46 protein-coding genes, 2 tRNA genes and 1 pseudogene (2 of these 49 only partly in view) are annotated in these 57671 nt (G+C 43.6%); 31 read left to right on the top strand and 18 right to left on the bottom strand.

Annotated features, from left to right (window positions below; all coding sequences use genetic code 11):
• From DWX23_RS15210 to DWX23_RS15200, 3 genes are all read left to right on the top strand, one after another.
• On the top strand, positions 1 to 807 hold the 3' portion of the coding sequence (locus DWX23_RS15210; protein WP_122375091.1) for an endonuclease/exonuclease/phosphatase family protein. The gene continues 240 nt to the left of window position 1, outside the view; 807 of the gene's 1047 nt are visible here — the last part of the coding sequence; its start codon lies off the left edge, out of view; it ends in the stop codon at positions 805 to 807.
• Positions 808 to 814: 7 nt separating this feature from the next.
• Positions 815 to 2500, top strand: coding sequence for a M23 family metallopeptidase (locus DWX23_RS15205; RefSeq protein WP_122375090.1), 1686 nt, complete (start codon positions 815 to 817; stop codon positions 2498 to 2500).
• Between the two features lie 122 nt (positions 2501 to 2622).
• Positions 2623 to 4371: a phospho-sugar mutase gene (locus DWX23_RS15200; protein ID WP_122353738.1), complete on the top strand. Its 1749-nt coding sequence runs from the start codon at positions 2623 to 2625 to the stop codon at positions 4369 to 4371.
• Positions 4372 to 4470: 99 nt separating this feature from the next.
• On the opposite strand, the gene DWX23_RS15195 is transcribed toward DWX23_RS15200, so the two are convergent.
• Positions 4471 to 4944 (bottom strand): cytidine deaminase, encoded by a 474-nt coding sequence (locus tag DWX23_RS15195; protein WP_122375089.1) that lies wholly within the window; start codon positions 4942 to 4944, stop codon positions 4471 to 4473.
• A gap of 77 nt (positions 4945 to 5021) precedes the next feature.
• On the opposite strand from DWX23_RS15195, the gene DWX23_RS15190 reads away from it, so the two are divergent.
• The 10 genes from DWX23_RS15190 to miaA all read left to right on the top strand — a co-directional run bounded on the left by DWX23_RS15190 (position 5022) and on the right by miaA (position 14900).
• Positions 5022 to 5753: a bifunctional 2-polyprenyl-6-hydroxyphenol methylase/3-demethylubiquinol 3-O-methyltransferase UbiG gene (locus DWX23_RS15190; protein ID WP_122375088.1), complete on the top strand. Its 732-nt coding sequence runs from the start codon at positions 5022 to 5024 to the stop codon at positions 5751 to 5753.
• Positions 5754 to 5837: 84 nt separating this feature from the next.
• The gene (locus tag DWX23_RS15185) at positions 5838 to 6743 is read left to right on the top strand and encodes a glucosaminidase domain-containing protein (protein WP_122375087.1); all 906 of its coding nucleotides are present in this window, start codon (positions 5838 to 5840) and stop codon (positions 6741 to 6743) included.
• Positions 6744 to 6788: 45 nt separating this feature from the next.
• Positions 6789 to 7955 (top strand): AIR synthase related protein, encoded by a 1167-nt coding sequence (locus DWX23_RS15180; protein WP_122375086.1) that lies wholly within the window; start codon positions 6789 to 6791, stop codon positions 7953 to 7955.
• An 8-nt stretch (positions 7956 to 7963) separates the two neighbouring features.
• Positions 7964 to 9073 (top strand): peptide chain release factor 1, encoded by a 1110-nt coding sequence (prfA, locus tag DWX23_RS15175; protein ID WP_122353746.1) that lies wholly within the window; start codon positions 7964 to 7966, stop codon positions 9071 to 9073.
• 27 nt (positions 9074 to 9100) lie between these two features.
• Positions 9101 to 9943: an orotidine-5'-phosphate decarboxylase gene (gene pyrF / locus DWX23_RS15170; RefSeq protein WP_122353747.1), complete on the top strand. Its 843-nt coding sequence runs from the start codon at positions 9101 to 9103 to the stop codon at positions 9941 to 9943.
• Between the two features lie 88 nt (positions 9944 to 10031).
• Positions 10032 to 11072, top strand: coding sequence for a UDP-3-O-(3-hydroxymyristoyl)glucosamine N-acyltransferase (gene lpxD, locus DWX23_RS15165; protein WP_122375085.1), 1041 nt, complete (start codon positions 10032 to 10034; stop codon positions 11070 to 11072).
• Positions 11073 to 11081: 9 nt separating this feature from the next.
• On the top strand, positions 11082 to 12467 hold the full coding sequence (locus DWX23_RS15160; protein ID WP_122353749.1) for a bifunctional UDP-3-O-[3-hydroxymyristoyl] N-acetylglucosamine deacetylase/3-hydroxyacyl-ACP dehydratase: 1386 nt from the start codon (positions 11082 to 11084) through the stop codon (positions 12465 to 12467).
• A gap of 14 nt (positions 12468 to 12481) precedes the next feature.
• Positions 12482 to 13267, top strand: a complete 786-nt coding sequence (lpxA, locus tag DWX23_RS15155) for an acyl-ACP--UDP-N-acetylglucosamine O-acyltransferase (protein WP_122353750.1) — start codon at positions 12482 to 12484, stop codon at positions 13265 to 13267.
• A 163-nt stretch (positions 13268 to 13430) separates the two neighbouring features.
• Positions 13431 to 13991, top strand: a complete 561-nt coding sequence (locus DWX23_RS15150) for a hypothetical protein (protein WP_122353751.1) — start codon at positions 13431 to 13433, stop codon at positions 13989 to 13991.
• A 3-nt stretch (positions 13992 to 13994) separates the two neighbouring features.
• Positions 13995 to 14900: a tRNA (adenosine(37)-N6)-dimethylallyltransferase MiaA gene (gene miaA / locus DWX23_RS15145; RefSeq protein ID WP_122375084.1), complete on the top strand. Its 906-nt coding sequence runs from the start codon at positions 13995 to 13997 to the stop codon at positions 14898 to 14900.
• A gap of 579 nt (positions 14901 to 15479) precedes the next feature.
• Here miaA and DWX23_RS15140 read toward each other — a convergent pair.
• From DWX23_RS15140 to DWX23_RS15130, 3 genes are all read right to left on the bottom strand, one after another.
• Positions 15480 to 16388 (bottom strand): Rpn family recombination-promoting nuclease/putative transposase, encoded by a 909-nt coding sequence (locus DWX23_RS15140; protein ID WP_122375083.1) that lies wholly within the window; start codon positions 16386 to 16388, stop codon positions 15480 to 15482.
• A 197-nt stretch (positions 16389 to 16585) separates the two neighbouring features.
• Positions 16586 to 16957, bottom strand: coding sequence for a DMT family protein (locus tag DWX23_RS15135; protein ID WP_122375082.1), 372 nt, complete (start codon positions 16955 to 16957; stop codon positions 16586 to 16588).
• A 3-nt stretch (positions 16958 to 16960) separates the two neighbouring features.
• The gene (locus tag DWX23_RS15130) at positions 16961 to 17710 is read right to left on the bottom strand and encodes an ATP-binding protein (RefSeq protein ID WP_122375081.1); all 750 of its coding nucleotides are present in this window, start codon (positions 17708 to 17710) and stop codon (positions 16961 to 16963) included.
• Positions 17711 to 17818: 108 nt separating this feature from the next.
• On the opposite strand from DWX23_RS15130, the gene DWX23_RS15125 reads away from it, so the two are divergent.
• The 4 genes from DWX23_RS15125 to DWX23_RS15110 are packed head-to-tail and all read left to right on the top strand — an operon-like array spanning position 17819 to position 21641.
• The gene (locus DWX23_RS15125) at positions 17819 to 19258 is read left to right on the top strand and encodes a tetratricopeptide repeat protein (RefSeq protein WP_122375080.1); all 1440 of its coding nucleotides are present in this window, start codon (positions 17819 to 17821) and stop codon (positions 19256 to 19258) included.
• Positions 19259 to 19272: 14 nt separating this feature from the next.
• Positions 19273 to 19761: an NfeD family protein gene (locus tag DWX23_RS15120; protein ID WP_122353760.1), complete on the top strand. Its 489-nt coding sequence runs from the start codon at positions 19273 to 19275 to the stop codon at positions 19759 to 19761.
• Between the two features lie 10 nt (positions 19762 to 19771).
• Positions 19772 to 20767, top strand: coding sequence for a flotillin-like protein FloA (floA, locus tag DWX23_RS15115; protein WP_122353761.1), 996 nt, complete (start codon positions 19772 to 19774; stop codon positions 20765 to 20767).
• 4 nt (positions 20768 to 20771) lie between these two features.
• Positions 20772 to 21641: a nucleoside phosphorylase gene (locus tag DWX23_RS15110; protein ID WP_122375079.1), complete on the top strand. Its 870-nt coding sequence runs from the start codon at positions 20772 to 20774 to the stop codon at positions 21639 to 21641.
• A gap of 92 nt (positions 21642 to 21733) precedes the next feature.
• Here the strand turns inward: DWX23_RS15110 and DWX23_RS15105 are convergent, their stop codons facing one another.
• The gene (locus DWX23_RS15105) at positions 21734 to 22912 is read right to left on the bottom strand and encodes a glycoside hydrolase family 172 protein (RefSeq protein WP_122375078.1); all 1179 of its coding nucleotides are present in this window, start codon (positions 22910 to 22912) and stop codon (positions 21734 to 21736) included.
• A gap of 242 nt (positions 22913 to 23154) precedes the next feature.
• Here DWX23_RS15105 and rpiA point away from each other — a divergent pair, with 242 nt between their 5' ends.
• A complete protein-coding gene (rpiA, locus tag DWX23_RS15100) occupies positions 23155 to 23862 on the top strand; it encodes a ribose 5-phosphate isomerase A (protein WP_122375077.1) in 708 nt (235 codons plus the stop codon).
• Between the two features lie 9 nt (positions 23863 to 23871).
• Here the strand turns inward: rpiA and DWX23_RS15095 are convergent, their stop codons facing one another.
• Positions 23872 to 25908 carry an ATP-binding protein gene (locus DWX23_RS15095; protein WP_122375076.1) on the bottom strand — a complete coding sequence of 679 codons (2037 nt, stop codon included), beginning with the start codon at positions 25906 to 25908 and terminating at the stop codon, positions 23872 to 23874.
• 184 nt (positions 25909 to 26092) lie between these two features.
• Here DWX23_RS15095 and DWX23_RS15090 point away from each other — a divergent pair, with 184 nt between their 5' ends.
• Entirely contained in the window at positions 26093 to 28438 is a 2346-nt protein-coding gene (locus DWX23_RS15090; RefSeq protein WP_122375075.1) for an ABC transporter permease, read from the top strand.
• Positions 28439 to 28540: 102 nt separating this feature from the next.
• Here the strand turns inward: DWX23_RS15090 and DWX23_RS15085 are convergent, their stop codons facing one another.
• Both DWX23_RS15085 and DWX23_RS15080 read right to left on the bottom strand, forming a co-directional pair.
• Positions 28541 to 29287, bottom strand: coding sequence for a nitroreductase family protein (locus DWX23_RS15085; RefSeq protein ID WP_122375074.1), 747 nt, complete (start codon positions 29285 to 29287; stop codon positions 28541 to 28543).
• Between the two features lie 24 nt (positions 29288 to 29311).
• Positions 29312 to 30496 (bottom strand): AAA family ATPase, encoded by a 1185-nt coding sequence (locus DWX23_RS15080; RefSeq protein ID WP_122375073.1) that lies wholly within the window; start codon positions 30494 to 30496, stop codon positions 29312 to 29314.
• Positions 30497 to 30574: 78 nt separating this feature from the next.
• On the opposite strand from DWX23_RS15080, the gene DWX23_RS15075 reads away from it, so the two are divergent.
• Complete coding sequence (locus DWX23_RS15075) at positions 30575 to 31693, top strand: DUF362 domain-containing protein (protein ID WP_122375072.1); 1119 nt, start codon at positions 30575 to 30577, stop codon at positions 31691 to 31693.
• A 17-nt stretch (positions 31694 to 31710) separates the two neighbouring features.
• Positions 31711 to 33102 carry a tRNA uridine-5-carboxymethylaminomethyl(34) synthesis GTPase MnmE gene (gene mnmE, locus DWX23_RS15070; protein WP_199673298.1) on the top strand — a complete coding sequence of 464 codons (1392 nt, stop codon included), beginning with the start codon at positions 31711 to 31713 and terminating at the stop codon, positions 33100 to 33102.
• A 332-nt stretch (positions 33103 to 33434) separates the two neighbouring features.
• Here the strand turns inward: mnmE and DWX23_RS15065 are convergent, their stop codons facing one another.
• The 3 genes from DWX23_RS15065 to DWX23_RS15055 form a co-directional block, all read right to left on the bottom strand.
• The gene (locus DWX23_RS15065) at positions 33435 to 34010 is read right to left on the bottom strand and encodes a Crp/Fnr family transcriptional regulator (protein WP_122375070.1); all 576 of its coding nucleotides are present in this window, start codon (positions 34008 to 34010) and stop codon (positions 33435 to 33437) included.
• On the bottom strand, positions 33973 to 35361 hold the full coding sequence (locus DWX23_RS15060) for an MATE family efflux transporter (protein WP_122375069.1): 1389 nt from the start codon (positions 35359 to 35361) through the stop codon (positions 33973 to 33975). Before DWX23_RS15060 ends, DWX23_RS15065 begins: the two co-directional genes overlap by 38 nt.
• A 100-nt stretch (positions 35362 to 35461) precedes the next feature.
• Complete coding sequence (locus DWX23_RS15055) at positions 35462 to 36439, bottom strand: helix-turn-helix domain-containing protein (RefSeq protein WP_122375068.1); 978 nt, start codon at positions 36437 to 36439, stop codon at positions 35462 to 35464.
• Positions 36440 to 36783: 344 nt separating this feature from the next.
• Here DWX23_RS15055 and DWX23_RS15050 point away from each other — a divergent pair, with 344 nt between their 5' ends.
• The 7 genes from DWX23_RS15050 (at position 36784) to DWX23_RS15020 (ending at position 47161) form a co-directional block, all read left to right on the top strand.
• Positions 36784 to 37344, top strand: a complete 561-nt coding sequence (locus DWX23_RS15050; protein ID WP_122375067.1) for a DUF3575 domain-containing protein — start codon at positions 36784 to 36786, stop codon at positions 37342 to 37344.
• A gap of 7 nt (positions 37345 to 37351) precedes the next feature.
• A complete protein-coding gene (locus DWX23_RS15045) occupies positions 37352 to 38905 on the top strand; it encodes a hypothetical protein (protein WP_122375066.1) in 1554 nt (517 codons plus the stop codon).
• Complete coding sequence (locus DWX23_RS15040) at positions 38902 to 40494, top strand: Mfa1 family fimbria major subunit (RefSeq protein WP_122375065.1); 1593 nt, start codon at positions 38902 to 38904, stop codon at positions 40492 to 40494. Before DWX23_RS15045 ends, DWX23_RS15040 begins: the two co-directional genes overlap by 4 nt.
• A gap of 214 nt (positions 40495 to 40708) precedes the next feature.
• Positions 40709 to 41737 carry a FimB/Mfa2 family fimbrial subunit gene (locus DWX23_RS15035; protein WP_158607082.1) on the top strand — a complete coding sequence of 343 codons (1029 nt, stop codon included), beginning with the start codon at positions 40709 to 40711 and terminating at the stop codon, positions 41735 to 41737.
• A 19-nt stretch (positions 41738 to 41756) separates the two neighbouring features.
• Positions 41757 to 43142 carry a hypothetical protein gene (locus DWX23_RS15030; RefSeq protein WP_147382543.1) on the top strand — a complete coding sequence of 462 codons (1386 nt, stop codon included), beginning with the start codon at positions 41757 to 41759 and terminating at the stop codon, positions 43140 to 43142.
• 28 nt (positions 43143 to 43170) lie between these two features.
• Complete coding sequence (locus DWX23_RS15025; RefSeq protein ID WP_147382542.1) at positions 43171 to 45501, top strand: hypothetical protein; 2331 nt, start codon at positions 43171 to 43173, stop codon at positions 45499 to 45501.
• A gap of 19 nt (positions 45502 to 45520) precedes the next feature.
• On the top strand, positions 45521 to 47161 hold the full coding sequence (locus tag DWX23_RS15020; RefSeq protein WP_122375061.1) for a hypothetical protein: 1641 nt from the start codon (positions 45521 to 45523) through the stop codon (positions 47159 to 47161).
• Positions 47162 to 47264: 103 nt separating this feature from the next.
• Here DWX23_RS15020 and DWX23_RS15015 read toward each other — a convergent pair whose 3' ends face one another.
• Positions 47265 to 47663 (bottom strand): hypothetical protein, encoded by a 399-nt coding sequence (locus DWX23_RS15015; RefSeq protein ID WP_122375060.1) that lies wholly within the window; start codon positions 47661 to 47663, stop codon positions 47265 to 47267.
• A 438-nt stretch (positions 47664 to 48101) separates the two neighbouring features.
• Here DWX23_RS15015 and DWX23_RS15010 point away from each other — a divergent pair, with 438 nt between their 5' ends.
• A complete protein-coding gene (locus tag DWX23_RS15010; protein WP_122375059.1) occupies positions 48102 to 50594 on the top strand; it encodes a TonB-dependent receptor domain-containing protein in 2493 nt (830 codons plus the stop codon).
• Between the two features lie 117 nt (positions 50595 to 50711).
• The gene (locus DWX23_RS15005) at positions 50712 to 53159 is read left to right on the top strand and encodes an ABC transporter permease (RefSeq protein ID WP_122375058.1); all 2448 of its coding nucleotides are present in this window, start codon (positions 50712 to 50714) and stop codon (positions 53157 to 53159) included.
• A 110-nt stretch (positions 53160 to 53269) separates the two neighbouring features.
• Here DWX23_RS15005 and DWX23_RS15000 read toward each other — a convergent pair.
• Positions 53270 to 53342: transfer RNA gene (locus tag DWX23_RS15000), tRNA-Phe, on the bottom strand.
• A 186-nt stretch (positions 53343 to 53528) separates the two neighbouring features.
• On the opposite strand from DWX23_RS15000, the gene DWX23_RS14995 reads away from it, so the two are divergent.
• Positions 53529 to 53602, top strand: a tRNA-Pro gene (locus tag DWX23_RS14995).
• A gap of 44 nt (positions 53603 to 53646) precedes the next feature.
• On the opposite strand, the gene DWX23_RS14990 is transcribed toward DWX23_RS14995, so the two are convergent.
• The 5 genes and pseudogenes from DWX23_RS14990 to DWX23_RS14970 all read right to left on the bottom strand — a co-directional run.
• Positions 53647 to 54558, bottom strand: a complete 912-nt coding sequence (locus tag DWX23_RS14990; protein ID WP_122375119.1) for a GNAT family N-acetyltransferase — start codon at positions 54556 to 54558, stop codon at positions 53647 to 53649.
• Positions 54559 to 54765: 207 nt separating this feature from the next.
• Positions 54766 to 54957, bottom strand: a pseudogene (locus tag DWX23_RS25320) (DUF3795 domain-containing protein); the annotation flags it as partial.
• 113 nt (positions 54958 to 55070) lie between these two features.
• Positions 55071 to 56696: an RluA family pseudouridine synthase gene (locus tag DWX23_RS14980; protein WP_122375057.1), complete on the bottom strand. Its 1626-nt coding sequence runs from the start codon at positions 56694 to 56696 to the stop codon at positions 55071 to 55073.
• Positions 56693 to 57367, bottom strand: a complete 675-nt coding sequence (locus DWX23_RS14975) for a DUF4476 domain-containing protein (RefSeq protein ID WP_122353784.1) — start codon at positions 57365 to 57367, stop codon at positions 56693 to 56695. Before DWX23_RS14975 ends, DWX23_RS14980 begins: the two co-directional genes overlap by 4 nt.
• A gap of 93 nt (positions 57368 to 57460) precedes the next feature.
• A protein-coding gene (locus DWX23_RS14970) for an SDR family NAD(P)-dependent oxidoreductase (protein ID WP_122375056.1) crosses the window boundary here: on the bottom strand, positions 57461 to 57671 show its 3' end. The gene runs 614 nt beyond the window's last position; 211 of the gene's 825 nt are visible here — the last part of the coding sequence; its start codon lies off the right edge, out of view; it ends in the stop codon at positions 57461 to 57463.

Here is a 57671-nt window from a genome sequence, read left to right as displayed (position 1 = left end):
ACACCCGCCTTAATCGCTCTTTGTGAAGTGGAAAATGATTCTGTCCTGACCCATTTGCTCTACCAGACACCATTAAAACTGCAACAATACCGATATTGTATGACACATGGTTCAGATATAAGAGGTATAAATTCTGCTCTTCTCTACCAACGGGACCGGTTCGGCTACATCGGTCACAAAGAACATCCGGTTATCTTTACGCACAAAAAACATAAACAAACCCGTAATATTCTCCATGTATGGGGAAAGGTCATCACTTCCGACACTTTAGATGTATTCGTCTGCCATCTCCCGTCACGCTACGGAGGTGAAAAAGAGAGCGAAGCAGACCGCTTCGACGCTGCCCGAACATTACGTGAGCTTTGCGACTCCTTACTGAGAATTCGCACAAATCCTCAAATCCTGATCATGGGTGACTTCAACGATACACCGGAAAATACCAGTATCACACAAATACTGGCTGCCGAAAAAATCACCACAAGAACGGAGGCGAACAAACTTTATAACCTTTTCGCCGATCCCCACGTCCTGAATCATCCGGGAACACACAAATACCAGGGTGAATGGAATCAGCTCGACCATATCATTGTTTCCGGAAATCTGCTTGATAAAAATTCCACCATGCATGTTGCCCCCGGAAGCAACCGGATATTCATACCACCTTTCCTGCTTACCGAAGATAAGACCTGGCATGGCAAACGTCCTTTCCGAACCTATTATGGCTTTAAATATGAAGGCGGTTACAGCGATCATTTACCGATCATTACCGACTTTTTACTATCTTTGCCTGATAAAGATTTGAATTAAAACAAACATGCAGAAACATCATATACTGGCTGGATTTCTTTTCTTCGCCGGAATTACAAGCATTACAGCCGAAGCGCAGCAACTTCGCAAACCGATGGATCATCCGGTCTTGCTTAGCGGCAATTTCGGAGAACTAAGAAGCAATCATTTTCACTCAGGAATAGATTTCAAAACACAAGGAGTGGAAGGAAAACCGATACATTCCGTGCAAGACGGTTATGTTTCGCGCATATCAGTCAGTCCGTGGGGATACGGTAACGGCTTATATATCACACACCCGGACGGTACAACGACTGTTTACGGACATCTACAGAAATTCTCCCCGAAGATCGCAGCCTATGTTAAAAATAAACAGTATGAATCAGAGAGTTTCAATGTAAACCTGGCACTCACTCCTGATGAATTGCCGGTCAAGGAAGGCGAACTGGTCGCTTTAAGCGGAAATACCGGCAGCTCCGGCGGTCCTCACCTCCATTTCGAAGTGCGCGACACGAAAACAGAGGAACCGATGGACCCGATCGAGTATTATAAAGAGCTGATACAGGACACCAAACCTCCCCGGATACAAGGTATCATGATCTGTCCTGTAGAAGGAAAAGGCGTAGTAAACGGTAGCCGCCGGAAACTGGAACTAAAGCCCGTCACCGCCAAGAACGGCAAACAAACATTGACAGGAAAGATCGAGGCATGGGGAGAGATAGGACTGGCGGTAAAAGGTTACGACTATATGGATAATACCTCCAATATCTACGGTGTTAAAGAAATCACGCTGACAGCAGACAGCCAGGTCATCTATCATAGCAACTTGGACCGTTTTGCTTTCGATGAAACCCGGTATCTGAACAGTTTCACAGATTTTGAGGAATGGAAAGAACATCGCTCTTTCTATATGAAAAGCTTTGTCGATCCGGGTAACCGCCTGCGGTTCATTGAAAGTATTAACCGCGGTATCCTGACGGTCGATGAACCCCGTACGTATCATTTAACCTACCGTCTGGCAGATGCATTCGGCAACACCACCCAGCTAATCCTTCGGATTGAAGGGAAAGAGCAGCCTATACCGGAAATCGACACAGATAATACCGAACTTTTCCATTGGTGGAGTGACAACCGTTTCGGAGCCAAAGGAATCCGCCTGACAATCCCGAAAGGAAATCTCTATGACGACCTGTATTTCCGCTATTCGGTAAAAGAAGACAGCACTGCATTGGGAGCCGTACATACATTACATAATAAACCGATCGCCTTACACAAATCAGCCAAACTCTCCCTACGCCTGCAGACAGATACACTGGAAAACAAACAACAATACGGAATTGTCCGCCTGCAAAACGGACGCAGGTCATGGACCGGAGGCGTTTACCGCAATGGCTGGATCGATGCAGATATACGCGAAATGGGCAGCTACACGCCAGGACAAGACATTGTACCTCCGACTATTACGCCGCTCAATCCCGCCACATGGGTCAGCAAGCAAGCCATTTCATTCAGGTTGTCGGACAATCTGAGCGGTGTACAAACATACCGGGGAGAAATCGACGGACAATTCGTCTTATTCGAGATGAACAGCCAATCCGTTATCACTTATCACTTCGATAAAGAGCGGCTGTCGAGAGGGAAACACACATTGGAACTGGTCGTAACAGATGCCTGTGGAAATCAAACCTCTTATACTTATCCGTTTACATGGTAAGAAATAACTTGTCTTTTTTCTTGAAAATAAGGATGCAAGCCATTGTTTACAACAATTAATTTGTATCTTTGTTTTCTCATAAATTAAGAAATAACACATATATAAATGCAAGATATTTGGGTATGGAAAACAACGAACTGTTAGAAATGGTAAGAAGTAAAGCTCAAAGCTGGCTTACCAAAAGTTATGATGCCGAAACAAAAGCAAAAGTACAGGAATTACTGGACAATGAAGATCCGACAGAACTGATCGAATCATTCTACAAAGACCTTGAATTTGGTACAGGAGGTTTAAGAGGTATCATGGGTGTAGGCACCAACCGTATGAATATTTATACAGTCGGTGCCGCTACACAAGGTTTGTCAAACTATCTAAAAAAAGAATTTGCCAACCTGGATCAGATCAAAGTTGTTATCGGACATGACTGCCGTAACAACAGCCGTAAGTTTGCCGAAATCTCGGCCGACATCTTCTCTGCTAATGGTATCAAAGTTTACATGTTTGAAGACCTTCGCCCGACACCGGAAATGTCTTTCGCTATCCGTAAACTGGGATGTCAGAGCGGTATCATCCTGACAGCATCCCATAACCCGAAAGAATATAACGGCTACAAAGCCTATTGGGACGACGGTGCACAGATGATCGCTCCGCACGACCGTAACACGATTGCTGAAGTAAATAAGATCCGCAACGCCAGCGATATCAAATTCAAAGGAAATAAAGAGCTGATCGAAATCATCGGTTCAGAAATCGACAACCTGTACATCGACGCTTTGACAACGATTTCCCTTTCTCCGGAAGCGATCAAACGTCATCACGACATGAAGATCGTTTACACTCCGATCCACGGTACCGGGGTAAAGATCATTCCGGCTACATTGAAAGCATTCGGATTCACCAATGTCATCCATGTTCCCGAACAGGATGTGGTAAGCGGTGATTTCCCTACGGTAATCTCTCCGAATCCGGAAGAACCGGCTGCATTGGCCATGGCTGTTGAAAAAGCAAAAGAAACAGATGCTGACCTGGTACTGGCTTCCGACCCGGATGCTGACCGCGTAGGTGCTGCCGTAAAGAACAACGACGGTGAATGGGTTTTACTGAATGGTAACCAGACTGCATTGATGTTCGTTTATTACCTGATCACCCGTTGGAAAGAACTGGGTAAGATCAACGGTAAGGAATATATCGTAAAAACAATCGTTACCACAGAGCTGATCCGTACGATCGCCGAACGTAACGGCGTCGAACTATACGACGTTTACACAGGCTTCAAATGGATTGCCGACGTAATGAAGAAAAACGAAGGAAAGAAAAACTATATCGGTGGCGGTGAAGAAAGCTACGGATTCCTTTGCGAAGACTTCGTTCGCGATAAAGATGCTGTTTCTGCATGTGCTATTCTGGCAGAAATCGCTGCATGGGCGAAAGACCAGAATATCACCATGTATCAGTTGTTACAGAATATTTATGTACAATACGGTTTCTCTAAAGAAAAAGGTATCTCTGTCGTGAAGAAAGGCAAGAGCGGTGCTGAAGAGATCGAAGCCATGATGAAGAACTTCCGCGAAAATCCGTTACAGGAAATCGCAGGTTCAAAAGTATCTTTGTTCTATGACTATGCATCTCTGAAAGGTTACAGCTACAGCGATAACGAGACAATCACTTTGGATATGCCGACAACATCCAATGTGCTGCAATATTTCACTGAAGACAATACGAAAGTATCTATCCGTCCTTCAGGTACAGAGCCGAAGATCAAATTCTACTGCGAAGTTCATTCCAAAGTAAACAGCCTGGAAGATCTGCCGGAAGCAGAAAAAGCTGCCGAAGAAAAGATCAACCAGATCAAAGCTTCTCTGGGAATCTGATCGGATAACCGGATCAAGATAAAAAACAGGGCAGGAAGTCGAACTTCCTGCCCTGTTTTTATTTCCTACCGGTCATATTAAGACTCCACCTTTTAAAGATCAAAGATTATCTTTACCGAAGCAAAGAGGTAAAAGAGATGCCGCACTCGGCGCCACTACCACCTCCTTCGTCCCACAAAGCAATACCTTCATCGGCCTGTTATAACGTTGTTCCGTTTCCAGCAAAACCTGACGGCAGGCACCACAGGGAGAAATACTTTCTACTTGTTTGCCACCTGTAGACGCTGCGATAGCCAAAGCAACCACAGGTACGTCCGGATACTGATGTCCGGCATGAAACAAGGTTACCCTTTCCGCACACAGACCGGAAGGATAAGCCGCATTTTCCTGATTACTGCCCGTCACAATCGTCCCATCGGCCAACAACGCAGCCGCACCGACATGAAATTCCGAATAAGGTGCATACGATTGCTCAGTCGCTTTCAGGGCAGCATTCACTAAAGGTAATTCCTCATCCGGGACTTCGTTCAGCAAATATACTGTTATTGGGGTTTTCAGTTTGATTTCTTTCATAAGCTCAATGATTAGACAAACAAAGATAGTAAATTTGTATCTTTGTCCGATAAAATACGAATAATTCCAATCAGTATATGCAAATACCTCTGCTCACACCTCAAAAAGACCCGATGGGTGCGGCTATCGCCGATTATTTTGCTAACGGTAAAGCCAGTAAACTGCGCGTTTTCTCTTCCATGTTCGACGAAGATGAGATTCCGGTAAAACAGTTATTCCGTAACTTCGCAGAAATGCCCGCACTCGAACAGGAAGCCCTCCGGATAAGTTACGGTAACATTCTCGATGTCGGAGCCGGAAGCGGTTGCCATTCGTTGGCATTACAGGAAATGGGCAAGACAGTCAAAGCGATCGATATATCTCCATTATCAATTGAAACGATGCAAAAAAGAGGAGTAAAAGAGGTTAGCCTGGATAATTTCTTTAGCGAACAGTTCCACGGTTCCTTCGATACGATCCTGATGTTGATGAACGGTTCGGGAATCGTTGGAAAGATCAGTAATCTTCCGGTTTTCTTTGACGCATTAAAGCGCCTGCTTGCTCCGGGAGGCTACGTATTAATGGATTCCTCCGACCTGCGTTACCTCTTTGAAGACGAAGACGGTAATCTCGATATAGATATGGAAGACGACTATTACGGTGAAGTAGATTTTCGTATGCAATATAAGAATATAAAAGGCGACCGCTTCGACTGGTTATATCTGGATTTTCAAACGCTCTGCCTACATGCTGCCAACAACGGGTTCAAAGCGGAAAAGATACAGGAAGGTGAGCATTATGATTATCTGGCTAAAATTAGCAGTATATAAACCTGCTTTTTATAGATTATTTAGAAGAATAATATATCCAGCTTCATTATCTTTGCGAAAATAAATACTTTAGAGAGCTCTTTTATGAAACTAACGATACGTATTTTTTGCCTTTTATTTTTCATTGCGACATTTGCGGAAGCAGCAACCCAGAGGAAAATACCTTCCTACGAAAAATATATAAAGACATACAGCACTCTGGCTGTGGAACAACAAAGGCAACACCGGATTCCTGCCAGTATCACACTCGCACAGGGATTACTTGAATCCGGAGCCGGACAAAGCGATCTGGCACGCCGTTCAAACAACCACTTCGGTATCAAATGCCATTCAGACTGGCGTGGCGGACGCGTATATCATGATGATGATTTACGCGGTGAATGTTTCCGGAAGTACAAACGGGTGGAAGATTCGTATGAAGACCATTCCAAATTCCTGAAACGCTCACGCTACGAATCGCTGTTCCGTCTAAAGATCACCGATTATAAAGGATGGGCGAGAGGCCTGCAGAAATGCGGTTACGCAACCGACCGTGCCTATGCCAATAAACTGATCAAAGTGATTGAGGATTACGAACTTTATCGTTACGATTCCGGAAAAATACAGAAAACGACACATCAGGAAAAGAAGAAACAAAAATATCCGTCGGTCAACTACACGATATACAGAACTTTCGGACTGTTGTATGTCTATGCAAAAGAGAACGACAGTTTCGACCAGATCGCACGCAATCTGGACTTCAGCGTCAGAGAACTGAAAAAATACAATGAGGTGCCGGAAGACTTCCCATTACAGAAAGGCGATATCGTCTATCTGGAAAAGAAGAAGAAAAAGGCAGACAAGCCTAATTACGACCATGTTGTACAGATCGGAGAGTCCATGCACAGCATTGCACAGAAATACGGAATACAGATTAAGAGCCTGTATAAGATGAATAAAAAAGACAAAGATTACGTTCCTGAAGAAGGAGATGTGCTTAAACTTAGATAAGTAACATAAAAAAATAGTATCTTTGCAGCCAAATATGTAAAAACAATGAGTGACCAACGTTACAACCTGCGCGGTGTATCCGCTTCAAAAGAAGATGTTCACAATGCGATAAAGAACATCGATAAGGGAATATTCCCTAAAGCATTTTGTAAGATCATCCCCGATATATTAGGCGGTGATCCTGAATATTGCAACATTATGCACGCTGACGGAGCCGGAACGAAATCATCCCTGGCTTACATGTACTGGAAAGAAACCGGAGATCTGTCTGTGTGGAAAGGTATAGCTCAGGATGCACTGATCATGAACATCGACGACTTGCTGTGTGTAGGCGCAGTAGACAATATACTCGTTTCTTCCACTATCGGACGCAATAAACTGCTGATCCCCGGCGAAGTCATCTCCGCCATTATTAACGGAACGGACGAACTGCTGGCCGAACTGCGTGAAATGGGCGTAGGCTGTTATGCAACCGGAGGCGAGACTGCCGATGTGGGCGATCTGGTTCGTACCATCATTGTGGACAGTACCGTTACCTGCCGCATGAAACGGTCGGATGTGGTTGACAACAGTAATATACAGGGTGGAGACGTAATTGTCGGCATGGCTTCTTACGGACAATCTACCTACGAAAAAGAATATAACGGCGGAACCGGCAGCAATGGCCTGACCTCTGCCCGTCACGACGTATTCGCCAAATATCTGGCAAGCAAATATCCGGAAAGCTATGATGCAGCCGTTCCTGACGAATTGGTTTATTCAGGCGGACTGAAACTGACCAACAAGATCGAAGAACTGGGTATCGACGCCGGAAAACTGGTATTGTCTCCTACCCGCACCTATGCTCCTGTGATCAAAGTATTGCTGGACAAACTGCGTCCGCAGATACATGGTATGGTACACTGTTCCGGCGGAGCACAGACCAAAGTGATGCATTTTGTAGAAAACAAACGTGTGACAAAGAACAACCTGTTCCCTGTCCCTCCCCTTTTCCGCATTATTCAGGAACAGAGCGGAACGGACTGGAGCGAAATGTATAAAGTGTTCAACATGGGCCACCGCATGGAAATTTACCTATCGCCCGAACATGCAGAAGAAGTGATCGGCATTGCCAAAAGCTTCAATATCGACGCACAGGTTGTAGGCTTCGTGGAAGAAGCAGATAAAAACGAATTGATCATTGAAAGCGAAAAAGGTCGCTTCGTATATTAATCTGATAAATGGCCGATAATAATTTATTAGGAAGACTAGACGGATTAGTAAGCCGTTTTGAAGAAGTCGGGACACTGATCACCGACCCGGCAGTGATTGCCGATATGAAACGGTTTGTAAAACTCAATAAAGAGTACCGCGATCTGGAGAAGATCGTGGTTACCCGCAACGAATATGTCAATACTTTAAACGGAATAAAAGAAGCACGCCAACTGCTGGAAACGGAACAGGATCCCGAAATGAGGGAAATTGCCCGTGATGAGTTGGATGCCTGCAACGCCCGTATCCCGGAACTGGAAGAAGAGATCAAGCTGTTGCTTGTCCCCAGCGATCCGGAAGACGACAAGAATGCCATCGTTGAAATACGCGGCGGAACGGGAGGCGATGAGGCCGCCCTTTTTGCCGGCGATTTATATCGTATGTACATGAAGTACTGCGAAACCAAAGGTTGGAAAGTAGCTCTGTCGAGTTGCAGCGAAGGTTCGTCGGGCGGATATAAGGAAATTATCTTTACCGTCAGCGGTGAAAAAGCATACGGTACACTTAAATATGAATCGGGTGTACACCGCGTTCAGCGCGTGCCCAGCACCGAAACCCAGGGACGTGTACATACTTCAGCAGCCACCGTGGCTGTGCTCCCCGAAGCAGACGAGTTTGATGTTGAAATTAATGAAGGTGAAATTAAATGGGATACTTTCCGTTCGGGAGGTGCCGGCGGCCAGAATGTGAACAAGGTCGAATCGGGCGTACGCTTGCGTTATGTCTGGAAAAACCCGAACACCGGCGTGAGCGAAGAGATCCTGATCGAATGTACGGAGACACGCGACCAGCCGAAAAACAAGGAACGTGCACTCACCCGCCTGCGTTCTTTTATCTACGACAAAGAACATCAGAAATACCTGGACGACATTGCCAACAAACGTAAGACAATGGTTTCGTCGGGCGACCGATCCGCGAAGATCCGGACATACAACTATCCGCAAGGACGTATCACCGATCATCGTATCAACTACACGATCTATAATTTATCAGCTTTCATGGATGGCGACATACAATCCTGCATCGACCAACTGACTGTTGCCGAAAATGCAGAACGTCTGAAAGAGGCCGAACTATAACAATTTCACTATTTGACACAAGACAAGATGAACAAGCAACAATTATTCGAAAACATTAAAAAGAAACAATCTTTCCTTTGCGTTGGATTGGATACAGATATAAAAAAAATCCCGCAGCATTTACTTTCTGAAGAAGATCCTATCTTTGCTTTTAACAAAGCGATCATCGACGCTACAGCCGACTATTGCGTGGCTTACAAACCGAACCTGGCTTTCTATGAAAGTCTGGGAGTTAAAGGAATGCTCGCGTTTGAAAAGACAGTCACTTACCTGCGTGAAAATTATCCGGACCAGTTCATTATCGCCGACGCAAAACGTGGCGACATCGGTAACACATCTGAGATGTACGCCCGCTCTTTCTTCGATCATATCAAGGTAGACGCCGTTACAGTGGCCCCTTATATGGGCGAAGATAGCGTGAAACCGTTCCTGATTTATCCGGAAGCATGGGTGATCCTGCTGGCATTGACCTCCAACAAGGGTTCACAGGATTTCCAGATGACGGAAGATGCCAACGGCGAACGTCTGTTTGAAAAAGTATTGAAGAAGTCGCAGGATTGGGCTACCGACGAACAGATGATGTACGTTGTCGGTGCAACTCAGGGGAAAATGTTCCTCGATATCCGTAAACAGGCTCCCAACCACTTCCTGTTGGTACCGGGTGTCGGTGCACAAGGAGGCAGTCTGCAGGAAGTTGCCCAGTACGGAATGAACGATCAGTGCGGTTTGCTTGTTAATTCTTCACGTGCGATCATTTACGTAGACAAATCGGAAAATTTCGCATCATTTGCCCGTGAAGCAGCACAGGCAGTACAACGTGAAATGGCAGGATATCTGCATGATAAAGGAATTATTCCCTGTAAAGCATAGGCTATCCCAATAATTTTCACCATTTTTGCAAACTGCTTTGTTCTTAGTGGAGCAGTCTCAATTCAAATACAATATAACAAAATAAGTAATGGAGTTATCAGCCCAACAAATAGCGGACTTTCTTGGCGGAACCGTTGATGGCAACCCGGAAGTGAAAGTCAGCAACTTCTCAAAAATAGAAGAAGGACAACCCGGAACACTGACGTTCCTGGCAAATCCTAAGTACGAACATTATATCTATAATACAGAAGCGAGCATTGTTCTGGTAAATAACGACTTTTCTCCGGCTGAACAGATTACTGCTACTTTAGTAAAAGTAGAAAATGCCTATTCTGCTCTTGCTATGTTACTCAATCTGGTAGAACAGTCAAAACCTAAAAAGACCGGAGTTTCTTCAACCGCATTTATCGCAGCTTCTGCCACACTGGGAGAAGGTTGCTTTGTCGGCAATTTTGCATATATCGGGGATAATGTCAGACTGGGAAAGAATTGTCAGGTATATCCCAACGCATATATCGGGGATAATGTAACTATCGGAGATAACTGCATTCTTTATCCGCACACGACTATTTACAACGGATGTAAGATCGGAAGCAACTGTATCCTGCATGCCGGTTCGGTAATCGGTTCGGACGGATTCGGGTTCGCCCCCGAAGGAGAAAATTACAAGAAGATCCCGCAGCTGGGAAACGTCATACTGGAAGACAACGTAGAAGTTGGAGCCAACACGACGATCGACCGTGCCGTAATGGGTTCTACCATCATTCATAAAGGTGTGAAACTGGACAACCTGGTTCAGATCGCCCATAATGTGGAAGTTGGAGAAAATACGGTAATGGCGGCCCAGGTAGGTATAGCCGGTTCTGTTAAGATCGGCAGTCACTGTATGTTCGGCGGCCAGGTAGGTCTGGCAGGACATATCCATATTGCCGACCATGTAGTATTCGGTGCCCAGGCAGGTGTGATCAGCGACATTAAGGAAGCAAAAACCGTTTTGGGTGCTCCTGCTATCGATGCGAAAAACTTCATGCGTTCGAGTGCCATATTCAACCGTCTGCCGGATATGTACCGCACGATGGGACAGTTACAACGCGAGATCGAACAACTAAAGAAAGAAATCAATAAATAATTATATAATATGCAGAAACAAAAGACGCTAGCCAAAAGTTTCTCGATGCAAGGCAAAGGCTTGCATACCGGACTGGACATTCAGATCACGTTCAACCCGGCACCAGAAAACCACGGATACAAAATTAAACGTGTCGACCTGGAAGGAGAACCTGTTATCGATGCATTGGCAGAAAATGTGGCCAGCACACAAAGAGGTACCGTTCTATCCAAGAACGGCATTCAGATCAGCACTGTCGAACATGCTATGGCAGCTTTATATGCCTATGAGATCGACAACTGCCTGATTGAAGTGAACGCACCGGAATTCCCTATCCTGGACGGCAGCTCACGCTTCTTCTCCGAAGAAATCCAGCAAGCAGGGATCGTTGAACAAAACGCTCCGAAAGACTTCTATATAGTAAAGCATAAGATTGAAGTTAAAGACGAAGAAACCGGTTCTTCACTCATCATCCTTCCGGATGAAAAGTTCAGCGTAAACGTACTGATCTCTTTCGATTCTCCGGTATTGTCCAACCAGTTCGCTACACTGAACGACCTGAGCGAATTTCCGGAAGAAATTGCAGCTTCCCGTACATTCGTATTTGTTCGCGAAGTTGAAATGCTCCGCCAGAACAACCTGATCAAAGGCGGAGACCTGGATAACGCGATCGTTATCTACGACAAGAAGATGCCGCAGGAAACACTTGACAAACTGGCCGACGAAGTAGGTATCCCTCATAAGGATGTACACGACCTGGGATATATCAATAATAAACCTCTGGTGTTCGACAACGAACCCGCCCGCCATAAACTGATCGACGTACTCGGCGACCTGGCATTGATCGGCAAGCCTATCCGCGGACGTATCATCGCAACCCGTCCGGGACATAAGATCAACAATCAACTGGCCCGCATGATCCGCAAGGACATCAAATTAAACGAGGTACAGGCTCCGGTTTACGATCCGAACGCCGAACCGATCATGGATATCAACCGCATCCGCGAATTACTCCCGCACCGTTACCCGTTCCTGTTGGTCGATAAGATCATCGAAATCGGCGGTAACTACATTGTCGGAATAAAAAATATTACCACAAACGAACCGTTCTTTACCGGACACTTCCCGCAGGAACCTGTTACACCGGGTGTTTTGCTGGTTGAAGCAATGGCACAGACAGGCGGTTTGCTTGTTCTCAATTCAGTAGACGAACCGGAACGTTATTCCACTTACTTCATGAAGATCGACGGCGTGAAATTCCGTCAGAAAGTGGTTCCCGGAGATACATTGATCCTACGTCTGGAACTGCTGGCTCCTATCCGCCGCGGTATTTCAACGATGAAGGGGTATATCTTCGTAGGTGACAAACTGGTTTGCGAAGCTGAATTTATGGCTCAGATCATTAAAAACAAATAATAATAAAGAAGGCAATGAATCAATCCCCTTTAGCAGTCGTTCATCCCGAAGCAAAGATCGGTGAGAATGTAACGATAGATCCTTTCGCAGTGATTGAAAAGGATGTAGTAATAGGCGACAATTGTCATATATATTCACATGCAGTCATTCTCGACGGGGCACGGATAGGAAACAACTGTTCCATTTTCCCGGGAGCTGTAATTGCCGGTGTTCCACAAGACCTCAAGTTCAAAGGTGAGCAGACAACCGCAGAAGTCGGAAACAATACGACGATCCGCGAATGTGTCACGATCAACCGCGGAACTGCTTCGAAGGGAAAAACCGTTGTCGGAAACGATTGCCTGATCATGGCATATTCCCATATTGCACACGACTGCGTACTGAAAGATCATATCATCATCGGGAATGCATCCCAGATAGCCGGCGAAGTGGAGATTGACGATTTTGCTATTGTCAGCGGCGGTAGCCTGGTTCACCAGTTTACCCGCATTTCGAAACATGTGATGGTTCAGGGCGGCTCACGTATCGGTAAAGATATTCCTCCTTACACACTGATCGGCCGCGATCCGATCGTTTACTGCGGTATCAATATCGTAGGATTGCGCCGCCGCGGATTTACCAATCAACAAGTGTTCCTGATCCAGGATATCTACCGTACGTTATATACCCGCGGTTTGAACAATACGGAAGCGTTGAAAGCTATCGAGACCGAATACGAACCCAGCGAGGAAAGAGACTTGATACTCAACTTTATCAAGACTTCCGAACGTGGTATCGTCAGAGGTTCCATCGACGAGTAAACGATAAGAAATACAAACTATTTCAAAAGGCTGTCAGCTTCTTTCAGGACTGACGGCCTTTTGTATTTATTTACTTCACGTAATATGCCTCTTTTTTTAGACTGTTATATATGGGTATTGATATTTTTTACTACTTTTGAACCAACAAAAAACTAAAAAGACTATGGTATTCAGATTCCTCATTCTATCAGATGAAGTAGATGACTTCAAACGCGAAATCAAGATTGATGCGGAAGCAACTTTCCTTGACCTGCACGATGCCATCCTGGACTCGGTTGGCTACACGAAAGATCAAATGTGCTCTTTCTTTATTTGTGACGACGATTGGAGCAAAAATACAGAAATTACATTAGTTGAAATGGACACCACTTCGGAAGTGGATAACTATATAATGGAAGAAACTCGCCTGGAAGAATTGCTTGAAGACGAGCATCAGAAACTTATGTTCGTTTTCGACTACATGACTGAACGTGCTTTCTTCATGGAACTCCGCGAAATCGAACCGGGCAAGGATCTCGACAAAGCGATTGTCAGCAAATCGATCGGCCTTCCTCCTGCTCAGACAATCGACTTCGACCAGTTCGAGACCAAGAACGGAAGCACAGAGATCGGCGAAGATTTTTACGGCGATTCAGAATACGACATCGACGAACTGGATAAAGAAGGTTTCGAAGGCTTAGCCGACGGACCGATAGATAACCCGTACGACGACGAGCGTTTTTAATAAATGAATTCCCTTGTCATATTACTCGGGCCGACAGGAGTCGGAAAGACCGAATTGAGCCTGCGTGTAGCAGAACATTTCGGTTCTCCTATTATTTCATCCGACTCCCGTCAGCTCTATAAAGACCTTCCTGTCGGGACAGCTGCCCCCACTGCAGAGCAAATGGCAAGAGTCAGGCATTACATGGTCGGGACTTTAAACCTGACCGATTATTACAGTGCCAGTAACTTTGAAGAAGACGTTATCTCCCTTTTAAATACACTTCACCAGACAACACCGACAGTCGTTATGACCGGCGGGTCTATGATGTATATCGATGCCGTATGTAAAGGCATCGATGACATTCCGACTGTTACCCCGGAGATACGCGAAGCCATTTACGCTCAGTTCAAGCGTGAAGGGTTGGAAAATATTCTGCAGGAATTGCAGGAAGCAGACCCGGTGCATTATGAAGAAGTAGACCGGATGAACTACAAACGGGTCATTCATGCGGTCGAGATTTGCCGGATGACAGGAAAACCTTACTCTTCTTTCCGTACGAACAGCCGGAAAGAGCGTCCGTTCAGGATCATCAAAATAGGTTTGACACGCGATCGCGAAGAGCTATGCGACCGTATCAACCGCCGTGTCGACCAGATGATGGCAGACGGTTTATTGGAGGAAGCCCGCAAGGTTTATCCTTTCCGCCATTTGAATTCTCTCAATACAGTCGGTTACAAAGAATTATTCAAATATTTTGACGGCGAATGGTCGCTCGACCTGGCCGTTGAAAAGATCAAACGCAACTCCCGCGTCTATGCCCGCAAACAAATGACCTGGTTCAAGCGGGACGAAGAGATAGAATGGTTTCATCCGGAACAGGAAACAGAGATTATAAACTTCATTGAAACACAAGTGAAGCGATTCTGAATTAACACAGAACCAAAGTTTTCAAAATCCATCTGCCATCTGTCACACATTCTATTATCCAACTGACTATCAATCCAATAAACGTTGCAGACGACTCGTTTTATCCGCAACTGCATCTGTCACCATCTGTCACCTTGCTATCAGAATAACAAGCCCCTGCACATCCACTATTTAGCAATTGATTAACAAGCAGTTAGCACCATCATTCTTATTCACCATATTTACCCTCTACATGATAGCAGAATACCCTGTACATCATAGTCGACGATTCTCTACACCTTAGACGATTACCCTGTACATCCTGGTTTTAGTAAACAAGCACCTTTATACTAATTTCAAGGTACCAGGCAGTTACTACTAAACGATGCAATGACTAATTTCACCTATATGAATCAGATTACAAAGAGAGAGTGACAGATGATGGCAGATGCAGTTGCAGATAAAACAACGCATCTGCCACATTTATTACACTAATAACCAATAAGATACACAGAAAGGTAACAGATGGCAGATGAATTTTGAAAACTTTGTGTTAGTTATTATAAGAAATCATATATACTCGTCCGACACCAGCAGCCTCTATAACTTCTCTATTTCCTCTACCGGTAATCCTGTACATTCAGCAATGTCGGCTGTACTTATGCCCAAACGTTTCATATTAGCTGCTGTTTGTTGTAACTTGGCCTCACCTTCTGCTTTTCCTTCGGCCAACCCTTCGATTCGACCTTCCCATTTGGCAGTGTCGAGCACGTCGTTCTGGATCATGATTACATTTAGGTGTTCATCGTATGCATGCCGCTCACTCGTAGACATCGAGTAGTATTTCAGTTTCTCGCGAGCTTCACGAAGGCCCGGCGTTGTTGTGTCCGGACGGATCGTCCCGTCTTTCAGATATTCGATCCATTCGTCCAGAGGGGTCATAGCGACTTTGTCGAACTCGTTTACACGGATCAGGATGTATTCGGGGAAGATCTCAGCCGGCAGGCGAGTGATAACGGCATCACGGTCGCGCATGTTGATTCGCAGGCGGTCACCGGTATGTACACCCGTGAAATGATTCTGCCCGTGGTAAAAATAATCCGTTCCCACACCGAGGTCGAAATAGAGAATACTAATAGAGTAGACTTTCTTCACTTTCTGATAACCTTCACCCAACGAGATATGCTCGGTGATGGCTTTGGCTACGCCGTAAAGGATGCGCTCGAGATAATGCACTTCGCGGGTATTCTGGATTTCGACGATAATGATCTCGCCTTTGCTGTTCTTCGCCTTGATGTCGACACGGTTGAACTTGTCATCGGCACTCTTCTGGTTACCTTCGCTTTCAAGGATTTCGAGGATATGAACCTCTTCGCGCAGCATGACGGTCAGGAAACCTTCGAGCACATCGAAGTTGGCCTTCTTGATGGCCCAATCGAAACGGATATACCGGTCCTGCAACTCTTTTCTTTCATTCTCTGCCATGGCTTTCGGATCTGAATTTTTCATAATTAAGTGTTTTATGTGTTACGTAATACACAAAGATATACATAATTCATAGACGATCTCTAATTAGACAAAATAAAATTACTAACAAAAAGTGATAGTTAAAAAATAATCTTATCCATACAACGAACCCACCTTCAGAAATATATTCATCCAACGAATAAATTCCAAAGGAGGGTTCATCCTTTGCTATTGCTCATTCACTTCTTAAATACCAAATATACGGCCGCTACCAGAAACAAGCAAGCCAGCGCATGATTCCATTTAAAAGACTCTCCTTTAAAAGCAACCGTACTGAAAGCGACAAATACAACAAGCGTAATAACCTCCTGAATTACTTTCAGTTGAATCAAATTGAACGGTCCTCCATTCTCTCTGAACCCCATACGGTTAGCCGGTACCTGAAAGCAATACTCAAAAAAGGCCAGAAACCAACTGAATAAGATCACACCGATCAAGGGTAGGTGCTCAAACCAACTGAACTGTTGTTTCATTTTCAAATGTCCGTACCACGCACATGTCATAAAAATATTAGATACGACCAATAACAGAATAGTATAAAAACCCTGCATAACTTATTTATTTATTTTTTGAGGAAGATAATCCGATTGTATATTCGACATACTGTTCCAAATACTGTAACGTGCCTCCGGGTTGATAGCCTCCAGACGTGCCAGGACCTCTTTCATATCCGAACGGCTGGACCCCGATTCATACGGGCAGTTTTTGATCTGTTTGCGATATCCCCTCCATCCCGCTATACGGATCAGCTCTTTCTCTTCGACCAGGCACATCGGACGGATGATCTCCATGGCGAATTTATCCATCTTCAAACGCGGAGGCATCGTCCCGATCGCCCCCTGATGTGTCATATTCATCAGCAATGTTTCAAGAATATCATCCTGATGGTGTCCCAAAGCTATCTTGTTGCAGTTCTGTTTTTTCGCAATATCGAACAAAGCCTTCCGGCGTGTCCAGGAACAAAGGAAACAAGGCGATTTACGCGTATCGGTAGAAGCGTCGAAACTTGTTTCATGAATGATAAAAGGCAATCCATGTTCGTCGGCACAGCTTTTCAGATATTCCAAATCCGAACTGTAAGGGATATTGGTCATTACAATATGTGCGACAACCACTTCGAAGCGGGGATGATATATTTTGGAACGCCGTCCCAGAAGATCGACAAGGGCTAAAGAGTCCTTTCCACCCGACAATCCGATCAGGATACGGTCGCCGTCAGCAATCAGGCCATATTCATAAATAGCCTTTTTCACCTTCTCTTCTACTTTCCGGAACAGGAGCTCTTCTACTGTCAATTTTGCCATATCTATTCTTAAATCGGGCACAAAAATAGATATTTATCCAATGAATTGTATGCTTAACTAAAAATATTATTATCTTTGAATCAGTATAATTATATTATAATAAGAGACATGAGCCGGTTATCTAAGAAACTGTTTTACACAATTGGAATTACATTACTTTGCTGCAGCCTGCAGGCACAGAGCCTGGACCAGGCAAAAAAACTATACAACGAAGGTCAATACGCCGAGGCTAAACCTGCCTTTGAGAAACTGGTGAAGCAAGCTCCCAGCAACTCTTCCTATAACCTTTGGTACGGTGTTTGCTGCTATGAGACCGGAGATATCGCCGGTGCGGAAAAACATTTGAAAGTTGCAGTGAAACGCAAAGTACAGGATGCTTACCGCTACCTGGCAGACGTTTATTATCAAACCTACCGCTTTGATGAAGCTGCCGAAATGCTGGAAGAATACATTGACCTGCTGACAAAGAAGAAACAGGATACGCAGGCTTTTGAAACCAAACTCAACCTGGCAGAGAACGCTCACCGGATGATGGAAAAAACGGAAGATGTGCAGATTATAGACAGCATCGTTGTCGACAAAGATGATTTCCTGGCAGCCTATACATTAAGCGAAGAAAGCGGAACACTGGTTTCTTTTAAAGACTTCTTCCAGACAAACGAACCTGTCGCTTCTTCTGTTTATATGAATCAGAAAGGTGACAAGATTTATTATGCCCATGCTACGGATAACGACCGTTATTGCCTCTTCACCCAATCCAAACTGATGGACAAATGGGGAGATGAAAAACAGTTACCCATGAATATCAACAGTAAAGAAGACGACAACTATCCTTTTGTCTTGTCGGATGGCGTTACGATCTATTATGCATCCAAAGGAAACGGATCGTTGGGAGGATATGACTTGTTCGTAACCCGTTATAACATCAATTCGGACACTTACCTGACTCCGGAACAGTTGAGTATGCCTTTCAACTCACCGTTCAACGACTACATGATGGTGTATGACGAGACAAAAGAATTGGGATGGTTCGTTTCAGACCGCTTCCAACCGGAAGACAAAGTTTGTGTCTACCTGTTCATCCCGAACAACGAACACAGCCGTGTAGAAAGTGAAGACATCGAGATGAAGCGCGCCCGTGCCGCCATCACTTCCATACAGGATTCATGGAAACCGGGAAGCGATTACAGTAACCTGGTAGAACTGGCCCATAAAGAGATCCCTTACGGAGAAGTGAAGATCGAGAAAGATTTCGAATTCGTGATAAACAACAGCCTGGTTTACTACAAACTGGATGAGATCAAGAGTCCGGAAGCCAAAAGTTACTACGGCAAAGTTGTTGCACTGAACAAACAAATAAAAGAACTGAATGAAAAGCTGGCAGACCTCAGAGCCTCCTATTCTTCCGGGAATAGTGCTAAAAAGGAACAGCTGAAATCGTCCATTCTGGAAGCGGAAGAACAATTGAACAGCTTGCTCGACCAGCCGGAAGAATTGGAAAAGAAAGCTCGTAACATCGAAATTAATTATTTAAAAAGCAACAGATAGAACACACAACTATTATGATCTGGGAAATAACCATTATTGTCTTCTTAATGCTGGTAGCCATCGTGCTTATCCTGCTGGAAATATTTCTTCTGCCGGGGATAACGATTGCCGGTGTCGGAGGATTCCTTTTCGCTGCAGCAGGTGTAATTTACGCCTATACTGTCGGTGAAATGGCGGGACATATCACCTTGTTCCTGTCGTTAACCGCTTTTGCCGCAGCTTTTGTGTGGTTATTACGCGCCAGGTCGTTCAACAAGGTTGCCCTGAAAACAGATGTCGACTCCAAACTGACGTCGAGCCGTGACCTGGGTATCGAACCGGGCGATGAAGGCATCACCCTCTCCCGCCTTGCCCCTATCGGGAAAGCGCGTATCAAAGGTATTACGGTCGAAGCCAAGTCGATGGACGAGTTGATAGATGAAAATACACCGATCGAAGTGCTGCGCGTAGACGGCTACAACGTATTGGTAAAGAGAAAAGAACAAACAGATATTCACGCTTAATTTAATTTATATGGAAGAATTGAACTATTTGCCTTTTATCCTACTGGGTGCAGCGGTATTGCTGCTGGCAATTTTCTTTTACTATGTGCCGTTCCTGCTATGGATCTCGGCCAAGGTTTCGGGTGTAAACATTTCGTTGATACAGCTATTTCTGATGCGTATCCGTAATGTTCCTCCTTATGTTATCGCCCGTGCCATGATTGAAGCGCATAAAGCCGGTTTGAAAACTCTGACCCGTGATGAACTGGAAGCGCATTACCTGGCTGGCGGACATGTTGAGAAAGTGGTTCACGCACTGGTTTCAGCCTCTAAGGCTAATATAGATCTGCCATTCCAGATGGCTACCGCTATCGACCTTGCCGGTCGTGACGTATTCGAAGCCGTTCAGATGTCGGTTAATCCGAAAGTGATCGACACGCCTCCGGTGACCGCTGTTGCGAAAGACGGTATCCAGTTGATAGCCAAAGCCCGTGTTACCGTTCGCGCCAATATCAAACAGTTGGTGGGTGGCGCCGGTGAAGAAACGATCCTGGCCCGTGTCGGTGAAGGTATCGTATCGTCTATCGGTTCTTCCGAAAGCCATAAAACAGTATTGGAGAATCCTGATTCGATCTCTAAGCTGGTGCTTCGTAAAGGATTAGATGCGGGTACAGCTTTTGAAATCCTGTCCATTGATATTGCGGATATCGACATAGGTAAGAATATCGGTGCATTCCTTCAGATGGACCAGGCACAGGCTGATAAGAATATCGCCCAGGCTAAGGCCGAAGAACGCCGTGCAATGGCAGTTGCCCTGGAACAGGAAATGAAAGCAAAAGCTCAGGAAGCCCGTGCGAAGGTGATCGAAGCGGAAGCGGAAGTTCCGAAAGCAATGGCAGAAGCTTTCCGTTCAGGGAATCTGGGTATCATGGATTATTATAAAATGAAGAACATCGATGCGGACACTTCTATGCGCGAAGCCATAGCAAAGCCCGTTAATGCACCTTCAAAACCGCTTAAAGACTAAAAAGATGAGAGTTATTCCCGAATCCGAATTAATTATAAATGCAGATGGAAGCGCTTTCCATCTGCATCTTAAGCCGGAACAGCTGGCAGACAAAGTGATCCTGGTCGGTGATCCTGACAGGGTTTCAACCGTTGCTTCTTACTTCGACACGCAGGAGTGCGAGGTTTCCAGCCGGGAGTTTCATACTATCACAGGGACTTATAAAGGGAAACGTCTTACCGTTGTTTCCCATGGTATCGGTACGGACAATATAGATATTGTTCTGAATGAACTGGATGCACTGGCAAACATCGACTTTGCAACCCGGACAGTAAAACCGGCATTCAAACAATTGACGTTGGTACGTGTAGGAACGTCGGGAGGTCTTCAGCCATTCGTTCCTGTCGGTACTTATGTTGCTGCGGAGAAATCCATCGGTTTTGATGGGGTTATTTATTTCTATGCAGATACCGAACGTGTCAGGGATACGGCTTTTGAAGCAGCGTTGAAAGAACAACTAGACTGGAAACTTTCCGGTCTTTCACCTTATGTCGTTTCAGCCGACCATTCTCTGATAGAACAGATCACAGGGAACGATATTATCCGTGGCGTCACGATTGCAGCAAACGGCTTTTACGGTCCGCAGGGACGCGAATTGCGTCTGCCTCTTGCTGATCTGAAATTGAATGAAAAGATCGAAGCATTCAATTACAACGGACGGCAAATTACCAATTTTGAAATGGAAAGTTCATCTCTGGCCGGTCTCGCCGCCCTGATGGGACACCGCGCTATGACAGTCTGCTGTATCATAGCAGGCCGCGTAGACAAGAATATGAACACAAACTATAAAGGTTCTTTAACCAGACTGATAGAAACTGTACTGGACAGAATATAAATAATGTGGCAATTGCCACATTATTTAATTAGAAACGCCTGCTCTCTCTTTAAATATCTTTAATTGACGCTTTTCTCATATTTCATAAGTTTCTACCATTTGGGAATCTCCAGATTATCTTTATTGGGTAAAGATGGAAATTTAGCATGCGGCTCTGCCTGATACCAAAAAGAAGTGGAAGAAATATCCGATTTTTGGTTATTGTAGCGTCCGTCATGTCTCCAACCCAAATCTTGTATTGTTACTTTCAAATCTTTATCAAACCGGATCGGGTCCAGAATATGCCAGCGATAAAGTCCAAAAGCCGTAACCGCACGATATAAGCCATCAGGCCGGATTACCTGGTGCATCCCGGCATAAGGAGTCGTAAATTCCTGATATTGATGCGTCTTAGGATTTTCAAAATTATATGATCCGCAAAAATAATCTTCCGTCCCCGTTCCACAAATCGTCGGATTATTCTTATCTCCATCCATATAAAATTTAATCTCACCTTCTCCCCACCAACAATTATCATTTACACGCCACGCCAGATAAGTTCCAACATATTGTCCTTTCCCTTTCACTCCGTCCAACAAAGTATGCAACGAGCCTTCCGTGGGATTTGAACGACGAAATTGAGCATGAAAGTAAGCTTCATCTTCAGGCACATCTGTCAAAGTGTAGTTTATCTGATAATACAATCTCATCTCATCACGATTATTGATATTCTCCAAAGTAATCCGTGCTTTCTTTCTAAAAGGCATTTTCCAATAACAATTAAAAGCACTTCCCGGATTTACACATACAGCTAAAGATGATAGTTGTGCATATTCATTATAAGCGCTACAGAAAAAATCACCTACCGGACATTCTACAGAAGGTTCCGTCTCATCATCCCAATACATCCTGATAATGGAAAAGCGCCAGTTTCCTGTCGGAGTCATCCAAATCTGCTGAATGGCTCCTGAACCTTCAATCTCAGCTATAGTTATCGTTTCTCCCGGTTTTACTATAATAAAAGGATTTACTTTCCATCCTTTACCTAAATCCTTAGAAGCAGCCCAGGCATTCGCTTTATTAATAACATCTTTATCTTTCAAAGGATCGGCGGTAGCTCCATTACCCTTTGCTCCTGTATAATTCTCAGGGCTTATGGAACGAGTCTTCGCATTTGATAATCTGGATAAATTTCCCATATTCATATCTAATCCGTTGAAAGAATAGTTCTGTGCATGGACAGCACACGTCAGCATAAACAAAACATAAGATAAAACACCTAATTTTCTCATTTTCGTAGTATTTAAATTATTGATATCTCAAAGTTTATGACCTTTCAAGGCAAGAAATCAAACAAATAGCATAAAAAACGATTCCCTGTCTTTTCAATATAGCAAATATAACAAATAAAACGTTTAAGTATAAGCCAATCGTTATAAATCAAGAAACAGCCTATTCAATCATATATTTAAAATAAAAATTAAGAGAAAGCAACTAAATCACGAATCATATTGTTTCATAAAAAAAGAATATCATGGAACGGGAGAAAACAATAATTAATTCGTTGGAATGGGGTAAAGAGATTTCCAACCGGGAAGAGAAAGAAAAGGTCGCCGAAAAGATTGCCTCTATGGTAACTGACAATGATATTATCGGTGTAGGCTCAGGTTCGACTGCTTATCTGGCCCTGTTAAAGATTGCCGAACGTATCCGGAACGAACAACTCCATATCCGGGCAATTCCAACTTCCCAGGAGATAAAGATGGCCTGCGCCAAACTCGGCATACCTCTAACAAGTCTCCTTGAACATAAACCCAACTGGACTTTTGACGGGGCAGACGAAATAGATTTCAGTCATAATATGATAAAGGGACGTGGCGGTGCCATGTTCAAAGAGAAGCTGCTGATCAGTTCCAGTCCGCGGACATTTATTATAGCAGACTCTTCCAAGATGGTCTCGAAACTAGGCTCCCGCTTCCCGGTTCCGGTTGAGATATTTCCGGATGCACTGGTCCATGTAGACCAGGCTTTACAGTCATTAAGCCCTGTAGAAATAAAACTCCGGATGGCACAAGGCAAAGACGGTCCGGTCATCACAGAAAATGGAAACCTGATACTCGATGTCCGCTTCGACAATATCCCGGATAACCTGGAAAATGCCATCAAATCTATTACGGGTGTGATAGAAAGCGGACTTTTCATGCATTATGAAGTTCTGATATTGAGTAGCGAGGAACTATAAGCCAGGTGATCACCTTTTATTATTTACCTCGATGAACTCTTTCGGAGTACAGCCATTCTTTTTCAGAAAAGCCCGGTAAAAGCTCATGCGGTTAGAAAAGCCTGATTTGAAGACAATCTCCTGAATGGTAAATTTGGATTTCAACAGTAAGTTTTCTGCTACTGCAAGTCTTCCGTCATATATAATTTCCTGCAGACCTTTATCAGTCACCTCTTTTAATTTACGATACAGGCTACGCACGCTCATCCCTAATTCACTAGCGATAAAATCAGGAGACAGATTCTCGTTTTGTATGTTTTTATTGATAATTGCACGTATTTTCTTTAAAAACTTTCGGTCTTCCGTATGTTGCAGTTTGCCCATATCCAACTCATAAGCGCTTAACGGAGAAGCAAAGTAATCTTTCAAATCTTCTTTACGGTTCAGATGGCTTCTTATTGTCGTTTTAAGATATTCGCTGTCAAAAGGCTTTGTGATATAGAACTCAGCTCCCGCTTGAATCGCTTCTGTCTGTGTCTCAATATCATGTACGGCAGAGATTATGATCAAAGGGATATGAGAGGTACTTTTATCCGATTTCAACAAGGCAGCCAGCGTAATTCCGTCAATTTCTTCCATCATTATATCACATAATATGATATCAGTATGATTTTTAGACAGGAGATCAATCGCCTTAGAAGAGCTGTTTATCGGTAATACATTAAAATCAGAAGACAGGAGATCACATATATACCAAAGCATTTCCGGATCATCATCGATTACAGTGACAGTAGGCCGGTCCTCTATATATTTGTATTTTATCGAAGGTAAAACAAATTCGGGAATAAGAAAGTTACTGATCGTACCTATCCCATTATCTTTTTCAGTTTTAGTAATTTGCAACGGAGGCAAATCAACTGTAAAAGTCGTTGTTTCACCGGGAATGCTCCGGGCATTAATCTTTCCCGAGAGAAGTTTCACCATACTGGCTGTAATGGCTAATCCCAATCCATTCCGCCTCCACCCTTTTTGCTTCCCATAGTTATCCAGAATCGTAAACCGGTTAAAGATATGCCCGATGTCCTCTTCGCTGATGCCTTTCCCTTTGTTTATTACTAAGATCCTGAGATTTCCGTTTTTTGTAGAAATATCGACTGTTACCGGTTCCTCATTACTATATTTTACGGCATTTGATACCAGGTTAATCAGAATCGTAGTCAGAAATCTCTCATCGGAATTCCAAAAGAGATTAGGTTCATACTGCCTTATCACACTTATTTCCGAGCCTGATGTGTTAACCTTAAAGGCCTCGATCACCCGGTCTGCAATCTCTGAAACATTCAGGCTAGTTACCTCTGCCTGTTTATAGCCTGATTCCATCTGCTTAAAATCCATCAAATCACTGATCAACGAATTCATACGCTTTGCATTCCGGTTAATGACATGAACGTATTTTATTACCTGAGGACTTACATTCTTCTGTTCCAGGAGCAGTTTACAGGGTCCAGAAATAAGTGTCAGAGGTGTACTGAACTCATGGGCGATATCTGTAAAAAAGTCAAGTTTGGACTCATATAAGCGTTCTTTCAGTTCAGCTTCAGCCTTTGCTGTATTTACTTTTTTCAGTTCCAGGATCAGAGACTCGAATTTCCTCTTATTATATTCGGCCCGTATAAGTGTATAATAAAACAACAGGATAGGAAGACAAGCTATCACGGAAACCAGGTAATTCATGAAATAATCCGGTACATCTAACAGCCGATGCGTATAGAAAACATAAACGATTATGCCTAACACGAAATAGAATGTCCACAAAAGATACTCTTTCAAAAGACCGTTATAAAACTTATCATAATATATTTCTTTCTCTATATAGGCATGCATCCGCCAGTTTCCATAATATAATATAGGAATAGCAACGATCAGTTCCTTCAAGTGTTGAACCGGGATCATCTCCAGCTTGTTCAATGAGAAGCCGATCACCCAATGTATCGACTGCTGGCAGATAACAGTCAAAAGAATCGGCAAAATCCATTTCCGTATATCAGGCATAAAGTAGAATATCATATTTTCTACAAATGTATATAAATATCAGACTACAAAATGTAACGGAGAGTGACATTTATGTTACCATTTGCGCCAAAGCATATATCATAAATGCTCCTGCTTTTTTTATGTCAAAGACTTAAATACATTTGCACCGTAATTAATATTCAATCATTTCATTTAATAAGCAAAAGTCAACAGAGCCATGAAAACTTTAATAAAGAACTTTTTCAGTGTATTACGCCGTTTCAAGATGGCGACTATACTTAATATATTAGGGTTATCGATAGCCTTTACCGCTTTTATGATCATTTTGATGCAGTTGGATTATGACTGGAGTTTCGACAAGTCTCACAGAAAAGCCGATTGCATCTACCGTGTGGAAAGAACGTTTGGCGACGGAGTAACCATTCCTACGAACCGTCCGCTGGCGGATATCTTTTTTCAATCATCCCCACATATTAAAGCAGGTGCATTGGTTTCTCCCTGGCAAAAGGAAATCTATTTTACCATCGACAAGAATGGAGAAAAGGTCAGTTATCTGGAACCGATGATCAGAGTTTATCCCGAGTACACCGACGTTTTCGAGTTCGAGATGGTTGAAGGAACTGCAAATGCGTTGTCACAACCGGAGCATGTATTAATACCGCAAAGTATAGCGAATAAACTGTTCGGAAACGAATCCGCTCTAAACAGGCAAATACAAGCTAACGACATTAATTATACTATTGGCGGAGTATACAAAGATTTCCCATCCAATACAGTGGTGACGAACAATATTTATTTTCCTATTCCCAAAGATGAAAATGCGCATGAATGGAACAATAACAACTATGAGTTATACATAAGGGTGGATGCCCCGGAAAACAGTGAGGATCTGGTAGAAAACTTTAAAAAGAATTTCGACACATCCACGCTGGGCGACGATTATACCTGGATCAGTTCCGTCGGATTACGGTTAACACCTCTCAGAAAGATTCACTTTACAACAGACACGACATACGATACTACACCTAAAGCGAGCAAGAATACACTGGCGGTTTTATTTGCCATAGCAATCATCATTATCGTTATTGCTGCAATAAATTTCACCAACTTCACCATGGCCTTAACACCTGCGCGTATCAAAAATATCAACACGCGGAAAGTACTAGGTGCCGAAGAAAGCACATTACGCCTATCGTTATTGACAGAGGCTGTTTCCGTTAGCATTGTTTCTTATTTGTTGTCTTTGATTTGGATACATATTTTGTCGTTCACATCCGTAACTACATTATTGGATGCCGACTTATCATTGAGCGCACACTTCCCTTTATTGGGAGTTACCGCTCTGATAGCCGTTTGTACAGGTACTCTTGCCGGGGTATATCCATCGTTTTATGTTACCTCGTTCCCTCCTGCACTCGTGTTGAAAGGGAGTTTCGGACTGTCGCCCAAAGGGAGGAAGCTACGCAATGCACTTGTCAGTGTACAGTTTATCACATCGTTTGCTTTAATTATCACGGCTTTGTTCATGTATCTGCAAAACCATTATATGATGAATACTCCGTTAGGGTATGAAAAAGACGAATTAATCGTGATGGATCTGAATAATACGGTACAGAAAAGCCGTGAAGCCTTTACAAACCAATTAAAAACATTCTCAGGTATAGAAAACGTAACCTATGCAGAAGTGTTATTATCCAGTTCCGACCAATACATGAGCTGGATGCGTAAATACAAAAATAAGGATATCGGATTTCAATGCTTGCCAGTCGATGTGTCATTTCTAAAAGTGATGGGTATTGATGTTCCGGAAGGACGTGACTTCAGGGAAGAAGACAAGAACACGGTAAACGGAGTTTATATATTCAATGAAAAAGCCCGCGGACAATACGAGTTGGAGATTGGTGAAAAAGTGGAGAACGGAGAAATCGTAGGGTTTATTCCCGACATCAAGTTTGCCTCTCTTCGCTCGGAAATAGCGCCGATGGCTTTTTATATCTGGGGGACAGATAATTGGGGTATAACACCCCTATATGCTTATATCAAAGTAAAAAGCGGTGCAAACCTGAAGGAATCTATGGAACATATAAAAAAAACCGCTCAATCCTTCGATCCGGCCTATCCTTTTAATATTCGTTTTTTCAACGAAGTATTAAACCGGCTTTACGAGAAAGAACAAAAGACAACCACTTTAATAACTCTTTTCAGTATGCTGGCAATCTTTATATCCATTGTCGGCGTATTCGGTTTAGTTGTTTTCGACAGCGAATATCGCCGTAAAGAGATAGGAGTAAGAAAGGTGCTAGGCTCCAACACATTGCAGATAATAATCATGTTTAACAAAACTTATCTGCACATCCTTTGCCTCTGTTTTATCCTGGCTGTTCCTATTGCTTATCATGTAGTTGTCCGCTGGCTGGATAACTTTGCCTATAAAACACCGATGTACTGGTGGGTGTTTCTCATCGCATTCGCTATAGTATCGGTGATTACAGTCATTACCGTAACATTTCAAAATTATTGGGTAGCGAATGAAAATCCGGTGAAAAGTTTGAAAACAGACTAACACTGCCGTTTGATCTCTCTGACCATTTTGTAAAAAAGAAAGCCTCTTGCTTTTCGAACCGTTCGTCAGCAAGAGGCTTTCTTCATCTATATAAAGGATAAATTACCTCATAAATCCCTGGTCTTTCAGTACTTTCAATAGTACTTCAGAGAAATATTCATTATTCTTCTTCGTATAGCGGACATCTGTGAATACCTGTGCCAGCGTCTCTTTGTTATTCTCTTTTACAAATTGCTTATTGACTTCAAGCGCTTCCTTTTCACCATACAATTCATCGATCGATTCCGGAGTATAATCCACATAAGTCTCCTGATGAACCACTGCGGCCAGAGGTAGGCGTTCCACCTGTTCCGGTAACGGCAGAGCCGGATAACCGACCGTCACCGTAATAATAGGGACAACTAAACGGGGCAGTGACAAAGCCTCGATGATTTTATCGGCATTATAAGCCGTAGTTCCCAGATAACAGATCCCCAGCCCCTTTTCTTCTGCGGCATCACAAAAAGCCTGGGCAAATAACATCGCATCGATAGTCGAAGCAATAAAAGTCTGCAGATTATCAAATCCAGCCTCAGCCTTACGCTGTTCAGCCCACTTGACAAAACGATTGGCATCTGCACAGAAAGTCAGCACAACCGGAGCAGTCCTGATCATCGGCTGGTTGAAGTGAGCCGGAGACAGTTTCTCTTTATTTGCCTTGTCGCGGGTAACAACTACACTGTACAACTGCATATTACCGGTGTTAGACGCACGGGCTGCCACTTCCAGTAATTCATTCAACAATTGCCCGGGAATATCCTGCTCTGTATATTTGCGGATAGTCCTGCGATTTTTCAATCTATCTATCATATCTATATTTGTATAAGAAGTCTATCAATAACAAAGTCCCAGTAACCAGATCGGAAGTTTATTGTTCTGACTTTTCGGTTGGCCGTAAATAGCGGCATAGGCATTTTCCACCTCTTTGATCCGCTCATAATCCATCAAAGGATCACCCACCATAAATGTATATTTGTCATTTACCAGAAAGTCATTGTTCCCGAGCAATTCCACCGTTGCAAAATTCGATAGCTGGTCGACAAAGAAAGTCTCTCCCAGCACAACACGGTCATTCACGTCCTCTTCAAAGGCCATCAATAAATTCGTATTACCTAAATAAGTTTTCTGATAACGATGGTTTGCACTCTTATTCGACTGGTAAAATCTCAAACAAACCGCATCTTTCAGATAATCTAAATACCGTTTTACATCCGTTGCCTCCAACTTCAACTGTGTTGCCAGATCCGCGATATCGGACACATTGGGAATCTGCCCCGAAACCAGCATCATTAACCTCTTGATCTCATTCAATACCTGGTAGCCGACAGGGTAAATGGCAGGCAAATCTATTTCAATCGTATCCCTCACCCGGTCCTGTAAACGGTACGGATAAGCATCTGGATCATCCCAATAAAACGGATATTCGCCATGTTCCAGATAGTTACGGAAAATAGGAGCTACAACAATCTGGTCATTCACATTCCTCGCGACCTCCGCATGGTTCTCCAGCAAATCGTCCAACGAGATCGGAGGCAAATCCAATACGCACTCGTATGAAAGATATTCCCTGAATGACATCGTACCCAATATATGGCAAGACACTTGGTTCTTAAACCCTCTCATTACTTTCGAGACCGGAAGTAATGACGATGTAGCGAAAACGATATGCAGATCCGGACAACGATCCAGTAATTTTCTGGCCTCACTCATCCAGTCGGAATAACGGTGCACGCTATCCAGAAACAGATGCGTACCTCCCTCTTTATAGAACTGCATAGCCACGTTGACCATCTTTTCCCGTTGAAAAAGAATACTATCCAGATCCAGATATAAAGCTTTGTCGGAATCATCAAAAGCCAACTTGATCCGTTGCAGTAATAAGGTTGTTTTCCCGACACCTTGCGAACCAAAAATTCCAATCAGACGATCATCCCACTGTATCTGTTTATAAAGATATCGCTGAAAATTGCATCTTATCCCTTTCAGCAATTGCTGATGGTTTACCCGGTATATGTCCATAAACTAAACTATTTGATACAAATGTAATACTTTATGACAATAATCACGTAAATTTGCATGACAAAAACCAATAAGAGAATGGACAAATCGAAAGTTTACTTTACAAACCTGCGCACAACACCTTCCAGCAATTTACTGGATAAAATGGAACGTCTTGTTAAACGTGCAGGCATTGCAAACATTGATTTTAAGAATCAATTCACAGCGATTAAAATTCATTTCGGAGAGCCGGGAAACCTGGCTTATATCCGTCCTAATTATGCAGCCCGTATGGCTACGTTGCTTCGTTCTTTGGGAGCAAAGCCTTTTCTTACTGATTGTAACACTTTGTATTCCGGACGTCGTTCCAATGCTGTAGACCATCTGGAAAGTGCGATGGAAAATGGCTTCAACCCTATTTCCGCCAAATGTGAAGTGATCATTGCCGACGGTCTGAAAGGTACCGATTACCGGGAAATCGACATAAACGGAGAATACTGCAAAGCACCGAAGATCGGTTCAGCCATTGCAGATGCCGATATTATACTGACGATGAATCATTTCAAAGGTCATGAGCAGACAGGCTTCGGCGGCGCATTGAAAAACCTGGGCATGGGTTGTGCCAGTGTCGGAGGGAAACTGGAACTTCATTCGGCTTCACAGCCGATAGTCGACCGTGATAATTGTAAAAGCTGTAATATCTGCGTGAAACATTGCGCACATGACGCGATTCACCTGGATACAGACAAAATAGCCACTATCGACTATGATAAATGCGTTGGTTGCGGACAATGTGTGGCTCTTTGCCAGTACGATGCAGCCGTTATGGGTGAAGGCGATACATCCGAACGCCTCAACTATAAAATCGCGGAATATTCAAAGGCCGTATTACTCGACAAGCCTAATTTCCATATCAGCTTTATTATGAATGTCTCACCAGAATGCGATTGCTGGAATCATAATGATGCAGCCATTGTTCCGGACCTTGGCATTGCAGCGTCTTTCGACCCGGTCGCTTTGGACAAGGCATGTGCCGATATGGTAATCAACGCTCCGCTGATCGGAGGCAACAAACTGGCCGAAGCTCATCCGCACGAACTTCTGGAAGGGGAAGATAAATTCCATCTGATCCATCCGGATACCAACTGGCAGGCAGGTCTGGAACATGCCGAAAAGATCGGATTGGGAACCCAGGAATATGAACTAATAACCGTATAAGTACACATTCATTTATGATCAATCAGGATACTATCTGTGCCATATCGACAGCCCCCGGAGCCGGAGGCGTAGCTGTCATCCGTGTATCCGGCACTGACGCCATAACAATTTGTGACACTATCTTCGCTCCCAAGACCGAAGGGAAGAATCTTCAGAGCCAGAAGGCTTATACCTTACGCTACGGTAGTATCCGCCGCGGGGAAGAGTTGATCGACGATGTACTTGTCGCCCTCTTCCGCGCCCCTCATTCGTTTACAGGAGAAGACACCGTCGAGATCACTTGCCACGGTTCGGTTTACATCCAGCAACAGATCCTTCAGTTACTGATTGAAAAGGGATGCCGTTCTGCCCTTCCCGGAGAATATACGCAACGCGCTTTTCTGAACGGAAAGATGGACCTGAGCCAGGCAGAGGCTGTTGCCGACCTGATCGCATCCACATCAGCCGGCATGCACAAACTGGCTATAAACCAGATGCGTGGCGGTTTCAGTAATGAATTGACCAAACTACGCAGTCAACTGCTCGATTTCACTTCATTGATCGAATTGGAACTAGATTTCAGCGAAGAAGATGTCGAGTTTGCCGACCGTACCAATCTGAAGCAACTGGCTACAAACATAGAACAGCTGATACACAAATTAGCCGATTCATTCAGTGTAGGCAATGCCATTAAAAACGGTATTCCTGTAGCCATCATCGGCGAAACGAATGCCGGCAAGTCCACTTTACTCAACCTATTGGTCGGAGAAGAGCGTGCCATCGTTTCCGACATCCACGGAACAACCCGCGACGTAATAGAAGACACGATCAATCTATCAGGTATCACTTTCCGTTTTATTGACACAGCAGGTATCCGTGAAACCAGCGATACGATCGAAAGCCTGGGTATCGAACGTACTTTCCAGAAACTCCGCCAGGCATCCATCGTACTTTGGGTAATCGACCTGACCAGCCCTGCAAAGCAGATCGAGGAATTAGCACAAACGATCATCCCGCAGACAGAGGGTAAAAAAGTGATTCTTGTATTTAACAAGTCAGACTTGCTTTCACCAGCTGAACTGGAAATCAAACAAGAATTACTTGGTAAAATCCCTGTTGACAGGTTGTATATTTCAGCTAAACAGCAGTCCAATACAGAAGTCTTGAAACAGCATTTGATCCAGGCCGCCGCCTTACCCGAAGTATCTCAAAACGATGTGATCGTCACCAACGTCCGCCATTATGAAGCCTTAACAAAAGCCCACGAAGCTATCGCCCGTGTAATCAATGGATTGGAAATGAATATCTCAGGGGATTTTCTGAGCCAGGATATCAGGGAGTGCATGCATTATCTGGGAGAAATTACAGGGCAGATCAGTAATGATGAGATATTGGGGAATATTTTCGGGAAGTTTTGCATCGGCAAATAGATAGTGATTACCGACGATTAGCATATGTTATCAATGATCATCAGAGGCTGTCTAACAAATTTAGGCTGCTTCTTTTTTAATAGAAAAACAAACAAATCATGTCAGGTAACAGGTGGTAGACATAGAGCGAATTGTTGTAACCTATAAGTGTAGGATAGTTATATTTAGTACTTGTAAAGTAGTAAATAGTGGCAGATATGGTCTTACTATTGTAGATAATAATAAGAAATATCCTTTTTAATATTTAAAATTTAAACAAGCTCTCAATAATAATTTGTAGAGTTAATAGATAATCTGCATTTTGTAATCAGGGAAACTTTGTTTTTCGTATCTCAACTTTTTTTACTCAATCCGGCCCTGATTCGGCTAAGTGATTGCGGAGTGACACCTATATATCCGGCAATCTCTTTCAAAGGGACACTATTGAACAACTCCGGCATCTTTTTTATAAAAGTCAGATACCGGTTCTCGGCTTTGGGACTCGACAGGTCGATAAGCAGATCGTCCTCATTGATGAGTATATTCACCAAAAGCTCCTGCATCCATTTCAGGAAAGCCGGAGATGAATCAGACAGTTTTTGTATGGTACTGTTTCTCATCTCGATGGCTATACTGTCACTGGACGAGCTGATCGTATAGCGGGAAGGATGTCCTCGAAAATATCCCCAGGAAGAAAACACCGTTTCTCCGGGGATGGAGAACCAAAGCGTTTGCTGTTCTCCGTCGCGTTCGATGTAAGCCCTCCATACACCTTTCTGTATAAAGTATATCGAATCGTCCGTCTTTCCTTCTCCGATAACCGTACTCCCTTTCGGAAAATGTAACGTACGGAGAGTCTGCCGGAGCAGAGTTATTTCCGTTTCTTTCAGTTCACACTGTTTGCAGATTCCTTCTATAAATGTTTCCATTGTCACGTACTTTATCCATGATTAATAAACAAACGATTACCAGTGTCGTAGCGATATCACCGGCTGCTACCGCTAGCCAGATCCCTTTGACCTCCATCAACAAAGGTAATGTGAAAAAGAATACCACCGGCAATATCCCTCGCAGGATAGTCAGGGAAATGGCCCGTCTCAGCCGTTCGATACTCGTATAATACCCGATCATGATGATGTTGATGCCGAAAAACAGGTAATCCGTTGCGAATAACGGAAGACCGGTTACCGCATATTTCCATGCATCGCTCGCCGTATCAGGAATGAAAAGCGAAACGATGCTATGGGAAAAACAAGCGAACAAAGCAGTGATGACTAATGCGAATATCAACGTGAACGTCATGGATAAACGCAGCGCGTTGTCCGACCGTTTCATCTGTCCGCATCCGTAGTTATAGCTGATAATGGGCTGTGCCGATTGTACCGTCGCATTGAACACCATGAAAATGATCGGGAACAAGTAGCAGATAACACTGTAAGCCGCTACGCCGTTTGCTCCGAGGTGATCCATAAAGACATAATTACCTGCGATGATCATGACCGATAATGTGATTTCGCTGATGAACACAGAGAAACCCAGTTTGATCATATATCCTACATTCCGGAGTGTCAGTAATAAACTTTTGACACTCATTTTCAGCCAGACGAATTTCACAGTTACCAAACGTGAACGTCCGAACAGATAGATAAGCATGATTACCGCCCCTACAAACTCACCGATATCGGTTGCTATCGCCGCACCGAACAATCCCCATTTAAATACAAAAATGAACAGATAGTCCAACACGATATTCACAATTGTTGCCGCAAGCATCGCCCACATGGATATTTTCGGGTTGGCAAGCCGTGTGAAAAACGGCAGAGCAACAACGAGTACGGTAAATGGAAGGCTGATGGAGAACCAGAAGAGGTACTCTACGACCATATCCTTCAAATATTCGTCAGAACCGAAAAGAGTTGCTATCTGCCCGGGAAACAAGGTCAGTAGCAATGTTATAATTAAACTGACAACGATCAATGCTATGACTGACTGGGTCAGGTTGATGTTGGCTACTCTGTATTTACCCTGTGACAAGTTGATGGAAGTGAGTATTCCACCTCCCATACCGAACATCAGACCGAGTCCGGCGATGAACATGAAAATAGGTGCTGAGATATTGACAGCCGCCATGGCGTCACTTCCTATCCCGTTCCCCACGAATATACCATCGACTACAGTGAACAGTGCCGATGCGGCCATTCCTAAAATCGTAGGAAAGAGTAGTCTGGTAAATAACTTTCCTACGTCCATTCTTCTAAAATCAAGGCTATCCCTCTGCATATCAATTTGTTTTTAATAATGACGGGCGCAAAGGTAGGACTTTAGATTCCGGATAAACTTACCAATTGGTAATAAATGCTATGTGGTATAAATGAGCAGCTTAGCCTAAAATATCATCGATAATAGCATACTGTTTTTCGAAGAATAACCGTCTTTCAATACGTCCGCAACCGGAAAGTAATGTGGATATTTTGCAGAGCGACTGGATCCATTCTTTTATTTTTTCAAAACTTTCTACCGAATTGTCGATCATGGAAAAACTGAAGTTGGTCTGGAACAATGCCAGGTGTTTATCTCCCGAAACATAATAGCAACTTGTGAATCCCATATTCATGGACGATACATAAAAGGCTATTTCCGGTGGAGTAGGCATGAAAGGAATATAAGTCCCGTTCAGTGATTTTTCGATTTTGGATAAGATTTCTTTCAGTTCACTTTTGATGTCATTTTTCTCCTGTGTTGTAATGATATGCATCCGGTAGAAATTATATATTTCTTTGGTCAGTGTCCAGATCAGCGAATGATCCCAGATATAGAATATTTTTCGGAATTTATAGACATCATTATACTTCTCTATGATTTGGTTCAACCGATAAGGGACTCTCCATTGAGAAAAGTTACTGAACTCTTCGGATTGTACAAAATAGTTTCCCCACTTGAAAAACATGAACTTGGTTATAAGAGGATGATGAATGTAAAACTCCGGAGGTAATATGTTATACACATTTCCGGCTTCTCCCGGTTCGTGCCGGTTAATCTCTTCCGTCTGTTTCAGATTGAATTCTATCATATCATACAAGGAGTCCATCGACTGAAGTTTGGAAGGAGATTCAAAAACGAACGGAAGCCATTGAAGTTCCACCTCTTTATACAGCAAACTATCCAGCGAGATATTGAAGGCCCTTGCCAGTATACCTATTTCCCTGACAGAAAAGTTTACTTTTCCTGACATTCTCCGATAGACAGATTCTTTTTCTAGCTTTAGGATATCCGATATCTGGTTTATGAGATTAACCTTTTTAGCCTCTTTTCTGTATAAAACCTCTATGAATACATCATGTAAATTTCTCTTTTTCATAATTATCAGATTTTTGTGGATGTCTGTTTATATCAAAACGAAATCTAGCCTAGCGAAATGTAAGAAAAAAACTGTAAAGAAGAACTGAAAGAAATGGATTAATGACGTTTGTTGCAAACTTTGATAATTGATCTTTTTGTTTTCTCTTTTTTAGAGAAAATGAAAAAACATTTTCTCTAAAAAGTACAAGACTATTTTATCCTTTCGACTATTCAGTAAGCCGGGGAAAAGAGAAGGCTTTCCGATTTCTCTGAAATGTAGAAAAGCTACCGGATAATTGGATAAAGTTGTCTTTCTCAATGTATTTCGGTCGCGTACTTTTGCCTTAGGAAAAAGAATATCCTATGCAAACGCAAAAATTAATATTAGTACTGATAGCTGTTCTGTCCTGTGCAGTAACCAGCGCCCAGAAGATTGCTTTAAAGAACAACCTTTTGATGGATGCCATGGCATCGCCTAACCTTTCACTGGAATTTAAGGTCGGAACCAGAATGACGATCGATATCCCTGCCAGTCTGAATTTATGGAGTTTCAGCGATACGAAGAAATTCAAACATTTTGCCGTGCAACCGGAAGTCCGTTGGTGGCTATGCCAGCCTTTTACGGGACATTTCTGGGGAGTGCATGCCCATTATGCCTCCTATAACGTTGGGGGTATCGGACCTTTTAAGACTATAAAGGACAACCGGTACGAAGGATGGTTGACCGGAGCGGGCATCAGTTACGGCTATAACTGGATACTGGCTCCCCGCTGGTCGATCGAAGCCACTGTTGGAGTCGGCTACGCTTATCTCTCATATGATAAATATCCGTGCGGGAAATGTCAGCCATTGACCCGCCATCGGACGAAGCATTATTTCGGACCGACGAAGTTTGCTCTGACGCTGGTCTTTCTATTAAAATAATCACATTATGGTAACCTGTAACAACATAAAATTAAGAATCTTTTTCTTAGCGGGGATTGCATCCTGTATTCTCTCTCCCTTCGACGTAAACGCGCAACAGAAAGTGTCCGATGTTCGTGTGGTTGCACGTGACATAAGGCAAGAAAAAGACAGCGTGCGTGCCATACTTGACATCGAAACCATCGGAATATCCGTAACTCCGAGAGAGCAGTTGTATTTCTTCCCGGTCATTCGTTCCGGAGAGAATGAAAAGAAGCTGCTTCCCGTTGTTATCCGTGGTAAAACCCAGCAGGCAGTCGTAAACAGGGTGGAGAAGCTTTCAGGAGAAGTTGAACCTGTTTATGTCTGTTTCAGTACAGGGCGGCGTAAAGCGATCCATGAGAAAATAACATATAACAGTACAGTTCCTCTGGAAGGATGGATGAAAGATGCAAATGTGGCGATGGTGCAGGAACGGCGGAACTGCCGGGGTGAATATCATCGTATCTCTACGGAAATAATAGCAGACAGTATCCGGTTTATGGAAAAGCCGGAACGAAGTTTGGTTTATGTGCTTCCGGTCAGGATTCCCGTTCCTCCTCGTGAAAAGATAAAGACCCGGACTGAGACAGGTGAAGCCCTGATAATCTATCGGGTCGGGAATGCCGAGATCGATCCCGGCATGGGAAATAACCGGAATGAACTGGATAAGATACGGCGCAGCCTGGAAGATATAAAGAATGTACAGGGTGTCGATATAAATACGATAAAGATATCGGCTTATGCATCTCCTGAGGGAACATGGCAGAACAACTTACGTCTTTCCGAACGTCGTGCCGCCTCTCTCACCGGATGGCTTCGCCGGAATTATGATCTGGAAGGAATCACTCTTTCTTCACAAGGATATGGCGAAGACTGGAAAGGGTTGGGGAAACTGGTTGAGGAAGACCTGGTCATGACAACTACGGAAAAAGAATATGCTCTCGGTATCATCGGTAAAGAAGAAATGAATGACAGGCGTGAACAGGTTCTGATGCAGTATGACGGAGGAAAGAGCTATCGTTATATGCTGACCCGTCTTTTTCCTTTGCTTCGCCGTTGTGCCTATCGGATCGGTTTTACCGTACCGGAATATTCCGTCGAGACGATAAAAGAGGTTTACCAAACCCATCCGAATATGCTTTCATTGTATGAATTCTATTTGCTGGCGAATCAGTATGAACCGGAAAGCCCGCAGTTCAGCGACGTGATTAAAAAAGCGGCTGTGATGTATCCTGAGGAAAAGATCAACCGTCTCTCTATGGCTGTATTTAGTTATTTATCTGGTGATATGAAAGCAGGATTAGAATATCTCACCGGGCTGGAAGACGATCCGGATACCTGGTTATACCTGTCCGCCTTCCATGCCCGTAACGGTGAATTGGATAAAGCGGAACAATATGCCCGGCGGGCAGCAGAGTCCGGAAATACCGATGCACAAGAGCATCTGGCTTTGATTGAAAAATATAAAGTTAAAGAAAAACAGTATCAGGATAAACTGAAAGAATATATCAATATGAACACTAAAAAAACAATAAAATGAAACTCAGATTTATGTTTATGTCAGCCTTGGCGATAGTCTTGCTGACCAATTGTAATGACGACGATGGTTACAAAAATACCGAAGTCTCGAATGCGGATGTCGCTTATCTATCGATCAGGATCGAGACACATCCGACGACACGTGCTTCCGGTGAAAACCCTGGTACCGATGAAAGTGATATCAAAAAGCTTTACCTGGTCACATTTGACAATGCCGGAAAAGTGCTGGGCATCCCGTCAACGAGTGCTTATTTCATCGAAATAGCCCCGGCATCATCTACTCTGGAGGCTGTTAAGGTATCTGCTGATGCCACGAAGCTTTTGGTTGTTGCCAATCCGGGAACTCAATTGGCTGGTGTGATCAGCGGTATGGGGGTAACCTCTACTTTCAATTCGATAAATGCGGCAATTGCCGGAGTGGCAGAAGACGAGGTGACAGATAATGTAAAAGATATCAAAAAAGGATTTGCTATGATCAATAGCGGTAATGATGAGGGATTGCCTGCAGGTTCGAAAATAACCGACCTGCTTATCGATATCACTGGTAAGATGATCAAACCGAAAGATGGGGAAAAAGATGAAGACACCAAACTGAGAGCCGAGCTCTCGGACAACCGGTTCGATGTCAGGATTGAACGCCTGACCTCTAAGGTTGAACTGTGGCTGAAAGATGAGATTAAAACATTTCCCGAAGGCGCGAAATTCGATTTTGAAAGCTGGACACTCGATGTAGTGAACACGACTTTCTTTCCTTGCGCAGATAAGACTATACTGGAGGTGGCACATTCTGGCAGTACTCCGTTTTATGAAAGTAACTTTTACACCCACGACCCGAACTTCGAAGGTGTGGTGGGAGACGGTCTTGCGTTTGCCAGCATCGATCCGGACACGTATGCTCCGGTCTTGCTCGATCCTTATGATTGGATGGAACCTTCAAAATCAGATGAACCGGCTATTGCCTATTGTCTGGAAAATACAATGGCAGCAGCCGAACAAAAGTTCGGTAATGCAAGCCGTATCGTGATAAAAGGAACCTATTACCCTAAAGAGCATACTACTAAAACCGGTGACTGGTTCAATTTCGCAGGTAAAGACTATCATAATCTGAAGGATTTGCAGGATGCTTATGATAAAGCTGAAGATGATTCGAACCTGAAAAAAGTTTGCGATAATATGTATGGAAAGATAAGCGATTTCAAAAAGGGAGTAGATGTCGGTTCCGACTTTATGGATCTTACGGAAAATATGCTGAAAGATGTACCTAACGGCGGCGAGTTGATCAAGAATAAGAAAGAAGAGATTGTCCGCTGGTACCAGAACGGTCTGAATTACTATTACTATGAAATCCGGCATGATAATAAGACGGAGAAGGAAATGGATTTCGGCAAATACGGTGTTGTCCGTAACAACAGGTATCAACTGACGCTTGGTTCCGTGAATGGTGCCGGAACTCCGTGGTATCCTGACCCTAACAATCCGGGGCCCGGCGATCCTGATCCGGAAGATCCGATCGACCAGTCTGCCGGTTATCTGGGTATAACGGTGAAGACTGCCCCATGGGTTATCTGGGAGAATGAAATAGGCATTTAATGCGGTTTGCAGAAGCGAATGATTTCCCAGGTAGGAAACGCCAGTTCCCTCGGCAGGAAATTGCAGTTTCCCTAGGAGGAAACGCTAGTTCCCCGCGCAGGAAACTCAAGTTTCCTTATTAAAAAAATTTAGGAAACTGCAATCGCTTCTGTTTTAGGACACTATGGTGTTTGGTGAAAAATGGAATAAGATAGAGAACGATGGATGCAGAAATATGAATACGAAAGGAACATATCGGTATTTGGTCAGGTCGGTTTTAACAGCTTTGATGCCGTTATTCCTGCTATCTTGTGAGAAGATCAAAGACAATATGGATGATTGCGGTATATATCTCGAATTCATTTATGAGTATAATATGGAGTATGCCGACTCTTTCGAGCCACAGGTCGGTTCGGTCGATATATTTGTCTTCGATGCTGAAGGACGGTATCTGTTTACGAAGCAGTCTCTCCGTGAGGAACTTATCGGACGTAAAAGAATGTTCCTCGGGGACGACCTCGCTTTCGGTAACTATAAGATACTGACTCTCGGAGGACTGTCGGACAGTTTCCGGCTCTCCGATGGCAGCGGTAATACACTGATCCCCGGGCAAACACAGCTGGAAGATATACGATTATCGCTGGTACGCGGATCGGAGATCGTTTCCCATGAATTTCCTCCTGTATGGATAGGCGTAACACAGGACATTCGTTATCAGGCGGATCTGTCGGTATATCAGATACCTCTGGTCAAGGAAACCAATCATTTTGATCTGGTACTGGCGAGAGCGGAAGAAAGTCCGAAAGTTGCAGCCGATACGGAAAATGTTCCTTATACTTTCGAGATCGTGACTCCCGAAGGTGCTGTATATGGACATGATAATAGGCCGAAAAGGAAGGAGACGGTAACATTCCGCCCTTATCTTCTGACGGCAGGCGGTGGAGCGGACGAGTTATCCGAAGCCCATATCAACTCCAACCGGTTGCTTTATATGAAGGATTATGATTACCGGCTTATTGTGCGTAGCACGTCGACCGGAAAAGTCTTATGGGATTACGATCTGATGTATCTGCTGGAACATACGAAACCGGCTTCGCGTCCTGACGGTAGCCTGCTACCCATGCAGGAATATCTTGACCGTCAGAGCGAATGGCATATCGTGGTGCTGTATAAGGAAGAGCCCGGAGGCGATCCCGGTGGATTCATTGCGGTTAAAGTGATTGTGAACGACTGGATAATATGGATCAATGATATTGGTGTCTGACTTTTTGGATAAAGAAAGAATGAAAAAGATATTGAACCTGATAAGTATATCTATGGCGGCCATTTTTCTGAATGCTTGCTCTGTGGAGCAGTCGGTGGATGGTGGCGACGGATTGCGGGGACTGATGGCCGTGGAAGTTCTTACGGACGGAGCCCTGGCAGACGATCATATCCATACTGCCCGCTTTATCGTGTTCGATGATGCGTCAGTCTTTCCTTCCGTCGATATCAATAAAATGATGACGCTGGAGAATGACGACCGGGATGCTAAAGAGTTCAGGACTACTTTGAAGGTGCATTGCAATCCGGATAAGATGCTGGTCGTGATATTGAATGAACCGGCTACATTGACCGGCTTTCTGGAAACAGTGACTGCTCCCGGAGATTTGGAGACGGTGACATATCTTATGGCTGAAATATTCAATGAAAATCATACGGCAACCCTTACGAAGGGTATTCCCATGACTGCTGCTTCCTATAATATATCCGTTACGGAGGAAAATGACACCGAGAGTAAAGCCGCCAGGGTGGAAATGGAAGTTAAACGTGCCGTGGCGCGGGTCGAACTCTGGCTTAGAACGGAATTGCCGTTTCAGTCGGAGGTTGGCCGGTCGACTGCCGTAACCCTTCTGAAGTCGCATGACGAAGGCTGTCTGATGGCTCCTGATGCGACAAGGAATTTCGGATATATGCAGACGGTCGATGCTCCCGATAAAGAGGTATCCTGGAGTTATACGGACACCGATCCGTTGAAACTGGCCGATACATTGCAATTTGTCTGTGCTTTTTATACACCGGAAAGAACCTGTTCGGCTCCGGGCGATGCCGATAAACTGATCCTGGATATCCGGGGAATCGGGACCTCCGACGGAACGAGGAATGCCGTATCGACCTTGTCATCTTTCTCTACCGGAGGCGGTCCATCCCAATATATCACCGAGATCAGGCGTAATAATGTCTATAGGATATCAGGAGTTGTCAGGAAGCAGATGGTAGAGTTTGAACAGAAAGTAGTTCCGTGGACGGAAGTCGGGCAGGGAGTAATCATCGACCCTCAGTATTTTCTGACCGTGACCCGTGATAATCTCTACTTGCCGGATGATGGTAATAAAACCAGTATTACGGCAACCACCAATTACGACCGAATCGATGACGACAGAGGTTTCCCTTCGGGAATATGCCTGGGAGAAACCAAATATTACGACAAAACGGGACAACCGGAGGAAGATACTCAAAGTAGCTTATACGGCTGGTTGTCCGTTACCCTTGGCGGAGTGGCGGGAGAACTTGTGCAGGAAATAGAATTTTCCGTATCCGGAACGCTGAATGAAAATGAAAAAGGTTGCTACGCGACGGCAGAGGTCAAAGCCGGCAACCTGATCAAGCTGATCAAGGTGAAACGTTGAACGGCATACCGATAATACACGATGTAATATGGAACGATATAGTAAATGGCTGACATTAATGAGTGCAACTCTCTTTTTCCTCTTGCTCCATGCAACAGCTTGCGTGGATGAGCAGGAGATCGGAAAAGTACATGGAGGATTGGTCTTTATGGAAATGACCGTTCCCGGATTGGAGATACCGACCGTAACGCGTTCCATGGAAGGGAATAAGGGCGAAGCCGTGGTGAAGACAATCGATTTACTGATCTTCGACAAGTCGGCGCCTGCCAGATTGATCCAACATCTTGAAGTGAAAAATTTCTCTCAGAATGAGTCGGGGGATGACTACAAGATCGAGTTTAAACTGGATCTGTTGAAAGATGAAAATGTCGGCTCCGTTGTACTCGTTGCCAATGCAGCCAGGGAAGTGAAAGCAGCGTTACCGGATAATCCGGTCGATACGGAAAAACAGGATTTTCTGGAGGAGCTGGTATTTAAAACATCTGCCGGTAAAGACGGCTCTTATAAATGGAATGTGTCGGAGCCGGGATACACTCCGATACCGATGTACGGGGAAACTTCCGTAAGTGGCATTACTCCGGGAATGAGTATTACCGGTGTTGAGCTGATCCGTATGTTGGCACGTATCGATGTGGAGAATAAGGTGAGCAGCGATGTTTTCAATCTACAGGAAATCTATCTGGTCAATTATCATACGGCAGGGTTTATCGCTCCGGCATGGAATGAATCGGACGGAGTTTTATTAAAAGAGTCGGATGAGAAATATCCCTATTCAAGAAACCTGGATCCCCGGATCCCGGGTGCAGCCGGTAAGCCGGACGCAACACAGGATGCAGCCATGAAATATACCTATATGCAGGAAGCCGGTTCTGCCGGACCGCTTCTGGCAGGCGAAATATATGTTTATGAAGAACCCAAAGCAGGCTCTGTAGCAGGCGTCTGTTTGATATTGAAAGGGATTTATCAGGGAACGGAATACTATTACCGTGTCAATTTTACTTCTGATAAGACAGATCCGGGAAGTGGTTCCGGCGTTAAGACCGGCGATGATGTCCCTTTATATCGTAATCATAAATATATCGTAACTGTTACGGCAGCTGAAGGGATCGGTTATACGACTTTCGATCAGGCTCTCAGATCCGCATCTGTCCTGTCCAACCTGAAAACCTCGATCCTGATCGTGGATATGACGGGGATAAAGAATATCGTTTACGACGGACAGTATTTTATGGGAACGGAAGGTAAGATGGTCGATATACCGTGGAGTGTCGATAAATTATTGAATCACCGGGTTAGTTCCGACTATTACGGCGACTGGAAAGCGGAAGTAATAGATTCTATGACTACCGGCTGGCTGAAGTTTGCGAATGACTATGCAAGTGAAAAGGGAACGGACATAAATTCAGGCTTTAAGCTCGATCTGAAAAAAGTTGCCTCTCCCTGGGTTGGAAACGATTATGTGAGCGGAAAGATCGTATTTACTGCCGGACGTCTTCGGGATACGATGATCGTCCGGAGAGTAGCGATGGCCGATATGTTTGCCCGCAGTAATATTGTCCTCAGTTCCGGTAAGCTGACATTTGCCGTTACCGAAGAAGATAACAATACGATCCCGGCAAATTCGCAGGGTGTGTTCTGTAAATGGGGATCATTGTTCATGTTCGCTCCGGCAGGTATCCCGTACGATCCGGTAAAGCATATTGTTTATTACCCGCCGGAAACTTCGGTAGGAAATTGGGGTGGCGGTCTTGCCGGATGGGATCTGGTTCCTTATGCCCATGATAACTTCAGTTTCGACACACCTCCTCTTACTGGAGATAATATGGATGCTTTCAGGGAATATGAAGATGAGGCAGGTTTTAACGCGAGCGAAGGTATCGGTGATATCTGCCGCTATATCTCATCCAAAGAGGGTTGGGTGGAAGGTAAATGGCGTTTGCCTACCTATCAGGAATTGGGTCTGCTTTATGATGAAACGCCGACAAAACCTCAGTTGCCAGCCGGTGGCGATTTTGCGAATGTAACAACCGACTACAATTTGCATGCCGATAACCACAGGGATGGAAAGTCCCTTCTGAACAGCGGACTGCAATTGGGTGCCAGGGCGTCGGGTTCCATAGCTCTGGACAGGGATAAAAAGACACCTCCTTCGGGAACGGTGTATCTTCCCGTGTCAGGACATCGTTATCCGAATGGAGATGGAGATGTTGTCCATATCGGAGCATACGGTTATTATTGGTCTTCAACTCCATACGATGGTATTACTGTCAATTATCCTTTACTCTATCGTAAAGGTCTGGAGTTTTATGATGCCGACCGTTCGTATGCTTTTCCGATCCGTTGTATCAGAGATTATTAACCATTGCAAATAATGTACAATGAAAAAGAATATTTACCTTATACTGATAATACTTCTGTCGATGATGTCTGCTTCCGGAACAGCTCAAACACGAATAGGAGGTTTCCCTTTTTTCCGTTCTTTTCTGGATGGAATAATGGATGAGGTTGAAAGGCCCGGACCGAATAATCCAACGGCAAAACCGGGAGTAGACAGGAGTAATAAAGCGGATCTTGTCAAGAACCTTGGTTTGCAGCTTACTACCCTTAAAAGTGAAGTAGGAGCATTCTATCTTCCTGATTATCCTTTTACGACCAATGACGGTTTAAAGATTGAGTTTGAATATATGATGTACACGACTCCGGGTTCAACCGGAGGTATAACCGATGGTATTACTATGTTTCTGATGGATGCCGAGAGAGCAGGAGAACTGGAATATGGGGCGGAAGGAGCTGGTTTCGGTTATACCTATAGATGGACCAATAAAACGTTGGAAGGGAATAATATAGAGGGACAACGGATCAAAGGGATTCTTGGTGGATATCTGGCAATTGCTTTGGATCAGAACAATTTTAAAACGGTACGTATGGAAGGGCATGAACAGCGGAATGGCGTTTTTTATGATGATGATCCGCGTAAAACTCCCAGTACTAAGCCGGACAAGTATAATACATACAGCAATGTGACAATCCGGGGGGCAGCAGGGCCTGATTATAGGGAAGTCGTTTCCCGCCATCCTAGCGGTTCGTTAAGATATCAGTTGTATGAAGGTGATTGGGGATATCCTGTGTTGGCAACAAGGCATACGGGAGGAAGTCGTAGCTCTGAAGATTTGTGGAATCAGGCTGGGTTTATTCTGGCTACAGATACCGGAGGTTATCTGCAAGGTGGTTTCCAGGCAGGAAATATAATACCTCCTATATTACAGGGGTTTGACATAGCCGGAGGAGGTACATTTACCGATCCTGATGAACCGGAATACCGGAAAGCGATTATAAAACTGGAAACGAATCCCGATGCTTCTGTCGGTGGTTTTAAAATTACGGTTGCCATACAACACGGAAATGAGTCGACGACTGTGATCGAGAATTTTACTTTCCCCAAAAAACTTACCTATATTGAAAATGGTTTGCCGGGAGCTATCAATAATGATTTCCCGCTATTGGCAACTGTCCCTCCGCGGATCACGTATGAGGTTGAGACGCCGGATCAATTAGTTATTGGTTTTATGGCTGCAACCGGTACGGAAACAAACTATACGAATGTTATTAAGAATCTTCGCATCACTCCTTTATTCGGAGCTAATACGGCGAACGATGATATAACGGGTCATCGACGCGGACCGGTGACTATAAGACCTTTGGATAATGATTTGGGATATATCGATAGCGGTAGCGGAGTGATAGGTGATAAGGAGTATCTGGATCCTTCCAGTTTCAGGTTCTGGACGGACGAATATACTTGTTTGGGAGACCGGAAATTTGAACATACCGTCAACGGTGAGGGCCGGTGGGTATATGATGAAACAACGGCGGAAGCATTGTTCTTCCCGGAAAAAGGTTATGTGGGCGAAGCTTCTATCATGTACGATATCAAAGGGAAGGAATCTCCTTATGATGGAGAAAAATTCCGTTCGTCCCTGGCGATTATATCGGTGACGTTAGCTAATGAATATCCTTGATAAACACATATTGAAGTTTCATAATATCAACCTGTGGCACATTAAAAAGGGATGAACTGAACCGTCCCTTGCCATTTTTATTTACATTTAGTGTACTCTTATTCTATTTCTTATTGATACTGTAAGTCATGATGTCGGTCCCGTTGACTTTTTTCACAATTTCTTTTGTATTCCTAAGTATTAATGTATGACTCCATTGTTTGCTGTATGAAATAAATTCTCCATCGGGTGTTTGTTTGTAGATGACATACATATGCCAACCGCTGTCCGACGGAAGGGAGATGATCACTTTTTTTCCGGATTTCAATTCTTTTTCTATAGTTAGAAAAAGACTATCTATCGGAAAATTTGCATCCCGAGGTAAATCAAATTTGCGGGAAAAAGTAACGCCGTATAATTCTTTATTATCAAAGTTACGGAAAGTACCGTCGATTTTGTTTTTCCATTCATTTTGTAAGTCGTAAAAATTAAAATCTACAACTTTACAATACTTTAGTACCATTTCGACAGCTGACGGAATGCAAGATGTTTGAAATATTTGATTATGATTATTTACAACAGAATCAAAAAATCATAATTATCAATTTTCTGCGTTTGAGCCTTCGAATGAAAATTTACAGATGTAAATATTATTACAACTATACTAAAGAGGATATTTTTCATAACATAAGTAAGTTGATATGGTGCAAAGATAATCTAAATTCTGTGTAATATATCCTTTGAGCATTAATATAAAACAAAAAAGATATTCATCTATGATTTGTTAGGGAGCGCCTAACGGTGTCTCCTCAAAACCAGGACATAAGTGAGAATTTGTTAAAAAAAGCCATCGAAAGATGGCAAATATTTACTTATTTTATCATTTTTCTGAATAAACCATTTCTTTTTATTTTAGTCAAACAGAACAATTGACAAAATGGGAAAAAGATTGATTTAGACAATGATGAAAAAAAAGGTGAGTTTTTTGCTGGCCGGTATGCTCGTATGCATGACACCGGCGATGAATGGAGCAACGATAGACGGAGGAATTAAAGGTACTGTAATGGATGGGGAACTGGGCGGACCGTTGGAGTTCGTAACTGTTCAGGTGAAGGCAAAAGGTTCGGATAAAATTCTGCAAGGTTCTGTTACCGGAAGTGATGGAAATTACAGCATTGCCGGATTGAAGAAAGGGGAGTATGTCGTTACCTTTTCTTATATCGGCTATGGGGAAGTCTCCAAAACTATTTCAATCGGTACCAATAGCCAGGTACTCAATTTGGGAGAACTGACACTGGAAGAAGATGCTAACCAGTTAAATGAAGTGGAGATTGTGGCCAAAAGGCCTCAGATGCGTTTTGAGATCGACCGGAAGGTGTTCGATGCGACGCAGGATATTGCTTCCGAAGGCGGTTCTGTCAGTGATCTTTTATCCAATATCCCTTCCGTGGAAGTTGATAATGAAGGATCTGTTTCATTGCGGGGAAATTCCAGCGTAACGATCTGGATCAATGGCAAAGCTTCAGGATTGACTTCAGATAACCAGGCGGATATTCTGGAAATGATGCCTGCCGGAGATATCAAACAGGTAGAAGTAATAACGAACCCTTCTGCCAAATACAGCCCCGAAGGAACGGCGGGTATTATCAATATTATTTTAAAAGATGACCGCAAACCAGGCTATTACGGAAGTGTAAAGGCGGGAGCCGATACGGATGGTGGTTATCAGGCAAGTGGCAATATCAATTATAGCAGTAGCAAGGTCGATGCTTATGCAAATCTGAACTACCGGAACCGTGAATTTAAAGGGGGCGGTATTACCAGCCGGGAGAATACGACAGATCACAGCTTCCTGGATCAGACGAACGATTCTAAGCGGCAGCATAATAACTGGTTTGGTCGCTTCGGTGCTACCTGGCATATGACTAAAAACGATGACTTGTCGCTTAATGTGACGGGTATGACCGGAGGAGGTGATAATAGTGAAACGATCCATTATATTTCTACCGACAGCCAAAGGAATACACTTTATACCAGCGACCGCACAACGAATGGCAACTCGGATATGAAGATGTATAACCTGGAATTGAATTATGTCCATAAGTTCTCGGACAAAAGTAATATCGACCTGACAGTCAGTAACAATCAATGGAAACGCGACGGAATGGACATTTTCCAACAATCGACTAAATATACTGATCCCTCCCTGTCTGCAGATCCTATCTATCAGACCCAGGAGAATGACATAAAAGATAAAACCTGGGAAGTACAGGCAGATTACAGCAATAAGATATCCGATATGTCACGTATCGAAGCCGGTTATAAAGGAACTTTCCAGCGTAATGCCAGTCCGGTAGATACCTATACCGGAACGACTGCCGAAAATATCCAGCAGGATAAGACATTATACAATCGTTTCTTGTATAATCAGGATGTACATGCCCTTTATATGACGTATGGTGGCAAGTGGGAGAATCTTAGCTATCAGGCTGGTCTGCGTGGAGAATACTGGCGTGTGGATACCCGTTCGCTGGATTTTGACCAGGAGTTTAACGGTAAACCCTCTGAGAGCTTTGAAAAGGATTATTTTAAACTGTTTCCAAGTGCTTTCATTTCTTATTCTTTACCTAAAAATAATGAATTACAAGTGAATTATACGCGTCGTTTGCGTCGTCCCTGGGGAGGACAGTTAAATTCGTTCCGGAATATCTCCGATGCTTCCAATATCTCTTTCGGTAATCCGGAACTGACACCGGAATATTCCCACTCTTTTGAATTGAACTATATCAAGTCATGGGAATCAGGACATACGTTGTCACTCTCCGGTTACTATCGTTCGACAGATGATGTAATCCAGCGTATCCGTTTCCTGAATACAGAAGATAATGTGATGTATACGACCAGTGAGAACGTAGCTAAATCGCAGGCAAGCGGTCTGGAGATCGTTGGTAAAGACAAATTGTTTAAGATACTCGATCTGACGACAACGGTCAATCTTTATTATTCTAAATTGGATGGCTTTACTTATCTTCCGGCAGGAGCATCGATACCGGTTACCGGAGAGACGGACGAGAGTTTTGCCTGGGATGTTCGTATGATCGCTAATTTGAGTTTGCCGTGGGGAGTGTCTTTGCAGGGGACAGGCAATTACAATTCCAAACGTCTGATGGCGCAAGGATATCGTAAACCGAATTACTCGGTTGATCTTGGCTTGCGCAAGTCGTTCCTGAACGATAAACTGACATTGAGTGTTAATGCCCGTGACCTTTTGGATTCTCGTAAATTCCGTACGATTACCTCCGGTGACGGTTTCTGGCAAGACTCTGAAAACTGGCGTGGAGGCAGGCGTGTCGGCTTTACTCTTACTTACAACTTCGGTAATATGAACAAGAAGAAAGATAAGAGCAAGAGCAGGGACAGAAGCGACGATTCAGAAATGTTTGAGATGGAATAATTGCAGTTCACCAATAGAAAGTGACCGTTTGTCAAAAAAAATAGTATAAGTATGTAGAGAGGAATAGCTTTGTACTGTATTTCTGAATCAGGGGTTTAAAATTAAAATAACTCAAATATGCAAAGCACATTCAAAAATTTACTTTACGTTCTGAAGCGTTATAAATTAGCAACGGTCACTAACCTTTTAGGACTTAGTTTTGCTTTTCTGTTATTCATCGTGATATGCATACATGTCAGTCATGAATATAGTTTTGATGCCTCCCTCACAAATCGGAAAAAGATATTTCAGTTGGAAAATATGCGTAATGACGGGATATGGGAAGCTAATTTTTCACGTCCTCAACTTGAACGTTTTATTGCAGCTTCTCCCTATATAGAAGCTGCTGCCGTTACAAATAATCTTGTTTATTCCTCTACACGTTTTGGAGTATCAGCCAGTAAAGGACCTGATGCCCTGAGCTATATGGAACAAGTGGAACGAATCACTCCGGAATATACAAAAGTTTTTGGTTTTGAGTTAGTAGCCGGAAGTTCGGACTGCTTGAAGCGTCCGGAGGGAATGATGGTCTCGGAAAGTATGGCAAGAAAACTTTTTGACAGAGAGAATCCGATCGGTAAACCGGTTTATTTCTCTGAATTTACTGGGGCGGAAGGTTCAATCGTTTATGGGCTAAGTTTTGAACCTGCATATATAGTGGGTGGCGTTTTCCGTGATTTTCCTGAAAATACCCGTGTGAAGAATGCCTTGTATATTCCGATAATGGAAAAGGAAATGATGGAAGACTGGAATACTGGTCCTTATTATTGTTATCTGTTGATGTCATCACCGGAATCAGCATCTGTTACCACTGAAAAGTATATGGCTGACAGCAGGGATTTTCTGAAGGATTTTGCGATTGACGATATTCGTCTCCGGCCTTTGTCCGATCTTTATTTTGGTCAGCAGGTTCGTGCAGATGCGGCTCCTGTCGGCAATAAGTTGCGAACGAATATGTTATTCTTTATTGCCATCCTGATTATCGGTATTGCGTTGGTCAATTATATAAACCTGTCGATAGCATTGGCTCCGATCCGCACCAAATCGATTACGATTCAGAAAGTGCTGGGCAGTTCGGATGCTACACTCCGGAAATATTTGGTTTTGGAATCTTTAGGAGTGTCTGTTCTTGCTTTCTTCTTTGCGCTGCTTTTTGTATTCCTTTTGAATAATGTTCAGTGGATTACTGGTATGTTGGGACATCCGTTAGATTTGTATTCCAATTGGAAGATTCTTGTATGGACACTCCTTCTTGTCGTAGGAAGTGGCTTACTGGCTGGCATGTATCCGGCTTTTTATATAACCTCTTTCCCACCGGTTATGGCACTGAACAAGTCTTTTACCCTGAGTGACCGGGCAAAGATTACACGGAAGTTACTCATTGGATTCCAGTTTGTTATTTCGATTACGTTGGTTGTGGGTGCTTTGTTCGTTTTCCTGCAGAACAAATATATAGGAAATGTGGATCTGGGATTTAATAAGGAGAATGTGTTGGAAGTGAGGCTCAGTATGGGGGCGGCTTTGAAAAAAAGTGAATTATTCAAATCACGTCTTTTGGAGAGTCCTGATATCAGTAATGTTTCTTTTAGCGAGTTTAAATTTGTTTCGGATGAATCCCGGTCTTTTATCGGATATAATTACAGAGGTCAGCATTACTACATGAGTTGGCTGGGGGTATCGACAGATTTTCCGGAGTTAATGGATATCAAGATGATTGCCGGTAGGCATTTCCGTCCGTCGGATGAGGCTCCTGATAATACACAGGCGGTTTGTATCCTAAGTGAAACAGCTGCGAGGGAGATAGCATCGCGTTTTACAACCGAAGAACTGGGTGACATATCGGAAATGGTAGGGACGAGTATTATAGATAATGATGTTCCGGTACGGATTGTCGGTATTTTTGAAGATGTACATTATGAATCCCTGTATAAAGAGCTACGTCCGATGGGGCTTTGGACTTCGGCTAAAGATCATTATCGCCGTTCGGTACCGGAAAGATATTCCTATGTTAAGATTGCGGGAGGAAATCCCCGGCCGACAATTGAACATATCCGGAAAGTCACGGATGAACTGATTCCGGGCTATCCGGTCGATATCCATTTTTTTGATACAGCGTTGGATGAACTTTACAGTAAAAGCCAACGGCAAGGAACTCTGGTGACTATCCTTTGTTTTTTGGCTGTCTTTTTATCTTTGGTAGGAGTATTCGGATTGGTAATTTTTGAATTACAGGGACGGGAAAAGGAAATAGCCGTGCGGAAAGTACTGGGTTCAACAGTCCGGCAGATCCTTTGGATGCTGAACTCGTCTTTTCTCCGGATTGCATTTGTTTGTTTTGTTATTTCGATCCCGGTCGCTTATTATGGAGTGAATGTGTGGTTGCAAAGCTTTGCATATAAGACACCGATTTATTTATGGGTATTCTTGGTGGCTTTAGTAATCATTGTGGCGTTGACGGCGTTGACAGTTACTTTCCAAAGTTATCGGGCGGCAATGGCAAATCCTGCTTCTAAATTAGGGCATTGATCCGGAATACAGATGTATTATAGATAAAGTTCCAGTTTTATTTTTCCTGTAGTATTTACTCTTTTAAATAAAAAAAGCAGTCATCTTTTAGATAACTGCTTGATTTTCAGTGGTACCACCAGGAATCGAACCGGGGACACAAGGATTTTCAGTCCTTTGCTCTACCAACTGAGCTATGGTACCGTTTGTTTTGTTTAACGGGTGCAAAGGTAGGGAAAATATGATACACTCCAAATGTTTCTTGAAAAAAATGTCGAAAAAAATGCATTTAAAGAATTTGAAGGGATGAAAGTAACTTTTTTTGAAAAAAAACGGCAAAAGTATTTGTAGGTTCAAAAATAGTTGTACCTTTGCAGCCGTAATCAAAAACGGGATGTAGCACAGTTGGCTAGCGCGCCACGTTCGGGACGTGGAGGTCGGAAGTTCGAGTCTTCTCATCCCGACTACAGAAGAGGTAAATCAGAAATGATCTACCTCTTTTTTATTCTTATAAATCGTGGATAAAGAACTTACGCATTTTGAAATTAGTCATTTCGATGTCCTTTATTTTAACCGCCTGTTCTTCTTCAACGATGAATCCGTGCTTCTCAAAGAAGGGACGCGCAGTGAGACTGACTTCCGCAAAAAGAGATGGGAGATGATTCCGATGTGCGAAATTTTCTGCATGGTCCAGTAAGATCGTGGCGATCCCTTGTTCCTGAAATTGGGGTAAAAGGAACATACTGTGCAAATATCCCTGCTGGTTGAATGACGTAAATCCTGTGATCCGGAAAGATTCGGTTTCTTCTGCAATGATGAATTGAAGATCACTGCTGAATAACTCCTGCCAGCGTTCGGGTGATGCGCGGTTTATCCAGGCATCTATTTGTTCGGGCGAATAGTTTTTGCGGCAGGAGGTTCTGACACTTTCTTCGAATACACATCGGAGTTCCGGGAGATCTTTAATCTCAGCCTTTCTTAACCGGACAGGCTTTAATTGCATATGCAGGATCGGATAAGGTTTGCCTTGCCCGTCCGTGGCATCCCGGGCGATCACTTCAAATCCTCTGTTTCGGTAAAAACGTAGAGCCTGCTCGTTCTGTTCGTTTACATCTACTTTACGGATATTCTTTTTCTGTATGGCGTATTCTATCAGTTTCTTTCCATACCCTTTGCCTTGTTGTGCCGGGTGAACGAAAAGCATTTCGATCAAATCGTCACTTAACCCCATAAAAGCAACGATTTGTTGGGTTTGTCCGTCTCTTATGAGATGGAGTTCTACAGCCTGGAAGTATTCGTTGCGTATTAAAGGTTTGTAATACTGTATATCATCCTCCGTAAGGAAATGATGTGTGCTCCTAATAGAAGCCTCCCATAGCAGAAGTAATTCGTCGTAATCTTTTGCGGAAGCCATATTCATATTATGTTGATAGTTTTTTGAGCAATTACTGCATAAACCTGTATGGACGGAAATAATACCTCCACATTCCGGACAGGTCCAATATTCTTTCTGTTTTTCTAAAAAGTAATCCATTCCTTTTTCTCTGATCATCTTTAAATTGTTCATGGGCGATTCAGAAAGAGGATATTGATTCATATACCGGTATTCTCTTTCATGTAAGTGTTCGCAAGGATATTGTGGACATTTGTCACAATAATCACCTTGTAGACTCCCCCTGAATTCACAATTGATTATTTTGCAGCGGATAGAACAAAACTCAGGTTTATATTCATTACTGCCGTTACATCCGGGGCACGGATTTTCTCTTTTCAAAGATTCATTGCACAAACTGCAATCCAGGCCGCAAGGGGCAATCATATTTGCTTTGAACATAATTTTTTCGTAAAAGTACGAAATTAATCCACAGAACGGAAGTCCGATTTTAGTCAATAGAGAGCATATCGGTAATGTGTTGAATGGCTGCTTACCGACTAAAAATCAGCTTTCTTTTCAATCCGGATGATTTCTCCGGAGACTGGATGCCGGAATTCCAGAAATTCAGCATGCAAGTAGAGGCGCTCGGCTCCTTTCCCATATAATTCATCACCGATAATAGGGGTGTTGAGACCTTGCGGATGAGAGGCATGCACGCGCAATTGATGTGTCCGGCCGGTAAGAGGATAAAAAGCAATGCGTGTTTGATTATTACTACGGGAAAGGACCTGATATCTTGTCATTGCCGGTTTTCCGTATTTTTCGTTTACGATCTGGCGGGGACGGTCTGACGGATCGAGACAAAGCGGCAAATCTATAATGCCCTTGTCAGCAGTGATCACTCCGTCCAGCAGTGCCGTATAACGTTTCTTTACTGTCCGGTTTTTGAATTGTGCCTGCAGGTTCTGGTGTACTTCTTTCGTTTTTACAATCAATAAGATTCCGGAAGTAGCCATATCCAACCTGTGTACGATCAAGGGGCCGGTAGCATCGGGATACTGTGTCTTTAATCGTTGATAAACTGAATCGGCATCGGTTTTACCGGGAACGGATAACATTCCTGCCGGTTTATTGATAGCCAGCAGCCAGTCGTCTTCAAACAATATTTCAAGTTCCGTATGGCGGTGTAAGTCTGTCAGTAACGGGTTATCCTCCACATTCAGTCCCTGTAGCATATGTTTCAATATCGGTTCACATTTCCCTTTGCAGGCAGGATAGAAATATCCATGATGGCGTATTTCCATCTTCGGTGAATTTCCCCACCAAAATTCAGCCATTGCAACAGGTTTCAGTTGGTGCAGGTAGGCATATTGCAAAAGCTTGGGAGCAGCACATTCTCCAGCTCCGGCTGGAGGAACTTTCTGTGCCGTATCTTTAAAGATATCGCATAGGTCTCTTATTTCACCTTTACCATTGACTATCCTGAACTGTTCGAAAAGTTGTTGCTGCAAAGCAGCCGAACGGGTTTTACGTTCTGTTTTCAGCCGTTCGATTTCAGATTCAAATTTCTTTACCTCAGCCTGTATGGCAGCGGTACGATCATTCCACTGTTGTTTCAACCGTTTTAATTCTGCTTTCTGGTACTGGCTTTCACGTATCATGGCTGATAGTTCGTTTTCGTCCGGATTGCCGAGCCGCTTTTCTTCACGTCTTAGCTGAGCTTCCTTAAATTCTTCTTTTACCGTGTCTATTGTTTTTGCCGCCAGGACAACGGTGTCCGCCAGTCTTTGTCTGGTGGTCAGATAATTTTCGTCAGCCTGAAGCCGTTTGATGCGGGCATTTATAGCGGATATACGGTCTTCCTCGATACTGAAAAAGCCTTGTGGTTGTTGCAGGTCATAAATGGGAGGAACGAAATAATCATGCAGGTTTTTTCCGGCCAGGATACCGGAAAAGGCGGCGAGATAACCAATTTCACCCGTTGGTGTTCGTACGATCAGGACTCCGAACATTTTTCCCTGTTGCAGGTCGTTTTTCCACTCTTCTTTACTTTGCAGGTATTGCTGCACTTCTTCCGCAGCCATCACACATAAAGGATGAGGCGTGTAATGGAACGGATAAGTGAACTTTTCCGGCAGCCGGATATGGGCGGCAGGAGAAGAGAAACGATGGAACTTACTCATTTTCTTGCCCGGCGTAGTATTTTTTCAGCTTTCTCTTCACTGGAGATGAAACTTAACGATTTGATAATGTCTTCATAGTTTTCGGAATCGACAATGCGTGGAGCTACTATTTCCAGTACTTCCAGTTTATCGTCGTCGAACGTATAGATAGACATAAGGCGTATGCACTGTTTACAGGTGAAATATTTATTGCTAACCCCCATTTCAAGAAGCTCCAGTTGATCGTCTTTAAACGGTTTCTGTTTTACTTTGTTGTATAGCTGTTGAAATTCCCCGTCGCTTACTGCTCTGGAAGGTTTCCCGTGTCCATTCGGATGAGGAGGTGTCGGCTTTCCGTAATCGATATCGCCCGGAGGATAGACCGCAACGGGAGGATTGGGGTGGCTGTCTCCGTTGAAGGAGTTCATATTACTGACTCTTTCATGAATGAAATCAACGATTATGATCGTTGTTTCTGCTGTTAGCGGATTGACTTTTTTGTATTCCCACTCTTCATACTGTTCATCGAACCGGCGAAAATCAGGATCACCCAACAAGCTGACAATTTCTTTTTTTGTCATCCCTTTCTCTATTTTCATGACAGCACTTTTGCCGGTCATATAGCTACCGCAACTACAAAGGACAACTGAGCAAATGACCAGTGACAGTGCTATGAATGTTTTTGTTTTCATGATCTTGAATCTTTATATACGTGAACGTTGTTTATTTGTGAAAAACAAATATATAAAGGATTCTCAGATTATGACTTATCTTTAAGAACAAACTTATCGGATTTTTGTCATGCCTCCGTCGATCGTTATGTTCTCCCCATTGATGAAGTCGTTTTCTTCCTGGCAGAGAGTCAGGCATATACGGGCAATATCTTCCGGCTTTCCAACTCTGCCGGAAGGCTGTTGGGCATGATCTTCCGGACGAAGTTGTTCGTAGTCGTGTGTTTGTATCCAACCCGGTGCGATGGAATTTACTGTGATATGC

It is taken from the genome of Parabacteroides sp. AF18-52 (assembly GCF_003479145.1).
Classification (GTDB): Bacteria; Bacteroidota; Bacteroidia; order Bacteroidales; family Tannerellaceae; genus Parabacteroides; species Parabacteroides faecis.
This window is presented reverse-complemented; position numbering and strand designations above follow the sequence as displayed.

What these genes read in the sequence shown, in the direction of transcription:
- DWX23_RS15205 (WP_122375090.1), top strand. Translation starts at nt 815, where the DNA reads ATGCAGAAACATCATATACTGGCTGGATTTCTTTTCTTCGCCGGAATT.
- DWX23_RS15200 (WP_122353738.1), top strand. Translation starts at nt 2,623, where the DNA reads ATGGAAAACAACGAACTGTTAGAAATGGTAAGAAGTAAAGCTCAAAGC.
- DWX23_RS15195 (WP_122375089.1), bottom strand. Translation starts at nt 4,944, where the DNA reads ATGAAAGAAATCAAACTGAAAACCCCAATAACAGTATATTTGCTGAAC.
- DWX23_RS15190 (WP_122375088.1), top strand. Translation starts at nt 5,022, where the DNA reads ATGCAAATACCTCTGCTCACACCTCAAAAAGACCCGATGGGTGCGGCT.
- DWX23_RS15185 (WP_122375087.1), top strand. Translation starts at nt 5,838, where the DNA reads ATGAAACTAACGATACGTATTTTTTGCCTTTTATTTTTCATTGCGACA.
- DWX23_RS15180 (WP_122375086.1), top strand. Translation starts at nt 6,789, where the DNA reads ATGAGTGACCAACGTTACAACCTGCGCGGTGTATCCGCTTCAAAAGAA.
- prfA (WP_122353746.1), top strand. Translation starts at nt 7,964, where the DNA reads ATGGCCGATAATAATTTATTAGGAAGACTAGACGGATTAGTAAGCCGT.
- pyrF (WP_122353747.1), top strand. Translation starts at nt 9,101, where the DNA reads ATGAACAAGCAACAATTATTCGAAAACATTAAAAAGAAACAATCTTTC.
- lpxD (WP_122375085.1), top strand. Translation starts at nt 10,032, where the DNA reads ATGGAGTTATCAGCCCAACAAATAGCGGACTTTCTTGGCGGAACCGTT.
- DWX23_RS15160 (WP_122353749.1), top strand. Translation starts at nt 11,082, where the DNA reads ATGCAGAAACAAAAGACGCTAGCCAAAAGTTTCTCGATGCAAGGCAAA.
- lpxA (WP_122353750.1), top strand. Translation starts at nt 12,482, where the DNA reads ATGAATCAATCCCCTTTAGCAGTCGTTCATCCCGAAGCAAAGATCGGT.
- DWX23_RS15150 (WP_122353751.1), top strand. Translation starts at nt 13,431, where the DNA reads ATGGTATTCAGATTCCTCATTCTATCAGATGAAGTAGATGACTTCAAA.
- miaA (WP_122375084.1), top strand. Translation starts at nt 13,995, where the DNA reads ATGAATTCCCTTGTCATATTACTCGGGCCGACAGGAGTCGGAAAGACC.
- DWX23_RS15140 (WP_122375083.1), bottom strand. Translation starts at nt 16,388, where the DNA reads ATGAAAAATTCAGATCCGAAAGCCATGGCAGAGAATGAAAGAAAAGAG.
- DWX23_RS15135 (WP_122375082.1), bottom strand. Translation starts at nt 16,957, where the DNA reads ATGCAGGGTTTTTATACTATTCTGTTATTGGTCGTATCTAATATTTTT.
- DWX23_RS15130 (WP_122375081.1), bottom strand. Translation starts at nt 17,710, where the DNA reads ATGGCAAAATTGACAGTAGAAGAGCTCCTGTTCCGGAAAGTAGAAGAG.
- DWX23_RS15125 (WP_122375080.1), top strand. Translation starts at nt 17,819, where the DNA reads ATGAGCCGGTTATCTAAGAAACTGTTTTACACAATTGGAATTACATTA.
- DWX23_RS15120 (WP_122353760.1), top strand. Translation starts at nt 19,273, where the DNA reads ATGATCTGGGAAATAACCATTATTGTCTTCTTAATGCTGGTAGCCATC.
- floA (WP_122353761.1), top strand. Translation starts at nt 19,772, where the DNA reads ATGGAAGAATTGAACTATTTGCCTTTTATCCTACTGGGTGCAGCGGTA.
- DWX23_RS15110 (WP_122375079.1), top strand. Translation starts at nt 20,772, where the DNA reads ATGAGAGTTATTCCCGAATCCGAATTAATTATAAATGCAGATGGAAGC.
- DWX23_RS15105 (WP_122375078.1), bottom strand. Translation starts at nt 22,912, where the DNA reads ATGAGAAAATTAGGTGTTTTATCTTATGTTTTGTTTATGCTGACGTGT.
- rpiA (WP_122375077.1), top strand. Translation starts at nt 23,155, where the DNA reads ATGGAACGGGAGAAAACAATAATTAATTCGTTGGAATGGGGTAAAGAG.
- DWX23_RS15095 (WP_122375076.1), bottom strand. Translation starts at nt 25,908, where the DNA reads ATGATATTCTACTTTATGCCTGATATACGGAAATGGATTTTGCCGATT.
- DWX23_RS15090 (WP_122375075.1), top strand. Translation starts at nt 26,093, where the DNA reads ATGAAAACTTTAATAAAGAACTTTTTCAGTGTATTACGCCGTTTCAAG.
- DWX23_RS15085 (WP_122375074.1), bottom strand. Translation starts at nt 29,287, where the DNA reads ATGATAGATAGATTGAAAAATCGCAGGACTATCCGCAAATATACAGAG.
- DWX23_RS15080 (WP_122375073.1), bottom strand. Translation starts at nt 30,496, where the DNA reads ATGGACATATACCGGGTAAACCATCAGCAATTGCTGAAAGGGATAAGA.
- DWX23_RS15075 (WP_122375072.1), top strand. Translation starts at nt 30,575, where the DNA reads ATGGACAAATCGAAAGTTTACTTTACAAACCTGCGCACAACACCTTCC.
- DWX23_RS15065 (WP_122375070.1), bottom strand. Translation starts at nt 34,010, where the DNA reads ATGGAAACATTTATAGAAGGAATCTGCAAACAGTGTGAACTGAAAGAA.
- DWX23_RS15060 (WP_122375069.1), bottom strand. Translation starts at nt 35,361, where the DNA reads ATGCAGAGGGATAGCCTTGATTTTAGAAGAATGGACGTAGGAAAGTTA.
- DWX23_RS15055 (WP_122375068.1), bottom strand. Translation starts at nt 36,439, where the DNA reads ATGAAAAAGAGAAATTTACATGATGTATTCATAGAGGTTTTATACAGA.
- DWX23_RS15050 (WP_122375067.1), top strand. Translation starts at nt 36,784, where the DNA reads ATGCAAACGCAAAAATTAATATTAGTACTGATAGCTGTTCTGTCCTGT.
- DWX23_RS15045 (WP_122375066.1), top strand. Translation starts at nt 37,352, where the DNA reads ATGGTAACCTGTAACAACATAAAATTAAGAATCTTTTTCTTAGCGGGG.
- DWX23_RS15040 (WP_122375065.1), top strand. Translation starts at nt 38,902, where the DNA reads ATGAAACTCAGATTTATGTTTATGTCAGCCTTGGCGATAGTCTTGCTG.
- DWX23_RS15035 (WP_158607082.1), top strand. Translation starts at nt 40,709, where the DNA reads ATGAATACGAAAGGAACATATCGGTATTTGGTCAGGTCGGTTTTAACA.
- DWX23_RS15030 (WP_147382543.1), top strand. Translation starts at nt 41,757, where the DNA reads ATGAAAAAGATATTGAACCTGATAAGTATATCTATGGCGGCCATTTTT.
- DWX23_RS15025 (WP_147382542.1), top strand. Translation starts at nt 43,171, where the DNA reads ATGGAACGATATAGTAAATGGCTGACATTAATGAGTGCAACTCTCTTT.
- DWX23_RS15020 (WP_122375061.1), top strand. Translation starts at nt 45,521, where the DNA reads ATGAAAAAGAATATTTACCTTATACTGATAATACTTCTGTCGATGATG.
- DWX23_RS15015 (WP_122375060.1), bottom strand. Translation starts at nt 47,663, where the DNA reads ATGGTACTAAAGTATTGTAAAGTTGTAGATTTTAATTTTTACGACTTA.
- DWX23_RS15010 (WP_122375059.1), top strand. Translation starts at nt 48,102, where the DNA reads ATGATGAAAAAAAAGGTGAGTTTTTTGCTGGCCGGTATGCTCGTATGC.
- DWX23_RS15005 (WP_122375058.1), top strand. Translation starts at nt 50,712, where the DNA reads ATGCAAAGCACATTCAAAAATTTACTTTACGTTCTGAAGCGTTATAAA.
- DWX23_RS14990 (WP_122375119.1), bottom strand. Translation starts at nt 54,558, where the DNA reads ATGAATATGGCTTCCGCAAAAGATTACGACGAATTACTTCTGCTATGG.
- DWX23_RS14980 (WP_122375057.1), bottom strand. Translation starts at nt 56,696, where the DNA reads ATGAGTAAGTTCCATCGTTTCTCTTCTCCTGCCGCCCATATCCGGCTG.
- DWX23_RS14975 (WP_122353784.1), bottom strand. Translation starts at nt 57,367, where the DNA reads ATGAAAACAAAAACATTCATAGCACTGTCACTGGTCATTTGCTCAGTT.